The sequence below is a fragment of the Glutamicibacter endophyticus genome (genome assembly GCF_048457885.1).
Taxonomy (GTDB): Bacteria; Actinomycetota; Actinomycetes; order Actinomycetales; family Micrococcaceae; genus Glutamicibacter; species Glutamicibacter endophyticus.
In genome coordinates, this window is sequence record NZ_CP174200.1 from 2462400 (window position 1) to 2520070 (window position 57671).

56 protein-coding genes, 1 tRNA gene and 1 pseudogene (1 of these 58 only partly in view) are annotated in these 57671 nt (G+C 60.9%); 18 read left to right on the top strand and 40 right to left on the bottom strand.

Annotated elements, in window-relative coordinates:
• The 20 genes from ACJD00_RS11455 to rpoB form a co-directional block, all read right to left on the bottom strand.
• Positions 1–392, bottom strand: partial view of a helix-turn-helix domain-containing protein gene (locus ACJD00_RS11455; protein WP_418907099.1) — the 5' portion only. It extends 67 nt beyond the left edge of the window; only the first 392 of its 459 coding nucleotides appear in the window; its start codon is at positions 390–392; the stop codon falls past the left edge of the window.
• A gap of 474 nt (positions 393–866) precedes the next feature.
• The gene (locus tag ACJD00_RS11460; RefSeq protein WP_418907100.1) at positions 867–1583 is read right to left on the bottom strand and encodes a hypothetical protein; all 717 of its coding nucleotides are present in this window, start codon (positions 1581–1583) and stop codon (positions 867–869) included.
• Positions 1584–3567: 1984 nt separating this feature from the next.
• Entirely contained in the window at positions 3568–3855 is a 288-nt protein-coding gene (gene rpsQ, locus ACJD00_RS11465) for a 30S ribosomal protein S17 (RefSeq protein WP_058254898.1), read from the bottom strand.
• Complete coding sequence (gene rpmC / locus ACJD00_RS11470) at positions 3855–4115, bottom strand: 50S ribosomal protein L29 (protein ID WP_309406221.1); 261 nt, start codon at positions 4113–4115, stop codon at positions 3855–3857. Before rpmC ends, rpsQ begins: the two co-directional genes overlap by 1 nt.
• A gap of 2 nt (positions 4116–4117) precedes the next feature.
• Positions 4118–4534, bottom strand: a complete 417-nt coding sequence (gene rplP / locus ACJD00_RS11475; protein WP_309406220.1) for a 50S ribosomal protein L16 — start codon at positions 4532–4534, stop codon at positions 4118–4120.
• Complete coding sequence (gene rpsC / locus ACJD00_RS11480; protein WP_309406219.1) at positions 4535–5323, bottom strand: 30S ribosomal protein S3; 789 nt, start codon at positions 5321–5323, stop codon at positions 4535–4537.
• Positions 5324–5689 carry a 50S ribosomal protein L22 gene (rplV, locus tag ACJD00_RS11485; RefSeq protein WP_309406218.1) on the bottom strand — a complete coding sequence of 122 codons (366 nt, stop codon included), beginning with the start codon at positions 5687–5689 and terminating at the stop codon, positions 5324–5326. It lies immediately after the preceding gene.
• A gap of 58 nt (positions 5690–5747) precedes the next feature.
• The gene (gene rpsS / locus ACJD00_RS11490) at positions 5748–6029 is read right to left on the bottom strand and encodes a 30S ribosomal protein S19 (protein WP_309406217.1); all 282 of its coding nucleotides are present in this window, start codon (positions 6027–6029) and stop codon (positions 5748–5750) included.
• Positions 6030–6041: 12 nt separating this feature from the next.
• Positions 6042–6881, bottom strand: a complete 840-nt coding sequence (gene rplB, locus ACJD00_RS11495) for a 50S ribosomal protein L2 (protein WP_309406215.1) — start codon at positions 6879–6881, stop codon at positions 6042–6044.
• A 32-nt stretch (positions 6882–6913) separates the two neighbouring features.
• Complete coding sequence (rplW, locus tag ACJD00_RS11500) at positions 6914–7216, bottom strand: 50S ribosomal protein L23 (protein ID WP_309406213.1); 303 nt, start codon at positions 7214–7216, stop codon at positions 6914–6916.
• Entirely contained in the window at positions 7213–7815 is a 603-nt protein-coding gene (gene rplD / locus ACJD00_RS11505; protein WP_309406211.1) for a 50S ribosomal protein L4, read from the bottom strand. Before rplD ends, rplW begins: the two co-directional genes overlap by 4 nt.
• Positions 7816–7819: 4 nt before the next feature.
• Positions 7820–8470: a 50S ribosomal protein L3 gene (rplC, locus tag ACJD00_RS11510; protein ID WP_309406209.1), complete on the bottom strand. Its 651-nt coding sequence runs from the start codon at positions 8468–8470 to the stop codon at positions 7820–7822.
• 19 nt (positions 8471–8489) lie between these two features.
• On the bottom strand, positions 8490–8798 hold the full coding sequence (gene rpsJ, locus ACJD00_RS11515; protein WP_013349689.1) for a 30S ribosomal protein S10: 309 nt from the start codon (positions 8796–8798) through the stop codon (positions 8490–8492).
• A 394-nt stretch (positions 8799–9192) separates the two neighbouring features.
• On the bottom strand, positions 9193–13089 hold the full coding sequence (locus tag ACJD00_RS11520) for a hypothetical protein (protein WP_418907101.1): 3897 nt from the start codon (positions 13087–13089) through the stop codon (positions 9193–9195).
• Positions 13090–13269: 180 nt separating this feature from the next.
• Entirely contained in the window at positions 13270–14460 is a 1191-nt protein-coding gene (gene tuf / locus ACJD00_RS11525; RefSeq protein ID WP_309406197.1) for an elongation factor Tu, read from the bottom strand.
• A 242-nt stretch (positions 14461–14702) separates the two neighbouring features.
• A complete protein-coding gene (gene fusA / locus ACJD00_RS11530; RefSeq protein WP_418907102.1) occupies positions 14703–16817 on the bottom strand; it encodes an elongation factor G in 2115 nt (704 codons plus the stop codon).
• A gap of 75 nt (positions 16818–16892) precedes the next feature.
• Positions 16893–17363 (bottom strand): 30S ribosomal protein S7, encoded by a 471-nt coding sequence (rpsG, locus tag ACJD00_RS11535; RefSeq protein ID WP_047119684.1) that lies wholly within the window; start codon positions 17361–17363, stop codon positions 16893–16895.
• Complete coding sequence (rpsL, locus tag ACJD00_RS11540) at positions 17363–17737, bottom strand: 30S ribosomal protein S12 (RefSeq protein ID WP_309406191.1); 375 nt, start codon at positions 17735–17737, stop codon at positions 17363–17365. Before rpsL ends, rpsG begins: the two co-directional genes overlap by 1 nt.
• Positions 17738–18185: 448 nt before the next feature.
• Positions 18186–22076 carry a DNA-directed RNA polymerase subunit beta' gene (locus tag ACJD00_RS11545; RefSeq protein WP_418907103.1) on the bottom strand — a complete coding sequence of 1297 codons (3891 nt, stop codon included), beginning with the start codon at positions 22074–22076 and terminating at the stop codon, positions 18186–18188.
• A 100-nt stretch (positions 22077–22176) separates the two neighbouring features.
• Positions 22177–25683 (bottom strand): DNA-directed RNA polymerase subunit beta, encoded by a 3507-nt coding sequence (gene rpoB, locus ACJD00_RS11550; RefSeq protein WP_309406188.1) that lies wholly within the window; start codon positions 25681–25683, stop codon positions 22177–22179.
• 392 nt (positions 25684–26075) lie between these two features.
• On the opposite strand from rpoB, the gene ACJD00_RS11555 reads away from it, so the two are divergent.
• Positions 26076–27266: an acetyl-CoA C-acetyltransferase gene (locus ACJD00_RS11555; protein ID WP_418907104.1), complete on the top strand. Its 1191-nt coding sequence runs from the start codon at positions 26076–26078 to the stop codon at positions 27264–27266.
• 81 nt (positions 27267–27347) lie between these two features.
• On the opposite strand, the gene ACJD00_RS11560 is transcribed toward ACJD00_RS11555, so the two are convergent.
• From ACJD00_RS11560 to ACJD00_RS11595, 8 genes are all read right to left on the bottom strand, one after another.
• Entirely contained in the window at positions 27348–28484 is a 1137-nt protein-coding gene (locus ACJD00_RS11560) for an acyltransferase family protein (protein ID WP_418907105.1), read from the bottom strand.
• A 159-nt stretch (positions 28485–28643) separates the two neighbouring features.
• On the bottom strand, positions 28644–29021 hold the full coding sequence (gene rplL, locus ACJD00_RS11565; protein WP_309406184.1) for a 50S ribosomal protein L7/L12: 378 nt from the start codon (positions 29019–29021) through the stop codon (positions 28644–28646).
• Between the two features lie 71 nt (positions 29022–29092).
• A complete protein-coding gene (rplJ, locus tag ACJD00_RS11570; RefSeq protein WP_418907106.1) occupies positions 29093–29617 on the bottom strand; it encodes a 50S ribosomal protein L10 in 525 nt (174 codons plus the stop codon).
• A gap of 587 nt (positions 29618–30204) precedes the next feature.
• A complete protein-coding gene (gene rplA / locus ACJD00_RS11575; RefSeq protein WP_309406182.1) occupies positions 30205–30903 on the bottom strand; it encodes a 50S ribosomal protein L1 in 699 nt (232 codons plus the stop codon).
• Between the two features lie 138 nt (positions 30904–31041).
• Positions 31042–31473, bottom strand: a complete 432-nt coding sequence (rplK, locus tag ACJD00_RS11580) for a 50S ribosomal protein L11 (RefSeq protein ID WP_309406180.1) — start codon at positions 31471–31473, stop codon at positions 31042–31044.
• Between the two features lie 129 nt (positions 31474–31602).
• Positions 31603–32403: a transcription termination/antitermination protein NusG gene (gene nusG, locus ACJD00_RS11585; RefSeq protein WP_418907107.1), complete on the bottom strand. Its 801-nt coding sequence runs from the start codon at positions 32401–32403 to the stop codon at positions 31603–31605.
• Positions 32404–32483: 80 nt separating this feature from the next.
• Entirely contained in the window at positions 32484–32738 is a 255-nt protein-coding gene (secE, locus tag ACJD00_RS11590; protein WP_309406178.1) for a preprotein translocase subunit SecE, read from the bottom strand.
• Between the two features lie 119 nt (positions 32739–32857).
• A tRNA-Trp gene (locus ACJD00_RS11595) sits at positions 32858–32930 on the bottom strand.
• A gap of 226 nt (positions 32931–33156) precedes the next feature.
• On the opposite strand from ACJD00_RS11595, the gene ACJD00_RS11600 reads away from it, so the two are divergent.
• Entirely contained in the window at positions 33157–34356 is a 1200-nt protein-coding gene (locus ACJD00_RS11600) for a pyridoxal phosphate-dependent aminotransferase (protein WP_418907108.1), read from the top strand.
• Between the two features lie 95 nt (positions 34357–34451).
• Here ACJD00_RS11600 and ACJD00_RS11605 read toward each other — a convergent pair whose 3' ends face one another.
• Both ACJD00_RS11605 and ACJD00_RS11610 read right to left on the bottom strand, forming a co-directional pair.
• Complete coding sequence (locus ACJD00_RS11605; protein WP_309406176.1) at positions 34452–35123, bottom strand: response regulator transcription factor; 672 nt, start codon at positions 35121–35123, stop codon at positions 34452–34454.
• Positions 35120–36391 (bottom strand): PspC domain-containing protein, encoded by a 1272-nt coding sequence (locus ACJD00_RS11610; protein WP_418907109.1) that lies wholly within the window; start codon positions 36389–36391, stop codon positions 35120–35122. The genes ACJD00_RS11605 and ACJD00_RS11610 overlap by 4 nt, the downstream gene beginning before the upstream one ends.
• 114 nt (positions 36392–36505) lie before the next feature.
• Between ACJD00_RS11610 and ACJD00_RS11615 the strand changes: the two genes are divergently transcribed.
• The 4 genes from ACJD00_RS11615 to ACJD00_RS11630 all read left to right on the top strand — a co-directional run bounded on the left by ACJD00_RS11615 (position 36506) and on the right by ACJD00_RS11630 (position 39601).
• Positions 36506–37822: a PspC domain-containing protein gene (locus ACJD00_RS11615; protein WP_418907110.1), complete on the top strand. Its 1317-nt coding sequence runs from the start codon at positions 36506–36508 to the stop codon at positions 37820–37822.
• A gap of 15 nt (positions 37823–37837) precedes the next feature.
• Positions 37838–38086 carry a hypothetical protein gene (locus ACJD00_RS11620; protein WP_309406172.1) on the top strand — a complete coding sequence of 83 codons (249 nt, stop codon included), beginning with the start codon at positions 37838–37840 and terminating at the stop codon, positions 38084–38086.
• Positions 38087–38105: 19 nt separating this feature from the next.
• Complete coding sequence (locus ACJD00_RS11625) at positions 38106–38348, top strand: PspC domain-containing protein (RefSeq protein WP_418907111.1); 243 nt, start codon at positions 38106–38108, stop codon at positions 38346–38348.
• Positions 38349–38572: 224 nt separating this feature from the next.
• A complete protein-coding gene (locus ACJD00_RS11630) occupies positions 38573–39601 on the top strand; it encodes a 6-phosphofructokinase (protein WP_418907112.1) in 1029 nt (342 codons plus the stop codon).
• A 77-nt stretch (positions 39602–39678) separates the two neighbouring features.
• Here ACJD00_RS11630 and ACJD00_RS11635 read toward each other — a convergent pair whose 3' ends face one another.
• The 3 genes from ACJD00_RS11635 to ACJD00_RS11645 all read right to left on the bottom strand — a co-directional run bounded on the left by ACJD00_RS11635 (position 39679) and on the right by ACJD00_RS11645 (position 42418).
• On the bottom strand, positions 39679–40758 hold the full coding sequence (locus tag ACJD00_RS11635) for a YgfZ/GcvT domain-containing protein (protein ID WP_418907113.1): 1080 nt from the start codon (positions 40756–40758) through the stop codon (positions 39679–39681).
• Positions 40759–40762: 4 nt separating this feature from the next.
• On the bottom strand, positions 40763–41398 hold the full coding sequence (locus tag ACJD00_RS11640) for an FABP family protein (protein ID WP_418907114.1): 636 nt from the start codon (positions 41396–41398) through the stop codon (positions 40763–40765).
• 279 nt (positions 41399–41677) lie between these two features.
• Positions 41678–42418: a hypothetical protein gene (locus ACJD00_RS11645; protein WP_418907115.1), complete on the bottom strand. Its 741-nt coding sequence runs from the start codon at positions 42416–42418 to the stop codon at positions 41678–41680.
• A gap of 115 nt (positions 42419–42533) precedes the next feature.
• On the opposite strand from ACJD00_RS11645, the gene ACJD00_RS11650 reads away from it, so the two are divergent.
• The 9 genes from ACJD00_RS11650 (at position 42534) to asd (ending at position 50861) form a co-directional block, all read left to right on the top strand.
• Positions 42534–43217: a response regulator transcription factor gene (locus ACJD00_RS11650; protein WP_309406163.1), complete on the top strand. Its 684-nt coding sequence runs from the start codon at positions 42534–42536 to the stop codon at positions 43215–43217.
• 39 nt (positions 43218–43256) lie between these two features.
• Positions 43257–44207 carry a mycothiol synthase gene (gene mshD, locus ACJD00_RS11655; protein ID WP_418907117.1) on the top strand — a complete coding sequence of 317 codons (951 nt, stop codon included), beginning with the start codon at positions 43257–43259 and terminating at the stop codon, positions 44205–44207.
• Positions 44208–44289: 82 nt separating this feature from the next.
• Entirely contained in the window at positions 44290–46506 is a 2217-nt protein-coding gene (locus tag ACJD00_RS11660; RefSeq protein WP_418907118.1) for an RNA degradosome polyphosphate kinase, read from the top strand.
• Entirely contained in the window at positions 46506–47513 is a 1008-nt protein-coding gene (locus ACJD00_RS11665) for an NUDIX hydrolase (RefSeq protein WP_418907119.1), read from the top strand. The genes ACJD00_RS11660 and ACJD00_RS11665 overlap by 1 nt, the downstream gene beginning before the upstream one ends.
• A 117-nt stretch (positions 47514–47630) precedes the next feature.
• Positions 47631–47975, top strand: a complete 345-nt coding sequence (locus ACJD00_RS11670; protein WP_418907120.1) for a GNAT family N-acetyltransferase — start codon at positions 47631–47633, stop codon at positions 47973–47975.
• A 73-nt stretch (positions 47976–48048) separates the two neighbouring features.
• Positions 48049–48852 carry a thymidylate synthase gene (locus ACJD00_RS11675; RefSeq protein WP_418907121.1) on the top strand — a complete coding sequence of 268 codons (804 nt, stop codon included), beginning with the start codon at positions 48049–48051 and terminating at the stop codon, positions 48850–48852.
• Positions 48849–49406, top strand: coding sequence for a dihydrofolate reductase (locus ACJD00_RS11680; RefSeq protein WP_418907122.1), 558 nt, complete (start codon positions 48849–48851; stop codon positions 49404–49406). The genes ACJD00_RS11675 and ACJD00_RS11680 overlap by 4 nt, the downstream gene beginning before the upstream one ends.
• On the top strand, positions 49403–49630 hold the full coding sequence (locus tag ACJD00_RS11685; protein WP_418907123.1) for an NF038396 family protein: 228 nt from the start codon (positions 49403–49405) through the stop codon (positions 49628–49630). The genes ACJD00_RS11680 and ACJD00_RS11685 overlap by 4 nt, the downstream gene beginning before the upstream one ends.
• Before the next feature lie 112 nt (positions 49631–49742).
• Positions 49743–50861, top strand: coding sequence for an aspartate-semialdehyde dehydrogenase (gene asd / locus ACJD00_RS11690; protein WP_418907124.1), 1119 nt, complete (start codon positions 49743–49745; stop codon positions 50859–50861).
• Between the two features lie 90 nt (positions 50862–50951).
• Here the strand turns inward: asd and ACJD00_RS11695 are convergent, their stop codons facing one another.
• The 7 genes from ACJD00_RS11695 to ACJD00_RS11725 form a co-directional block, all read right to left on the bottom strand.
• The gene (locus tag ACJD00_RS11695; RefSeq protein ID WP_418907125.1) at positions 50952–51503 is read right to left on the bottom strand and encodes a GNAT family N-acetyltransferase; all 552 of its coding nucleotides are present in this window, start codon (positions 51501–51503) and stop codon (positions 50952–50954) included.
• Positions 51504–51543: 40 nt separating this feature from the next.
• Positions 51544–52602 (bottom strand): UDP-N-acetylmuramate dehydrogenase, encoded by a 1059-nt coding sequence (locus ACJD00_RS11700; protein WP_418907126.1) that lies wholly within the window; start codon positions 52600–52602, stop codon positions 51544–51546.
• Positions 52603–52610: 8 nt separating this feature from the next.
• Entirely contained in the window at positions 52611–53765 is a 1155-nt protein-coding gene (locus ACJD00_RS11705) for an MFS transporter (RefSeq protein ID WP_418907127.1), read from the bottom strand.
• 65 nt (positions 53766–53830) lie between these two features.
• On the bottom strand, positions 53831–54271 hold the full coding sequence (locus ACJD00_RS11710) for a MaoC family dehydratase (RefSeq protein ID WP_418907128.1): 441 nt from the start codon (positions 54269–54271) through the stop codon (positions 53831–53833).
• Between the two features lie 8 nt (positions 54272–54279).
• The gene (locus ACJD00_RS11715; RefSeq protein WP_418907129.1) at positions 54280–54726 is read right to left on the bottom strand and encodes an FAS1-like dehydratase domain-containing protein; all 447 of its coding nucleotides are present in this window, start codon (positions 54724–54726) and stop codon (positions 54280–54282) included.
• Positions 54727–54775: 49 nt separating this feature from the next.
• The gene (locus ACJD00_RS11720) at positions 54776–55036 is read right to left on the bottom strand and encodes a hypothetical protein (RefSeq protein ID WP_309406145.1); all 261 of its coding nucleotides are present in this window, start codon (positions 55034–55036) and stop codon (positions 54776–54778) included.
• 104 nt (positions 55037–55140) lie between these two features.
• Positions 55141–56100 (bottom strand): DUF2797 domain-containing protein, encoded by a 960-nt coding sequence (locus tag ACJD00_RS11725; RefSeq protein ID WP_418907131.1) that lies wholly within the window; start codon positions 56098–56100, stop codon positions 55141–55143.
• A gap of 393 nt (positions 56101–56493) precedes the next feature.
• On the opposite strand from ACJD00_RS11725, the gene ACJD00_RS11730 reads away from it, so the two are divergent.
• The 3 genes and pseudogenes from ACJD00_RS11730 to ACJD00_RS11740 all read left to right on the top strand — a co-directional run.
• The gene (locus ACJD00_RS11730) at positions 56494–56904 is read left to right on the top strand and encodes a VanZ family protein (RefSeq protein WP_418907132.1); all 411 of its coding nucleotides are present in this window, start codon (positions 56494–56496) and stop codon (positions 56902–56904) included.
• Between the two features lie 179 nt (positions 56905–57083).
• On the top strand, positions 57084–57398 hold the full coding sequence (locus ACJD00_RS11735; RefSeq protein WP_418907133.1) for a hypothetical protein: 315 nt from the start codon (positions 57084–57086) through the stop codon (positions 57396–57398).
• A gap of 21 nt (positions 57399–57419) precedes the next feature.
• Positions 57420–57661 (top strand): annotated as a pseudogene (locus ACJD00_RS11740) (ISL3 family transposase); the annotation flags it as partial.
• Positions 57662–57671 lie beyond the last annotated feature (10 nt).

A 57671-nucleotide genomic window follows, 5' to 3' on the forward strand; every position in this document is an offset into this window, starting at 1 on the left:
TCAGCTACTTCTTCCCAAGTTCCGTCGAGGCTCTCCTCATACTCGCCGTACTCGTTCGCCCAAGGGGTCGGCTTATATGGCCAGTCAATTAACTGGCGCACCAATTCCGCACGTTCGGTAAACCCAGCCGCATACCGCTGGCATATCTCATAAGGGCCTGCGGAGTTGAACTCCCCCACGACAGCTGGAACTTCCTGTGCACGCTGCAACGCCTTCGCCACAGCTGGTTGCGACATGCCCAGCACCTGAGCCATCTCCCGCTGAGTCATGCACTCCGCCGCAGCCTTCAGCGTGCGCTTGTAGTCCAGCACATCAACCTCCACACGCTGCCGGGCTCGCCTCAGCTGTGCACGCAAGTCATCGCGATACGGACGTTCCAGTGGATGGCTCATAATACTCTCCTCAGCAAAGAGCCCAACTTCGCATACCAAAGTATAACCAAAGTTATCATGCTAAGTCTCGGTTTTTCGCAGGCATTGAAGCATCAGTTCTCTGTACGTGCATCCACAACCGGCCATTTTCACGTCGCCCAGCCCGCTCTCCGAACGTGCTCGTTACTACACGTAGACGCGCCTGCGTTAACCAATGACGTGAACAAGCTACGCCAACGTTTTAATCTTGCCGAGAGGTATTAGGTACTGCCCACTAACGTTCATAGAAATTGCACGCTGACGGCCAGCGGATACTGCCCGATAACCAAAACCATTACTCAGAGACCGCACGCCTGGTCACGACACCACACGTGGCCAGTATTCTCGCGACTAAACTGTCAGGCCGTGCGCACGTTTTGTGATCCAACAACTTATGCATGATAGAGGTCCGGGGTAATGACGCTTTGGAATAGTGTCGACTCCAGAATAATCTTCCTACGAATTTTCCGATTCGTCAGACGTCGGCCGTGTCGCTTGACGATGTTGAGTAATTGAATCAGACAACGAGGATTCATCAATATCTTCGTTGATCAAGGCAACGACGTCTTTCCCCCGAAACACTTCTCTAAGTTGCTTTGACTCATGCGTAAGGTCTTCGATCGCCTTACGCACGAAGTGCAGGTTTCCTTCCGGTGCATCTCGTGCCTCGCGCCAGTCACTTGGTCGAATCTCGAATTCGACTATATTCGTCTTCTCGAAAGGTCCATCAGCTTTCACGCGAATGCGGTATGTGGTTCTGTCCTCTTCCTCCTTGAGAAGATCAAACCCTCTTCCGAGTGACCAACGGATCGTTCGCCCCGGAGCCAATGACAGGATGCCGTCATGCGCTCTCTTTTGGGCGATGATCGTCTTGCCTGAGTAATCAGGGTGCTCAGGAATGGGAGGGTCAATGAAAACTCGAACATTGCGTGCCATAGTGGGACCAGAATTTCCCACGACCAAATGCAACATCGTGCCTTGCTGGTTGTCTGGCTGAATGTCAGCCCAAACGTAAGGCTGAGCATTCTGTTCCATAATCTCGCGTTGAATTGCGGACTGATTTTCAGACGCACGCGCAGAACGCAGCGCAGGCACTAAGGCGACCAGTGCCGCAATGGCGGCAGCGCCCGCACCCACAGCAGCAACAATTGATGCGACTGTATTTAACTCCATGTATCAAGGATAATCGCCTCGATTCCCGAAGCATCAGAGAGAAACGGTCACTAACTACACGTGTAAAGAGCTAATCAGAGCCGTCTCAGAACCCACAGCTCAACAACACGAGTGCACCGGCACCCGCAGCGGAAACCGGCACGTTTGGAATCCCAGAAACTAGACTGATACAACCAAATTCGACCACGGACTGAAACAGACTGACCTGTGGTCATCGTTGATAAACAAATACCCGAATATTCGCCCCACACCGTACGACGATGTCGCAGTTGCCCTGGCGGACGATTCCGGCTCCGAATCGAAGGACTTTCACCACGAAAGTACGGTCTTGGTCAATCTGGGTTGTAGGTTCCTAATCGTCTGTTGCCTTTTGATCACCTTGGCTAAGCACAACGGAGTACGCCGCCACCGAGGAGTCTTCAGGAGAGCCACCTTCATCACGTTCCCGAACGTCGCTCGAAGACTCGACAATCCGCGATTCAAGAAGTCCGAGCGCACAAGACGGAGCCTTTGTCGCTACAAGAGGCGCCCGTGGGCAAAAGATGCACTCAAAAGAAAAGCTACTTCTGCAAGTTGTTCCGGGGCAGGGTTAGCTACTCCCAGCATAGAAGTTTGATCCAGTACCAAACTTACAGCCATTGGAGTTCGCTGATCTGGAAGACTCCATTCCTGAGCTTTCGCACCGGGCCACTTCGTTCCGTGACACCTTTAGGTTGCGTTCAGCATGCGCCGAGAACTTTTGTGATTGATCCTGGACTTGCGAAAGGAGGTGTCGCCGTGTTCTACAACAACATGCCCGATGTGCGATTACCATTCGAAGTCGCCCATTGAATCAAGTTGGAGTTCTGTGTAAGGGACCATCCGCGGTAAATACCAGAATGCGGCACAAACTTCTTAGCCTGCAACGCAAAATCAACCCAAAGTCCGGAAGCCACTTCAACCGCAAGTTCAAGATCGCAGCCGCTCGGTTTGCGTCCAGTATTCCTGTTCCCACCTTCAGGCGGTCGGCTATGGAGCGCAATAGCCCTGCCACCTACAGACGAACGCCTGTTGACAAGTCGACGTACAAGATTGAACTTCGTGCCCTCTTCAGGAGGTACATCCAACACAAGCGAACCTATAGGTTGTTGACCTATTGGCACAGGCCGCGAATGAACATCCTCAAGTGCATCACGAGTATCCATCCGGGACAACGCTGAGGCCCACCAAAGACCTTGTATGATACAGATGCCCCTTCTGCATGGTTGGCTGATGCTATCGGCCAGCGCCCCCTGATAGTACTAGCGTGGCGACCACTCTCATAGCGACGCCCCAGTCATCACGTGCGATTACATCCCTCGGCGAAATTGGGACACGGACATCAAGGTTGGCTTACTCTTGCCACACATGAAGGTTCGCCGGTTTCAGCCGTAATATCGTATATTGATCCCACTCGTAGCAAGGGGTCCTACGAGGCGACGATCGAGTCCGTAAGTTGTTCGTCCGTTGCAGTCAAAATGAGTCTCGGGCCAGGGCCCAGTTACCCCGGTGGCTCGCATCCGCATGGAAGCGACCGGACCATGCACCGGCATAGTCGCTGAGGGTCACGGCCATACTCACACGTGAGTGCGCATGTGTTCTGCCTTAGGCGTAGATCTGCAGGCTGGATGGCAAGTTGCCCTAGTTCTCGGGACCGTGACTTACCTGCATTTGATCGACAACGTTTCGATCAAAGTGCCCCTCGTCGTATGCCACGTAGCGCAACCCGGTCGCTGTCATGCGAGACGGATACCATGAGGCCTATGGCGACCAAACCGGCGATGTCGGGTAGGTATTTCCGTCTGGCTTTGGGCGGATATGCTGACCGTCGATCGTTCAATTTTGGCCTGCCTACAATATGCCGCGCCCGCTTCAAATACCGGTGGAGCAACAAAAATCGCCCCGAACTTCCATTGGAAGTTCGGGGCGATTTTGCAATCACATGATCCGTGGAATCACGAGTTGGCTACTTAGCCTTCTCGACGATCTCCACCAGACGCCAACGCTTGTCAGCAGACAGCGGACGGGTCTCGGCGATTACAACCAAGTCACCGATGCCGGCTTCGTTGTTCTCGTCGTGAGCCTTCACGTTCTTGTTACGACGCATAACCTTGCCGTAGAGGGCGTGCTTCACACGGTCCTCAACATCGACAACGATGGTCTTCTGCATCTTGTCAGAAACCACGTAACCACGGAGGGTCTTGCGGTAGTTACGCTCGGTTGCGTTGTCCACACCGTTCTCCTTCTCGCTCATTACTTGGCTTCCTTGGTCTCTTCAGCCGGCACAACAACATCCTGGCGAATGCCCAACTCGCGTTCACGCAGCACGGTGTAGATGCGTGCGATGTCGCGCTTGATCTTCTTCAGGTTGCCGTGGGTCTCGAGCTGACCGGTGGCCGACTGGAAACGGAGGTTGAACAGTTCAGCCTTGGCCTTCTTCAGCTCCTCGTTCAGACGAGCGTTATCGAAGCCGTCCAGAGACTCCATGCTTAGGTCCTTCGAACCGATAGCCATCCCTATTCACCACCCTCACGACGCACGATGCGTGCCTTCATCGGCAGCTTGTGGATTGCAAGGCGCAGGGCCTCGCGTGCTACCTCTTCACTGACACCGGAGAGCTCGAACATGACGCGCCCCGGCTTGACGTTAGCGACCCACCATTCCGGCGAACCCTTACCGGAACCCATACGGGTTTCGGCAGGCTTCTTGGTCAACGGACGGTCAGGGTAGATGTTGATCCACACCTTACCGCCACGCTTGATGTGACGGGTCATGGCGATACGAGCGGCTTCGATCTGACGGTTGGTCACGTAGGCCGGAGTCAGCGCCTGAATACCGTATTCACCGAATGCAACGGTGGTTCCGCCCTTGGCAGCGCCCGAACGCTTCGGGTGGTGCTGCTTACGGAACTTCACTCGACGTGGGATAAGCATTTAAGCCTCTCCTCCTTCCGCGGCAGGAGCTGCCACAGCGGCACCCTTGTTGCGGTCGTTACGACGACGGCGCTCGCCACCGCGCGGACGGTCGCCACCACGGCCACCGCGTGCCGGAGCGGCAGCGGCCTGCTGAGCAGCCAGTTCCTTAGCGGTTACGTCGCCCTTGTAGATCCAAACCTTCACGCCGATGCGGCCGAAGGTGGTCTTGGCTTCGAACTTGCCGAAGTCGATGTTCGCACGCAGGGTGTGCAGCGGCACGCGACCCTCGCGGTAGAACTCCTTACGCGACATTTCAGCGCCACCCAGACGGCCGGAGCACTGAACACGGATGCCCTTGGCACCAGCGCGCATGGCCGACTGCATAGCCTTCTTCATTGCGCGGCGGAATGCCACACGCGAAGCGAGCTGCTCGGCGATGCCCTGGGCGACCAGCATGGCCTCCATGTCAGGGTTCTTGACCTCGAGGATGTTCAGCTGAACCTGCTTAGCGGTCAGCTTCTCCAGCTCACCGCGGATGCGGTCAGCTTCGGCGCCACGGCGACCGATAACGATACCCGGGCGGGCGGTGTGGATGTCCACACGCACGCGGTCACGGGTGCGCTCGATCTCGACGCGGGCGATACCGGCGCGATCCATACCAGTGGACAGCAGCTCGCGGATCTTTACGTCTTCCTTCACGTAATCCTTGTAGCGCTGACCCGGCTTGTTGCCATCGGCGAACCAGTGCGAAACGTGGTCAGTGGTGATGCCGAGACGGAATCCGTTCGGGTTTACCTTCTGTCCCATTTACTTCTCCCCACCCTTCTCCGGGGTTGAAACAACCACGGTGATGTGGCTGGTGCGCTTCTTGATCTGGTAGGCACGACCCTGAGCGCGCGGCTGGAACCGCTTCATGGTCGGACCCTCGTCAACAAACGCCTCGCTGATGTACAGCTCGTCCTCATTGAATGCTTCACCTGCGCGGTCCGCGGCGGCACGGGCGTTAGCCACTGCCGATGCGACAACCTTGTACACTGGCTCCGAAGCTGCCTGAGGGGCAAACTTCAGTACTGCCAATGCCTCGTTCGTCTGCAAGCCACGAACAAGGTTGACGACGCGCCGGGCCTTCATAGGCGTTACGCGGATGTGACGCGCAATAGCCTTGGCTTCCATTGCTTTCCTTCTCTCGTCTATCGAAGAAGTGCAAGCTCCTCTAGGTCCCTCGCGGGGCCTAGCGGCGCTTACCCTTCTTGTCGTCCTTCACGTGGCTACGGAACGTGCGGGTCGGAGCAAACTCACCGAGCTTGTGTCCAACCATCGCTTCGGTGACAAACACCGGGATGTGCTTACGTCCGTCGTGCACGGCGATGGTGTGTCCCAGCATGTCCGGGACAATCATCGAACGGCGGGACCACGTCTTGATGACGTTCTTGGTGCCCTTTTCGTTCTCAGCCTGCACCTTCAGGTACAGGTGCTGATCGACGAAGGGGCCTTTCTTCAGGCTGCGTGGCATGTTTCCAGGCTCCTATCGCTTGTTCTTGCCGGTACGACGGCGACGCACAATAAGCTTGTCGCTTTCCTTGTTCGGACGGCGAGTACGTCCTTCACGCTTACCGTTAGGGTTGACCGGGTGGCGACCACCGGAGGTCTTACCTTCACCACCACCGTGTGGGTGATCGATCGGGTTCATGGCCACACCACGCACGGTCGGGCGAACGCCCTTCCAGCGCATACGGCCGGCCTTACCCCAGTTGATGTTGATCTGCTCGGCGTTACCCACCTCGCCGACGGTTGCGCGGCAGCGCACGTCAACGTTGCGGATTTCACCCGAAGGCAGACGCAGCTGGGCGAAGCGACCTTCACGGGCCACCAGCTGGATCGATGCGCCAGCGGAGCGGGCCATCTTGGCGCCGCCGCCCGGACGCAGCTCAACAGCGTGGATCACGGTACCGACCGGGATGTTGCGCAGCGGCAAGTTGTTGCCTGGCTTGATATCCGCGTTCGGACCGGCCTCGACGGTGTCGCCCTGGCTCAGCTTGTTCGGTGCGATGATGTAACGCTTGGTGCCGTCCACGTAGTGGAGCAGCGCGATACGGGCGGTACGGTTCGGGTCGTACTCGATGTGAGCGACCTTTGCCGGCACGCCGTCCTTGTCGTGACGACGGAAGTCGATCAGACGGTAGGCGCGCTTGTGTCCGCCACCCTTGTGACGGGTGGTGATCTTACCGGAGTTGTTACGGCCGCCGGACTTGGTCAGCGGGCGAACCAGCGACTTTTCCGGGGTCGACCGGGTAACTTCTGCGAAGTCGGCTACCGACGAGCCACGCAGGCCCGGGGTAGTCGGCTTGTACTTACGAATTCCCATTTATTCTAATTCCTCGTTAAAGTGGTCTCCGCTTAGGAAAGCGGACCGCCGAAGATGTCAATCGAGCCTTCCTTCAGGGTGATGATGGCGCGCTTGGTGTTCTTGCGCTGCCCCCACCCGAAGCGGGTGCGCTTGCGCTTACCGGCTCGGTTGATGGTGTTTACGGAGTCAACCTTGACGTTGAAAATGCTTTCAACGGCGTACTTGATTTCCGTCTTGTTGGAACCCGGTGCGACCTCGAAGGTGTACTTACCTTCGTCGATCAGACCGTAGCTCTTTTCCGAAACGACGGGTGCGATGACCACGTCGTGCGGTGCCTTAGAGAAGACGCTCACTTGGCTTCCTCCTTCTGAACCAGGGCATCGAAGGCGGCCTTGGTGAAGACCACGTCGTCCGAAACCAGAACATCGTAGGTGTTCAGCTGGTCAACGTAGAGAACGTGCACGTCTGCGAGGTTGCGCACGGAGAGTGCTGCCACATCGTTGGCGCGGTCGATAACGACCAGCAGGTTCTTACGCTCGGTCAGCGAACGCAGGGTAGCAAGCGCGCCCTTGGTCGACGGAGTCTCGCCGTCCACCACGTTCTCGATGACGTGGACGCGACCGAAGCGGGCGCGATCCGACAGGGCGCCACGCAGAGCGGCGGCCTTCATCTTCTTCGGGGTGCGCTGCGAGTAGTCGCGCGGGGTCGGACCGTGGACAATGCCACCGCCGGTCATGTGCGGAGCACGGATCGAACCCTGACGGGCGCGGCCGGTACCCTTCTGCTTGAACGGCTTACGACCTGCACCGGAAACCTCGGCGCGAGTCTTGGTCTTGTGAGTGCCCTGACGTGCGGCGGCCAGCTGTGCGACAACTACCTGGTGCAGCAGCGGAACGTTGGTCTGTACGTCGAAGATCTCTGCGGGCAGTTCGACGTTAAGTGCCTTAGTCATTAGCTTATGCTCCCTTCACAGCGGTGCGTACGAGCACGACGCGACCGCGAGCGCCTGGAACGGCACCCTTGATCAGCAGGAGGTTCTTCTCAGCGTCAATGGCGTGAACGGTCAGGTTCTGCGTGGTAACACGCTCTGCACCCATGCGACCGGCCATGCGCTGACCACGGAAAACGCGACCTGGGGTGGTTGCGCCGCCGATGGAACCTGGCTTGCGGTGGTTCTTGTGAGCACCGTGAGAAGCGGAGACGCCCTTGAAGTTGTGGCGCTTCATAACACCAGCGAAGCCCTTACCCTTCGAGGTACCCACGACGTCGACCTTCTGGCCGGCGGTGAACAGCTCGACGGACAGCTCCTGGCCGGCGGTGTACTCTGCGGCATCATCGGTGCGCAGTTCGACCAGGTGACGACGTGGGGTCACGCCGGCAGCTTCAAAGTGACCAGCCAGCGGCTTGGTGACCTTGCGTGGGTCGATCTGGCCGTAGCCGATCTGAACTGCGGTGTAGCCATCGCGCTCTTCATTGATGAGCTTGGTGACAACGTTGCTGTCAGCCTGCACGACGGTGACCGGGATCAGGTTGTTGTTTTCGTCCCAAACCTGGGTCATGCCGAGCTTCGTGCCCAGCAGGCCCTGAACTTTACGGGTTGCGGTCATAGTTTTCTCAGCACCTCCCCTAGAGCTTGATTTCGATGTTGACGTCCGCTGGCAAGTCGAGACGCATCAGCGAGTCAACGGCCTTCGGGGTCGGATCGACGATGTCGATCAGACGCTTGTGCGTGCGCATTTCGAAGTGCTCACGGCTGTCCTTGTACTTGTGGGGCGAACGGATAACGCAGTACACGTTCTTTTCCGTCGGCAGCGGCACTGGGCCGACTACGGTTGCGCCTGCGCGCGTGACCGTCTCAACGATCTTCCGGGCAGAAACGTCAATGACCTCGTGGTCATACGACTTCAGCCGGATGCGGATTTTCTGTCCCGCCATGGCGTCATGCCTCTTTCTGATAGCACTCTCTACAGTTACTGTGCCCTACGGGTTCCCTCAAGGAACCGGCACGCCTTACGCTGCGACTGAATCCGGATAAATCCGGGTTCCTCACCCGCAGGTGGCTCCGACCCACGCGGTCGGGCGTGTCGCGAATATTTCAGTCGCAACAAACCCTGGCAATTCTCATGCCCTCGTTGGTCTGTTCATCCAAGCAGTTGTATCGGTCCCGAACCCCAGGCATTATCCTGAGTGAGAGCCGATCCCGGTCGTCGGAATCGTATCGATTACCCCGTCACGGGGATCGAGTTGCAAACAAGCAACTTATCCAGTCTGACAGGTCGGCCCCGAACGCGCAAATCATTGGGCGCATCCGGGGCCAGTGATCTTCGCCTCAGCCTTGCTCGTTCTCCGGTGGATGCGGTGGCCGAGGCGGCTGCGGCGCAGCGGAATTCGGTGGCGGGGCCTGCGGCGGCTGGGTCGGCTGGATGCCTCGTCCCGGAGGACGCCACGGTTGACGTGGCGCATGAGGCGCCGGCGGGGCCATGGGCGTCGCACCCTGATTAGGTGGCATCGGCGCCATGGGCTGCGGTGGCATCGATTGCGCCGGCGGCGTGCTCCCCTGCTCCGGGCGTCCGCGCCCTTCGGTGCGTTGCAGGCTGCGGATCGCCAACACGATCAGGCCCGCACCGATCACCACAAGCCACAGCACCGCCAGGTAACGCAGGAACCACATCACCGACAGCGTGATACCTACCGCGGAGAACCAGAGGTAGAGCTTGTCGGAGAGTACGAGCCCGAGAGCCAGGCCCACGGCGTAGAGGGTGAGCACCAAGACCTGTACGACGACCGCCCCGTCGATCAACGCGCTGAGTAGGGCCATGCTGTTGAGGATCAGGGTGGCGATCCCCCACCGCTTCGCGAGCACCGCCCGGCGCCCGATCAGGTGACGCAGCACGATCAAGGCTGCGAGCATGGCGAAGTAGAACAGTGCCGCGCTCGGGGTGGGCGTGCGCACCAATCGGTCGTACCCCGAAAGCGCCAACGCGCCCAAATAGATCAGATAGAAATCGGTTGCGCCCCGGGCAAAGCGTGCCGGTACCTCATACAGTCGGACAAGGAGCCCGGCTCCCGCCATGAGCACGATTCCGAGCAGCACCGCCCAGAGTTCCGCTTGGCGCAGGTGTGCGTCGAGGCCAGCGACAAAGAGCGCCAGAAGCATCCCGGCCGCATAGAAGCGTCCGGCGGCGCCGACCGCCTCGGCGCTACTGGTCGGGCGACCGAAGCGGTAGCGTCCCGGCTCCTCGCCGTAGCGGCCATGAAGCAACGCGGCCACAAACAGGAGCAGCGCGGCGATAATCATGGTCCAGAAGGAATCCCAGGTGAAGCCGATACCGCTACTCGGTCCGCGGCGGAAGGCCAGAATCGCCGAGTACAGTGCGCTGGGCACCAGCATGGTCGCCAGCAGGGCGCCAAGCGGTAGACGGCGGGTGTGCACCAGCAAGGCTAGGTAGCAAGCCAAGGTCCCCAAAGCCGCCGCGACCCATCCGTAGCCTTCCGTCCACAGCACGCTGATGCTCAGCGGCACCACGAGCCCGGTGACGATCGCCGGGACAAACTCGAAGCGATTCCTCGTCAACCATTCGACGAGGATCGCGGCCCACGCCAAGGCGACCAAGAGCGCGCAGGCCAGCGCCGGGCCGTACCAGCTGGTGCGGAGCCAGCCAAGAGAAGTCGAGAAGTTCATGGCCGGGGCCGCTAGGAGTAGCACCATGCCGAGCGGGATTGCCACATGATGCAAGGCAACGCGTGGCATTCCGGAAAACGCCTTGGCGCAGACCAGCGCATGCGCCACGAGATATAGCGCCAGCAGCATGGTGGTGCCACGGTCGGCGGTCAGCGCACCGGATAGGTAGATGCCAAGAGTCAGCAGGAGTAGCACCGGCAAGAGCGCGGCGATCAGACCATGCTCGACCCGCAACGCGGTACGTTGCCGCCAATGCACGATCAACCGTGCGGTCTGCGGCACCATCACCGTACTCGCCACGATGGCCAACTGCCCGTGGATATCGATCTCGAGTTGGTAGACGGTCCACCAAGATGCCAGCGAAAGCTGGACCTGCCCCAACACGACAAGCAGCACGCGTAGCCAGCCCAGTTCTTGCCGGCGCTCCACCACCGCGTAGTACACCAGATTGGCGGCGGCGATGACCGGGGCGAGCCACCAGTAATCATCGAGGAAGGATCCGAAGAAGATCAGCACACCGGTGGCCAGCGCTGCCAGGTGCGATAACGAACCGGGGCGCGTCCGCGCCTGCACGGCAGCCAGCCGGATCACCACGCCGAGCCCGGCCAGCGCCAGGAACACCAGACACCATCCGGCGCCGAGCGCCAGAAAGCCGAGCCGGTCCGAGCCTTCGTCGGCCAATGCACGGAGTACCGCGAGGACCAAAACCAACCCCAAGAGACTGGCGAGATTGCGTGCCACATGGTGCGCTTCGGACTGTGCGTCATGAGTCAATAGTCGACCGGCGTAGCTCAACCAGATCAGGGTACCGAGGAAGCCGAGGCCCAGCCCTAGGCTGACACCTAGCGCCGTGGTTTCGGTGCCCTCGCCGACGCTGAGCCACTGCGCCAGATAACCCAGCAGCGCCAGCATGTTCAACACCAGTAGCCAGCACAGGTGTCCCAGCCATTCGCCCCTGACCGGCAGGGCGTGTCGGCCCGCAAAGCCGAGAACGAGCAGAGCCACCAGTAGGGCGGGCAATGGAAGCCATGGATAGTACTGAGAGCCCGCGTTGGAGCAGAGCGCAAGCAGCGGCACCGCGATCATTTCCACCAGCGCACGCTGACGTAGCGCCGGAAGGGTCATCACGAGCAGCGCCGGGATCACCAGCAGATAGAACCACGGTGATTGGGCGGCGGTGGTGTCACCAAGCAACACCAAACCCACGCAGATCAGTGTCAGCGCCCAGCTGGCAGCTCGCTCGGCTCGATACCTGCCGAAGCTGACGCCAAATCGCGAGCGGTAGCCCGGTGCGAACGCCGCGACCGCGGCTGCCTGCCCGGCGATGAGCAATGCGGCCACGCTCATGATCCAGGAGAACTCGGCGCCTAGGTAGTCCATTCCGAAGAGCGCAGCGGCGGTCAGCGCCAGCCGTGCGCCGATGAGTTTCAGCCATTGATGCGTGGTTTCCAGCGCCAACCGAAGCGCGGTGTGTGCACCGATGAGCGCGAAGATCCAAAAGAGACGGCCACTGCCTAAACTCCCGAACAGCAGGAAGGCCAGTAGTGCGGTGATCAACGGCAGCACGCGTCCGGTCTGCCGGATCGGCTCGGCGAATATGGTCTGAGCAATCCGCGGCTGACGCAGGAGCAAGAACAGGAAGATCCCGGAGAGCACCAGCAGCGCGAGCAGATAGCTCATGATGGATTGCTGCAGCACCGAGGCCGAGGCCATGGCCGTGGAGATGAGGATCGCCACCGCCAACCAGGCCAGGATCTTGGAATTGAGCCGCACGGTCGCGTAGCCGAAGGCCAACGTGGAGACCAAAGAATAGGCGAACCAGGTCAGGGAGCCATCGGCGCCCAGTGAAGAATAGGTGGCCCAGGCACACAGCGGGAGCAGGGCCAGCCCCGTCCCGGCGAAGGCGGCGGCAGCCGGGCGCAATGCGCGTTTCCGCGCGTGGGTGATCAGCCCCGCCAGATAGAAGCCGACGGCAATGAGACCCAGCAGAACAACCTTGGCCAGTGGCGGCAGCGCGAAGGTGAGGAACCCGGCGCCGGCGGCGACGATGAGCAATGCGGCCACGTAGAGCGTGATGTTGATATTACGCAGTTCGCGTTCACGGGGGCTGAGCACTCGGGCCGGACGCTTCGGTGCGTCGGCCGGGGGCGCTGGCGGCAGGTTGCCGGTGCCAACCGGTGTGCCCTGCGTTGTCGCAGGTCGCCAGGGCTGCGCTACCGGGGCGGGCGGTGCTACCGGAGTAGGTGGCTGTGGCGGGCGTGCCGTCGTGTCAAAGATTCGGTCGCGCTCCGGCCTTTGAGCCGGAGGCGGCTCGGGCCACGGTGCTGGGCTGGGCGGCGTGGAATTGGCAACGGAAGCGGCGTCGTGCTCCTGAGCGGAATCGCGTTGCTGCTCGCGATAGTTGACCGCTGCATCGTAGCCTTCCTGCCAGAGCTTGGCCCGCTGATCACGTAGGACGCGTTCACGGCCGAGGCGGCCAAGCCAAAAGCCCAGTGCGAGGGCCGGGATGAGGAGCACGAGCGCACCTAGCAGTGTCAGAAGCATCTATCTCTCCCCAATTCGCTATCCGTCGGCGGCACCGATCCGTTCAATTAGACCACTACCTCGACTTAACTGCCAGTTCAGGCGGACTTTTGGGCAATAAAAATCGCCCCCGTTCATCCACTGGGGATGAGCGGGGGCGACTTTGGAACTAGGTGCGACCTAGATCAGTTCAAGCAGAAACTACTTGATGATCTTGGTAACGCGACCCGAACCCACGGTGCGGCCACCCTCACGGATAGCGAAGCCGAGGCCCTCTTCCATTGCGATCGGCTGGATCAGCTCGACGGTCATCTCGGTGTTGTCACCCGGCATGACCATTTCGGTGCCTTCCGGCAGGGTGATAACGCCGGTGACGTCGGTGGTGCGGAAGTAGAACTGCGGACGGTAGTTCGAGTAGAACGGGTTGTGACGTCCGCCTTCGTCCTTCGACAGGATGTAGACGTTGGCCTCGAAGTCGGTGTGCGGGGTGATCGAACCCGGTGCAACAACAACCTGGCCACGCTCGACATCGTCGCGCTTCAGACCGCGAAGCAGCAGACCACAGTTCTCGCCTGCCCATGCTTCGTCGAGCTGCTTGTGGAACATCTCGATACCGGTAACGGTGGTCTTCTGGATCGGGCGGATGCCAACGATCTCGACCTCGGAGTTGATGGCGAGGGTACCACGCTCGGCGCGGCCGGTCACCACGGTACCGCGACCGGTGATGGTGAAGACGTCCTCGATCGGCATCAGGAACGGCTTGTCGCGATCGCGAACCGGATCCGGGATGTACTCGTCAACGGCTTCCATCAGGTCCTCAACGGCCTTGACCCACTGCGGATCGCCTTCCAGAGCCTTCAGGCCCGAAACGCGGATAACCGGAGCGTTGTCACCGTCGAACTCCTGCGAGGACAGAAGTTCGCGAACTTCCATCTCCACCAGCTCGAGCAGCTCTTCGTCCTCGACCATGTCGGACTTGTTCAGTGCGACCATCAGGGTCGGCACGCCAACCTGGCGAGCCAGCAGCACGTGCTCGCGGGTCTGAGCCATCGGGCCGTCGGTGGCGGCAACCACGAGGATTGCACCGTCCATCTGAGCAGCACCGGTGATCATGTTCTTGACGTAGTCAGCGTGACCCGGGGCATCGACGTGAGCGTAGTGACGCTTCTCGGTCTGGTACTCGATGTGCGCGATGTTGATGGTAATACCGCGCTGGCGCTCTTCCGGAGCCGAGTCGATGTTTGCGAAGTCGCGCTGCTCGTTGATATCCGGGTACTTGTCAGCAAGCACCTTGGAAATGGCAGCGGTCAACGTGGTCTTACCGTGGTCAACGTGACCGATGGTGCCGATGTTGACGTGCGGCTTAGTCCGCTCGAACTTTGCCTTTGCCACAGGTTCCTCCTAGAAACGTTTACAGAAGACTTCCTTCGTCTGCGCGGTTCGCAAACGAAACTGGAACAAGTCTACTGGGGGCATGGATAAATATGGAAATTTCGGTCCTCTGCGGGAGTCGCATGTGATGAGAATCCCTCGTTGGCCGTTTGCGAGGCCGACCTCAATGGCTTTGGGCCGGCCTCGCGATCGGCCACTTCCCCACTAGCGTGGGGTCACGGCCAAGTTTGTTGCCGAGGCGATTACTCGCCGCGGGCCTTCTGCACGATCTCGTCGGCGACGGCCTTCGGAACCTCAGCGTAGCTGGAGAAGGTCATCGAGTACACCGCGCGACCCTGGGTGCGCGAACGCAGGTCACCGATGTAGCCGAACATTTCGGACAGCGGCACGTTGGCCTTGACGACCTTCACGCCGGCGGCGTCGGACATTTCCTGAATCGCACCACGGCGCGAGTTCAGGTCACCAATCACGTCGCCCATGTACTCTTCCGGAGTACGAACCTCAACGGCCATCAGCGGTTCGAGCAGAACCGGGTTGGCGCGGCGTGCGCCTTCCTTGAAGACCTGCGAGCCGGCGATCTTGAACGCCATTTCGGAGGAGTCAACGTCGTGGTAGGCACCGTCGATGAGGGTAGCCTTGACGCCCACCATCGGGTAGCCGGCGAGGATACCGAACTGCATGGCGTCCTGGATACCGGCGTCCACCGATGGGATGTATTCGCGAGGCACGCGACCACCGGTCACGGCGTTCTTGAATTCGTAGGTAACACCGTCGACAACCTCGAGAGGTTCGAAGGAAACCTGCACCTTTGCGAACTGACCGGAACCACCGGTCTGCTTCTTGTGGGTGTAGTCGACCTTCTCGACGGCCTTCTTGATGGTTTCGCGGTACGCAACCTGCGGCTTACCAACGTTTGCTTCCACGCGGAATTCGCGCTTCATGCGGTCCACCAGAATGTCCAGGTGCAGCTCGCCCATACCGCCGATTTCGGTCTGGCCGGTCTCTTCGTTCAGCGACACGGTGAAGGTCGGGTCCTCCGCCGAAAGCTTCTGAATAGCGGTGGAGAGCTTCTCCTGGTCGCCCTTGGTCTTCGGTTCGATGGCCACGAAGATCACCGGATCCGGGAAGGTCATCGACTCGAGAACGATCGGGTTGGCCGGATCGCAGAGGGTGTCACCGGTGGTGGTGTCCTTCAGACCGATCACGGCGTAGATGTGACCGGCAACGATCTCTTCCACCGGGTTCTCCTTGTTGGAGTGCATCTGGAAGAGCTTTCCGACGCGCTCCTTCTTACCCTTGGTGGAGTTCAGCAGCTGTGCACCGGCTTCGACGCGACCGGAGTACACGCGAATGAAGTTCAGCTGGCCGAAGAATGGGTGAGCGGCGATCTTGAAGGCCAGCGCCGAGAACGGTGCTTCCTTGCTCGGCTCGCGGGTCAGCTCGACCTCTTCGTCCTTCGGGTCGTGACCGATCATGGCGCCCACGTCCAGCGGGGTCGGCAGGTAGTCGATCACGGCGTCGAGCATTGGCTGCACGCCGCGGTTCTTGAAGGCCGAACCACAGAAGACCGGGTAGGCTTCCGAGTTCACGGTCAGCTTACGGATGCCGGCCTTGATCTCGTCGATGGTCAGCTCTTCGCCTTCGAGGTACTTCTCCATGAGTTCCTCGGAAGCCTCGGCCACATCTTCGATGAGCTTGGCGCGGTATTCCTCGGCACGCTCCTGAAGCTCGGCCGGGATTTCCTTGGTCTCGTAGGCAGCACCCAGGGACACGTCGCCCTTGGCGTCGCCTTCCCAAACCAGAGCCTTCATGCTCAGCAGGTCGATGACACCGACGAAGTCGCTCTCGGAGCCGATCGGCAGCTGCATAACCAGCGGCTTGGCACCCAGGCGGTTGATGATGGTGTCTACGGTGAAGTAGAAGTCAGCGCCCAGCTTGTCCATCTTGTTGACGAAGCAGATGCGCGGAACGTTGTACTTGTCAGCCTGACGCCACACGGTCTCAGACTGAGGCTCGACGCCTTCCTTACCGTCGAAGACGGCAACGGCGCCATCGAGCACGCGCAGCGAACGCTCCACCTCAACGGTGAAGTCAACGTGGCCCGGGGTGTCGATGATGTTGATCTGGTTCTTGTTCCAGAAGCAGGTAACGGCCGCGGAGGTAATGGTAATACCGCGTTCCTTTTCCTGTTCCATCCAGTCGGTGGTCGACGCACCATCGTGGGTCTCACCGAGCTTGTGGTTCACACCCGTGTAGAACAGGATGCGCTCAGTAGTAGTGGTCTTACCGGCATCGATGTGAGCCATGATGCCAATGTTGCGGACCTTATTCAGGTCGGTCAGCACGTCCTGTGCCACGTTGTCTCCCTTTGAGGTGAGGCTTGAGTCGATCGGCGGTACCAATAAAGTACCGCCGATCTACTCAGGCGGTTCTTACCAGCGGTAGTGAGCGAAGGCCTTGTTGGACTCGGCCATCTTGTGAGTGTCTTCGCGACGCTTCACAGCGGCACCCAGACCGTTCGAGGCATCCAGAATCTCGTTCATCAGACGCTCGATCATGGTCTTCTCGCGGCGAGCCTTGGAGTACCCAACGAGCCAGCGCAGAGCCAGTGCGGTTGCACGGCCCGGCTTGACCTCGACAGGAACCTGGTAGGTTGCGCCACCAACGCGGCGGGAACGAACCTCAAGGGCCGGACGGATGTTGTCCATGGCCTTCTTCAAGGTCGAAACCGCATCGGTACCGGACTTGGCAGCAGCACCTTCAAGTGCACCGTAAACGATGCGCTCGGCGGTGGACTTCTTGCCGTCCACGAGAACCTTGTTGATCAGCTGGGTGACCAACGGGGAATCATAAACCGGATCGGAAACCAGTGGGCGCTTCGGCGCCGGACCCTTACGAGGCATTACTTGCCACCCTTCTTTGCACCGTAGCGGGAACGAGCCTGCTTGCGATCCTTAACACCCTGAGTATCCAGAGCACCACGAACAATCTTGTAGCGGACACCCGGCAAGTCCTTCACACGACCACCGCGCACCAGCACGATGGAGTGTTCCTGCAGGTTGTGGCCGACACCTGGGATGTAGGCGGTAACTTCCATGCCACCGGCCAGGCGCACACGGGCAACCTTACGCAGCGCGGAGTTCGGCTTCTTCGGGGTGGTGGTGTACACACGGGTGCACACGCCACGACGCATTGGGTTGCCCTTAAGGGCAGGTGCCTTGGTCTTATTGACCTTAGGCGCGCGGCCCTTACGGACCAACTGCTGAATAGTAGGCACTTTCGTGTCCTTCCATATTGCTAAAGTTCTTCGGCACCACTCACCCACCAACGAATTCGTGAGCGCGTGGAGCTAACTGCTCGTTTTATCGCGAGCTAAAAACAAAAAGTTCTAGGCGTGCGAAAGTGTGGCATTCGTTGCGCAACGACCCCGCAACCCGGACTGCGTCCATTTTGCCACACATAAAACAATTGACCTTAGCGTATCACGCGGAACGCCCGATCCCCGAATCTCTCCGGGATTACCACTGTGATCTCCACCGTAGGACCCGTGGGTAAACAACCGGTAAGCCGCCGGTGAGCGATGGCCAAATACCTGGCTGTCGCAGGGTCACTAGTAGTTTCTTCACCTAATGATGAATCGCCTAGTTTTCTTCGATGTTCCGGTTAACGGGGCGGGCCCCGCCGCACCCTAAGGTGCGACGGGGCCCGCAGGCTCGGTCTCCGGTTTAGCGGAAGTCCGACCCGTGGTCGTAGTCATCCATCGAGATGGCCTGGAATTCCGGGGAGAGCCCGCCTTCCAGTGCATCGTCGTAGAGACCCGAGGAGAACGCCGAGGAACCGGTGAACAACGTGGCCTTGGCCTCGTCGGTCGGCTCAACGTCGATCTGGGTGTAGCGGTCCAGACCGGTACCGGCCGGGATCAGCTTACCGATGATCACGTTTTCCTTCAGACCCAACAGCGGATCGTCCTTGCCCTCCATGGCGGCCTGCGTCAGAACGCGGGTGGTCTCCTGGAAGGACGCTGCCGACAGCCACGAGTCGGTGGCCAGCGACGCCTTGGTGATACCCATCATCTCGTCACGACCAGCCGCCGGACGCTTGCCCTCGGTGACTGCCTTGCGGTTAGCCGAGGTGAAGCGTGCGCGGTCGGTGAGCTCACCTGGCAGCAAGTCGGTTTCGCCCGACTCGATGACGGTGACGCGGCGCAGCATCTGACGCACGATAACTTCCACGTGCTTATCGTGGATGCCCACACCCTGCGACTGGTACACGTCCTGAACCTCGCGGACGAGGAACTTCTGTGCCTCACGCGGGCCGAGCACGCGCAGAACCTGCTTCGGATCCAAGGTACCGCTGGTCAGCTGGGTACCAGCGGTGATCGACTGGCCTTCCTCAACCAACAGGCGGGCACGACGCAGTACCGGGTAGGCCTGCTTCTCGTCGCCGTTGTCCGGGGTGACGATCACGCGAAGCTGCTTCTCGTCGTCCTCGATCGACACGCGACCGGTGACCTCGGACATCGGGGCCACACCCTTCGGGGTACGGGCCTCGAAGAGCTCCTGAATACGTGGCAGACCCTGGGTGATATCGTCGGCCGATGCCACACCACCAGTGTGGAAGGTACGCATGGTCAGCTGGGTACCGGGCTCACCGATGGACTGTGCGGCGATAATGCCCACGGCCTCACCAATGTCCACGGTCTTACCGCTGGCCAGCGAACGGCCGTAGCACAGGGCACAGGTGCCCACTGCGGAATCACAGGTCAGCACGGAGCGAACGCGGATCTCGTCGACACCGGCGTTGTACAGCTTCTCGATGAGCACATCGCCCACGTCGGAGCCGGCCTCGGCCAACACGTTGCCCTCGGCGTCCTTGACGTCGGTGGCCAGCGTACGGGTGTAGGCGGAGTTCTCCACGGTCTCGTGCATGTGGCGCACACCGTTGACGCTCTCGGCAATCGGCACGGTCAGACCGCGGCGGGTGCCACAGTCCTCTTCGCGCACGATAACGTCCTGCGACACGTCGACCAGACGACGGGTGAGGTAACCGGAGTTAGCGGTCTTCAACGCGGTATCGGCCAGACCCTTACGGGCACCGTGCGTTGCGATGAAGTATTCCAGCACCGACAGGCCCTCGCGGTAGGAGGACTTAATCGGACGCGGGATAATCTCACCCTTCGGGTTCGACACCAGACCACGAATACCGGCAATCTGGCGCAATTGCAGCCAGTTACCACGGGCCTTGGAAGTCACCATGCGGTTAATGGTGTTCAGTTCTTCCATGCCGTTCTTCATGGCCTCGGCAACCTCGTCGGTTGCCTTGGTCCAGATGTCGATCAGGTCCTGACGACGCTCGGAGTCGGCGATCAGACCCTTGTCGTAGGAAGCCTGCACCTTGCGGGCACGCTCCTCGTACGGAGCCAGGATCTCGGCCTTGTTCATGTTCGAGGTGATATCCGAGATCGCCACGGTCACGCCCGAGCGAGTAGCCCAGTGGAAACCGGCATCCTTCAGGTTATCCAGAGTCTCGGCAGCCACGATCTTCGGGTAGCGCTCGGCCAGATCGTTGACGATCTCCGAAAGCGCATCCTTACCGGCCACACGCTCAACCCATGGGTAATCCGCAGGCAGGGTGTCGTTGAACAGTACCTGGCCCAGCGAAGTTTCGATCAGTGCCTCGGTACCCGGCTCCCAGCCTTCCGGAGCGGGCTGCTCGTCGGAGGGCACGAAGTTCGGTACGCGAACCTTGATCGGTGCGTTCAGGTGCAGTTCGCGACGGTCCATGGCCATGATGGCTTCCGGAACCGAGGTGAACACGCGACCGGCGCCAGCCTCGTCGGCACGCTTGGTGGTCAGGTGGTGCAGACCGATGATCATATCCTGCGAAGGCAGGGCCACCGGGCGGCCATCCGAAGGCTTCAAGATGTTGTGCGAGGACAGCATCAGGATGCGGGCTTCGGCCTGAGCTTCCGGGCTCAGCGGCAGGTGAACTGCCATCTGGTCACCGTCGAAGTCGGCGTTGAACGCGGCACAAACCAACGGGTGCAGCTGCAGGGCCTTACCCTCAACCAGCTGCGGCTCGAAGGCCTGGATACCCAGACGGTGCAGGGTAGGTGCACGGTTGAGCAGTACCGGGTGCTCGGTGATGATCTCTTCGAGAACATCCCACACCTGCGGACGGTAACGCTCGACCATGCGCTTGGCGCTCTTGATGTTCTGTGCGTGGTTCAGGTCGACCAGGCGCTTCATCACGAAGGGCTTGAACAGCTCCAGAGCCATCTGCTTCGGCAGACCACACTGGTGCAGCTTCAACTGCGGACCAACCACAATCACTGAACGACCGGAGTAGTCCACGCGCTTACCGAGCAGGTTCTGACGGAAACGACCCTGCTTACCCTTGAGCATGTCGCTCAGGGACTTCAGCGGGCGGTTACCCGGACCGGTGACCGGACGACCACGACGACCGTTGTCGAACAGCGAGTCGACGGCTTCCTGCAGCATGCGCTTTTCGTTGTTCACGATGATCTCGGGGGCACCGAGATCCAGCAGACGCTTCAGGCGGTTGTTGCGGTTGATCACGCGGCGGTACAGGTCGTTCAGGTCCGAGGTGGCGAAACGGCCACCGTCGAGCTGAACCATCGGGCGCAGCTCCGGCGGGATCACCGGAACGGCGTCCAGAACCATACCCTGCGGCGAGTTCTCGGTGCTCAGGAAGGCGTTGACAACCTTCAGGCGCTTGAGGGCGCGAGCCTTCTTCTGGCCCTTGCCATTGTCGATAACCTGCTTGAGCTCTTCGGCTTCGGCCTTGAGGTCGAAGTTCGCCAGACGCTTCTGGATGGCTTCGGCCCCCATGGAGCCTTCGAAGAACAGACCGTACTTCTCACGCATGGTGCGGTACAGGCCTTCGTCACCTTCGAGGTCGGCGACCTTGAGGTTCTTGAAGCGCTCCCAGACCGCACGCAGGCGCTCGGCTTCAGCCTTGGCGCGCTTGTCGATCTGCAGCACGGTCTTCTCGGCGGTGGCGCGAGCCTTGTTCAGCTCGGCACCCTTGGCACCGTCGGCTTCCAGACGCTCGAGTTCTGCCTCGAGGTCGGCGGCCACGGCCTTCTTGTCGGCCTCGGCGTTGTTCGCCAGCTGGCGCAGCTCGAGATCGTGCTGTGCCTGCAGGTTCGGCATTTCGGCGTGGCGACGCTCTTCGTTAACGCTGGTGATCATGTAGGCAGCGAAGTAAATGACCTTTTCCAGGTCCTTCGGTGCCAGATCTAGCAGGTAACCAAGGCGCGAGGGAACACCCTTGAAGTACCAAATGTGGGTCACCGGAGCGGCCAGCTCGATGTGTCCCATGCGCTCACGACGAACGTTCGCACGGGTCACCTCGACGCCACAGCGCTCACAGATGATGCCCTTGAAGCGCACGCGCTTGTACTTACCGCAGTAGCATTCCCAGTCACGGGAAGGACCGAAGATCTTTTCGCAGAAAAGACCGTCCTTCTCGGGCTTCAGGGTGCGGTAGTTAATGGTTTCCGGCTTCTTGACCTCGCCGTAGCTCCAGTCACGGATTTCGTCCGCGGTGGCCAGGCCAATGCGCATGAGGCCGAATGAGGAATCGCTGGACATAGGGTCCTTTTCTCTCTTCTTTGATCTCTGAAGTCGATGTGGGTGAAGTGTGGGTCCGCCGGGCGGCGTAGCATCTACGCTCGGCGCCCGGCGGGACGCACTACACTTCCTCTACGGAGTTCGGCTCCGACCGGGAAAGGTCGATGCCCAGCTCTTCAGCGGCGCGGAACGATTCCTCGTCCGATTCACGCATCTCGATGGTGTTGCCGTCGGTGCCCAGCACCTCTACGTTCAAGCACAGCGACTGCATTTCCTTGATGAGCACCTTGAACGACTCCGGAACGCCTGGCTCCGGGATGTTCTCGCCCTTGACGATGGCCTCGTAGACCTTCACACGACCGTGGATGTCATCGGACTTGATGGTCAGCAGTTCCTGCAGGGTGTAGGCGGCGCCGTAAGCTTCCAGCGCCCACACTTCCATTTCACCGAAGCGCTGACCACCGAACTGTGCCTTACCACCCAGCGGCTGCTGGGTAATCATCGAGTACGGGCCAGTGGAACGGGCGTGGATCTTGTCGTCGACCAGGTGGTGCAACTTCAGGATGTACATGTAGCCCACGGAGATCGGGTCCGGGAACGGCTCGCCGGAGCGGCCGTCGAACAGACGGGCCTTACCGGAGTTGCCGATCAGGCGCTGTCCGTCGCGGGTGACGTTGGTCGAATCGAGGATGCCGCGGATCTCTTCCTCCGAGGCGCCGTCGAAGACCGGGGTGGCCACGGTGGTGGACCCGGATTCGCGCGGCAGGTTCGGCAGGTTCTTGACCCACTCCGGCTCGCCTTCGATCTTCCAACCCTGCTTCGCGGCCCAGCCCAGGTGGATTTCCATAACCTGGCCGACGTTCATACGACCTGGCACACCCAGCGGGTTCAGCACGACATCAACCGGGGTACCGTCCTCGAGGAACGGCATATCTTCCAGCGGCAGGATCTTCGAGATGACACCCTTGTTACCGTGACGGCCGGCGAGCTTATCGCCGTTGGTGATCTTACGCTTCTGCGCCACGTACACGCGCACCAGCTGGTTCACACCCGGGGAGAGCTCATCGTCGTTGTCGCGATCGAAGATGCGCACGCCAATGACGGTACCGGACTCACCGTGCGGCACCTTCAGCGAGGTATCGCGCACTTCACGGGACTTCTCACCGAAGATGGCGCGCAGCAGGCGCTCTTCTGGAGTCAGCTCGGTTTCACCCTTCGGGGTGACACGACCGACGAGCACGTCGCCGGCCTCAACCTCGGCACCGATGTACACGATGCCGCGGTCGTCGAGCTGGGAGAGGATGTCTTCCGAAACATTCGGGATGTCGCGGGTGATTTCCTCGGCACCAAGCTTGGTGTCGCGGGCATCAACTTCGTGCTCTTCGATGTGAATCGAGGTCAGCACGTCGTCGAAGATCATGCGCTGCGAGAGGATGATCGCATCCTCGAAGTTGTGGCCTTCCCATGACATGAATGCCACGAGCAGGTTCTTACCGAGCGACAGCTCACCCTTGTCGGTGGACGGACCGTCGGCGATGATCGACTGGAATTCGATCCGGTCGCCTTCGGAGACGCGCACGCGCTGGTTGTAAGCGTTGCCCTGGTTCGAGCGAGCGAACTTCATGATCGGGTACATCGACTCGGTGCCGTCGTCGTTCATGACAACCACCAGGTCGGCGGAGACCTCGGTGACCACGCCGGGCTTCTTAGCCACAACGGAGTCGCCGGCGTCCACTGCGGCGTACTTCTCCATACCGGTACCGACCAGCGGTGCCTCGGAGGCCAACAGCGGCACGGCCTGGCGCTGCATGTTGGCACCCATCAGTGCGCGGTTAGCATCGTCGTGCTCGAGGAACGGGATCAGTGCGGTTGCGACCGACACCATCTGGCGCGGGGAAACGTCCATGAAGGCGACCTCGGACGGGTCGACCAGGATCGGCTCGCCGCCGCCACCCTTTTCACGCACCAGCACGGTGTCTTCGGCGAAGCGGTTGTTCTCGTCGAGCGGGGCGTTAGCCTGCGCGATGTAGTGCAGCAGCTCGTCGTCGGCGGTGAGGTACTCGACCTCGTTGGAAACGACGCCGTCCTTGACCTTGCGGTACGGGGTTTCGATGAAACCGAAGGAGTTGATGCGGCCGTAGGTTGCCAACGAACCGATCAGACCAATGTTCGGACCTTCGGGAGTTTCAATCGGGCACATACGTCCGTAGTGCGACGGGTGAACGTCTCGAACTTCCATGCCGGCGCGATCGCGCGACAGACCGCCCGGGCCCAGCGCCGACAGACGACGCTTGTGGGTCAGGCCGGCCAGCGGGTTGTTCTGGTCCATGAACTGCGAGAGCTGCGAGGTACCGAAGAATTCCTTGATCGCGGCCACGACGGGACGGATGTTGATCAGGGTCTGCGGGGTGATGGCCTCGACGTCCTGGGTGGTCATGCGCTCGCGCACAACACGCTCCATGCGGGACAGACCGGTGCGTACCTGGTTCTCGATCAGCTCGCCCACGGCGCGGATACGACGGTTACCGAAGTGGTCGATGTCGTCCACGTTCACCGAGATGTCCACGATTTCGCCCTTGCGGGTGCCCTCGATGGTCTTCTCGCCGGCGTGCAGCGCGATGAGGTAGCGGATCATGGCGATGATGTCGTCCAGCGAGAGCACCGAGGCGTTCTCGGTGTCGACGGCGGTCTCCACACCCAGCTTGCGGTTGAGCTTGTAGCGGCCGACCTTGGCCAGGTCGTAGCGCTTTGGCTCGAAGTACATGTTGCGCAGCAGCGACTGTGCGGCTTCCACCGTCGGAGGCTCGCCCGGGCGCAGCTTGCGGTAGATATCCAACAGGGCCTCGTCCTGGTCCTTGATGCTGTCCTTTTCCAAGGTGGCGCGCATCGAGTCGTACTGACCGAACTCGGAGAGAATCTTCTCTTCGCTCCAGCCCAGGGCCTTCAGCAGGACGGTGACCGACTGCTTACGCTTGCGGTCCAGGCGCACACCAATCTGGTCGCGCTTATCGATCTCCAGCTCGAACCATGCACCACGCGAAGGGATGATACGTGCGGAGTAGATGGTCTTGTCACTGGTCTTGTCCGGGGCGGACTCGAAGTATGCACCCGGGGAACGGACCAGCTGGGAAACGACGACACGCTCGGTGCCGTTGATGATGAAGGTACCCTTGTCCGTCATCAGCGGGAAGTCGCCCATGAAGACGGTCTGCTGCTTGATTTCGCCGGTTTCATTGTTCATGAATTCGGCCTTGACATACAGCGGAGCGGCGTACGTAGCGTCGCGGTCCTTGCACTCGGCAATGCTGTACTTGGGTTCGGCGAACTCCGGATCGGAGAAGCTCAAGGACATGGTGTCCTGGAAATCTTCAATCGGGGAGATTTCTTCGAAGATTTCAGCCAGACCACTGGCGTCCGGAACGCTGTTGTCGCCCGCGGCTACTGCCTGAGCCAGACGCTCCTTCCAGCGCTCGTTGCCGACCAGCCGATCAAAGCTTTCGGTCTGCAGCGCTAGCAGGTTCGGGACTTCGAGGGGTTCGTGAATCTTTGCAAAAGAAAGTCGGCCAGCGTACGCAGCGTCGCGAGCCGAACTAGCGGTTTGGTTGTTGGGGTTGCTCGAGGCGACCAAGATGGATCCTTCCACAGACCGTCAGGTTTCCGAGACCTTGCCGTGCTAAGGTTCCTGCGTAGTGCAGAAACCTCGCGTCCGCACGAGCCCACCGCTATATGAAGGTCGTGCGCGCACACAGTAAGGCGCAAACTTCTACTGTACCGGATCGAATCAAGCTTGTCGATATTCCCCAAGCAAATTTCGTGCTATAGTGATCGGCCGCCGCGGCCCACACCCTAACGCTCCGGCCTGTCGCGCCGCCACAGCCCCGAATTCACGGGCCGCTGACTACGTCTAATATGCTTCACTCCCCGACGCCCGAGCTACACCGTGCACACCAGCAACGGGGCGAAAATGACCTAAGCTGGAAACACAATGTCGTGTAACTCACAGGGAACGGAGCAATTTCCATGGCCTCACCACGCGATGCTGTCCTCATAGGTGGCAGCCGCACCCCATTCGCTCGCTTCAAGGGGGCTCTGGCCTCACAAAGCGCCGTTGAGCTGGGCGCGGTGGCGATTAAGGGAGCCCTGGCTAGCACCGGCGTACCGGCCGACGCGGTGCAAAGTGTCATCATGGGCCAGGTTGTTCAGGCTGGATGTGGGCAGAACCCCGCCCGCCAGTCGGCCATTGCCGCCGGTATTGGTTGGGATGTGCCCACGGTGACCGTCAACAAGGTGTGTCTCTCGGGGCTCGCGGCCATTATCGATGCGGCAAGGCTCGTCCGTTCCGGCGAGGCCGACGTGGTGGTTGCCGGCGGTCAAGAGTCGATGTCAAACACTCCGCACCTGCTGCCGAAATCCCGCTTTGGGTGGACCTACGGTGATATTTCGGCGGTTGACTCGGTGGCCCACGATGGCTTGACCGATGCCTTCGATGGCAAATCCATGGGTTTGAGCACGGAAGAAAAGAACGGTGTGCTCAGCATTGATCGCCCCGCTCAAGATGCGGTGGCTGCCTTGAGTCACCAGCGCGCGGCGCGTGCCGTAGCCGAGGGTCTTTTCGCCAAGGAAATCTCTCCGGTCTCCATCCCACAGCGTAAGGGCGAGCCGGTGGTAGTGGCGCTGGATGAAGGTATTCGCCCGGACACGACCGAGCAGACCCTAGCCGCTCTCCGCCCGGCCTTCACTAGCGACGGCACGATCACTGCGGGTAACTCTTCACCGCTGTCCGATGGTGCCGCGGCTGTCGTGGTGACCTCGCGCGAGTGGGCGGAAAACAACGGCTACGAGATCCTCGCGACCCTCGGGGCCGCGGGTCAGGTGGCCGGACCGGACAACTCCTTGCACTCGCAGCCGTCGAATGCCATCGCCAGTGCGCTGAACAAGCAGGGCTGGGCAGCCGAGGATCTCGACTTTATCGAAATCAACGAGGCCTTTGGTGCCGTGGCCTGCCAGTCGCTCAAGGACCTAAACTACCCGCTGGAGCGCACCAATATTCATGGCGGGGCCATTGCCCTCGGCCATCCCATTGGGGCCTCGGGTACGCGCCTTGCGCTCACCGCGGCGCTGGAACTTCAACGTCGCGGCGCTGGCCGCGCGGCAGTGAGCCTCTGTGGCGGCGGCGGCCAGGGCGAAGCCTTGGTCCTCTTCCGCGACTAGACCCCCGTAATGTCGATCGGCTCCGCACCTAGTGCGGAGCCGATCGACGTTAACCGTGCTCGGTGGCTTGAGCGTCACCAGCTACGGGACATCGGAACGTGCCCAGGAAGGAACCGGCAACGTAATGCGTTGGCCGAGTTTGCCGCCGGCCGCGAGGATGCCGTTGCGTAGCAACAGTCCCGCCGGTTTCTCGATGAAGCGGGAGATCAGGTACGCAACCAGCAGGACGATCGCGATAGTCAGCGGTAGCAACACGTACTGGTTGATCTTCAAATGCAGGGATTCAATGATCCACCAGCCCCACAGCTCATGGATGAGATACAGCGGGTAGGTCAGCGAACCGGCGAAGACCAGCCAACGCGAGTAAACCCTGTTTAGTGGTGTGACCGTACATAAGGCCACCACCGCCACACAAAGGGTGCACAGTAGGGCGAAATGCCATGCGGGGACGTCTAGGCCCGACAGGTATGAACTATCGAAAGCGCCTTTCAGTCCGGTGTGGTAGCTGGCGATGAGCGTATTGACGCCAATCAGAAGCCAGCGCGTGAGTGAAGATCCCTCGGTATATATGACGTAGAGCAACATGCCGATGCAGAAGAGCGATGAATACTGCCCCAGTACCCATTCCATCGAGGTCGTGGCGCCAGTGAATTTAAAATACAAACCAACCGCCGGCCAGAGCACCGAAAGCAGCATAATATGATGCGATTTGGTCCAGCCTAGGGCGAGCATAATTCCCAGCAGGAAGTAGAAACGAAGCTCTGCCCACAGTGTCCAGTAGACACCGTCAAGGTCTCGGACATCCATGGCGGTCTGCATCATCGTCAGGTTGGGCAGGATGTCCCCGGTGGTTCGTCCATCACTGGCCTCTGGCCACAGTACGAAGGTCAGCACGGCCGCGGCCAATACGGCTAACCAATAGGCCGGATAGAGTCGTCCTGCACGTGAGGCGACGAATTGCAGCACAGATTTGCCCTGCACCGACATAAGGATGACGAAGCCCGAGATCAAGAAGAATAGCTGCACACCGATGCTGCCGTAGCGTGTAATCTCGGAAAGAATTGGCCACGCATCCGGCGCCTTGGTTCCCCAGTGCGAATGGCCCCAAGCAGTGTAGTGGTAGAACACCACGGCAAGTGCCGCGGTGATTCGCAACCCGTCGAGCAATCCGAGTCGCGCTACCTTTTCTGGGCGTTTAGCCGCTACATGTCTCTGCACACTTCCAGCGTAGGATAACCAAATGAGTATCAGCTGTTAATGGAATCGTTATAAGCATATAAATATCAAATAACGGTTAGGAGCGTTAACGGCGAAAGGCCCCCAAACGAACGAATCGTTTGGGAGCCTTCGCAATAAGCTGCGAGTGACCGCGTGAGCTTACTTGACGGTGACGGTGGCGCCGGCAGCTTCCAGAGCTTCCTTGGCCTTCTCCGCTGCGTCCTTGGCAACGCCTTCCAGCAGAGCCTTCGGAGCGCCGTCGACGAGCTCCTTGGCTTCCTTCAGACCCAGCGAGGTGATGCCGCGAACTTCCTTGATGACTGCGATCTTCTTGTCGCCAGCCGACTCGAGGATAACGTCGAACTCGGTCTTCTCTTCAGCAGCAGCTTCGCCTGCGCCGCCAGCCGGACCGGCAACGGCAACAGCAGCAGCGGTGACCTCGAAGGTCTCCTCGAACTGCTTAACGAACTCGGAGAGCTCGATGATGGTCATTTCCTTGAATGCGTCGAGCAGCTCTTCGGTGGTGAGCTTCGCCATGGTGGCGTCCTTTCGGTTTTGGCCCTAGGGGCCGATGAATTGGGTTACGTTGCGAGAGAATCGCGAGGAGCTTAGGCCTCGTCGGCCGGAGCGGCCTCGGCGGCTTCGCCACCGTTCTCTTCGAGCTTGGCGCGCAGGGCTTCCACGATGCGTGCAGCAGCGGAGGCCGGAGCCTTCAGAACGCCAGCAACACGTGCCAGCTGGTGCTCGCGGGACTCCAGGGCAGCCAGGGCCTTGATACCTGCTTCGTCAAGGGCGTTGCCCTCGAAGAAACCGGCCTTGATAACCAGCTGCTGGTTCGTCTTGGCGAACTCCGTGAGGCTCTTTGCAGCGGCAACAGCATCGCCCTTAATGAAGGCGATAGCGGTCGGACCGGCAAGCTGGCCATCGAATGCATCGATGCCGGCTTCCTTAGCCGCGATTGCAGTCAAGGTGTTCTTGACAACCGCGTACTTGGTCTCCTGACCAAGCGAACGGCGCAGTTCCTTGAGCTGTGCAACGGTAAGCCCACGGTATTCGGTCAGGACAGCCGCGGTTGATTCCTTGAAATCAGTGGTGATCTCTTCGATCGCCACAGTCTTGGTCGGCGTTGCCATAACACTCCTTCCGGGGAATAGTTCGGTACCGTTTCATAACCGGCGGAGCGCAATAAAAAACGCCCCGCGCAGGAGCACAGGGCAGCTCAACCTGAGTTGAGACAAATCTATGAAACCTGCGTTGGTCGTCCAGGTGGACTCTTCGGATTCCTGACAAAGCAGGTCTCGACCGACGGTCTTCGGTGCTTTTAAGTCTACCGACGCGAGTGCCGCAGGCAAAATCGAGGCAAAGTCATTGAGTGGTGATCTCTGCCACGCCGCATTAAAAGACAAGGCCCGCGCCAGCACTTTGGGGGACGCTGAACGCAGGCTACTTGTCGACGAACAGGCCTTGGGGAGACCTTATTCATCCACCTGCTACATGGTCTTGGGGGTCCCATATAACTGGTGCCGAGTGACTCGGTTTCTACAGCGTATCACCGAGGTATGAGGGCAAGACAAGACCCCAGCAATACATGAAGCAAACTTTCTCTACGTACCGTTGAATAATTCCGGGTGACGTCACAGCGCAGGAATGCGTCCTAGGCATGCGAAAGGGGAGCCGAAGAAACTCTTCGACTCCCCTATTCGGCCTGACTAATCAGTGACTAGCCAACGCGGGTTACGTTCGGATCAACCGGGATGCCGGGACCGAAGGTGGTGGCCACGGTGGCCTTCGAGATGTAACGACCCTTGGAGGAGGACGGCTTCAAGCGAAGCACCTCTTCCAGAGCGGCTGCGTAGTTCTCGGTCAGCTGCTTGGCATCGAAGGATGCCTTGCCGATGATGAAGTGCAGGTTCGAGTGCTTGTCGACGCGGAAGTCGATCTTGCCACCCTTGATGTCGTTGACGGCCTTGGCCACATCCATGGTCACGGTGCCGGTCTTCGGGTTCGGCATCAGGTTACGTGGGCCGAGGATCTTACCCAGGCGGCCAACCTTGCCCATCATGTCCGGGGTTGCCACAGCGGCGTCGAAGTCGGTCCAGCCGCCCTGCACCTTCTCGATCAGTTCGTCGGAGCCAACGAAGTCGGCGCCGGCTTCACGAGCGGCCTCTGCCTTGTCACCGTTGGCGAAGACCAACACGCGGGCGGTCTTACCGGTGCCGTGCGGCAGGTTGACGGTGCCGCGCACCATCTGGTCAGCCTTACGGGGGTCGACGCCGAGGCGGAATGCAACCTCAACGGTCGAGTTGCTCTTCTCGCCGGCCAGTTCCTTGGCCAGGGCGATTGCCTCTGCCGGATCGTAGCTCTTGTCGGCGTCAATCTTGGCCGCTGCGGCCAAGTATGCTTTGCTGCGCTTTGCCATCTGCGTTTTCTCCTTATGCAGTCGTGGTCATGTGGACCGCGCTCGGCCCTGCCACGGGTGGGTGAACTGGCGGTTCAGCCACCTTTTATTAGTTAGTGGTTGTGTAGCTTCGTGGTGAAGCTACGCAAAGGCTGGTGCTTAGCCTTCGACGGTGATGCCCATGGAGCGGGCGGTACCGGCGATGATCTTGGAGGCGGCGGCCAGATCGTTTGCGTTCAGGTCTTCCATCTTGGAGTTAGCGATCTCCTCAACCTGAGCCTGGGTCAGCTTGCCCACCTTGGTGGTGTGCGGGGTGCCCGAACCCTTGGCAACGCCAGCAGCCTTCTTGATCAGCTCGGCTGCCGGAGGAGTCTTGGTGATGAAGGTGAACGAACGATCTTCGTACACGGTGATTTCAACTGGAATCACGTTACCGCGCTGCGACTCGGTGGCAGCGTTGTAAGCCTTGCAGAATTCCATGATGTTCACGCCGTGCTGACCAAGGGCAGGACCGATCGGAGGTGCCGGGTTGGCGGCGCCTGCCTGGATCTGCAGCTTGATGAGTCCGGTGACCTTTTTCTTAGGGGCCATGTCGGGTCCTTCTACTCTTGCGTTTTTCCGCAGCACAGGAGCGTGGTACGGATGGTGGCCGTCGTGGCGCGACAGCCGAACGTGCCCGCACCGCGAAAGCATGTCGCAATGGGGCACGAAGACTTAATACTACTGGATCTTGGTGACCTGGTTGAAGTTCAGCGTCACCGGGGTCTCGCGTTCGAAGATCGAAACCAACACAACCAGCTGGGCCGCTTCGAGCTTGATCTCGGAGATGGTCGCCGGCATGGTCTCGAACGGACCGTCGTTGACGATAACCGACTCGCCAACCTCGAAGTCCACCGTGACCTCAGTAATCGGGGCGCGGCCCGGCTTGGAAGCCGAGGGCTGCTTCTCCGGATCAACCACGGTGTGCTCGAGCATGGAGAACACTTCATCCAGGCTCAGCGGGTTCGGGTCGTGGGCGTTACCCACGAAGCCGGTGATACCTGGAGTGTGGCGAACAACACCCCACGAAGCGTCGGTGAGCTCCATACGAACTAGCACATAACCCGGAATGCGCACGCGGCGCACGATCTTGCGCTGAGTGTTCTTGACCTCGACGACCTCTTCCATCGGGACCTGGATTTCGTAAATGAAATCCTCCATGTCCTGAGTCTGGATACGGGCCTCGAGGTTCACCTTCACGCGGTTCTCGTAACCTGCGTAGGTGTGGATGACATACCAATCACCTGGCTGACGACGCAGCTTGGCGCGGAATTCTTCCTTGAGCTGGGCGACCTTGTCGGCGGCCTCATCAGCTTCGCTCTTCTCGGTCGCTACCTCGTCGCTAGCTTCCGGTGCTTCATCAGCGGTTTCGGCGGTAGCCGTTTCACCTGCAATAACCGGCTCATCGGCGGTCTGCTCGGATGCAACGAACTCGGTCTCGACCTCGTCGCTAACCTGCTGTTCGAGTTCATTGTCGGACACTGCAGTTCCTGCTTTCTTTTTACTGACTTAACACCATTGCGCGCCCGCCGGCCGGGTTCGGCTGGCAGACGCTGGAAATTTTACTGTTCCGGACGGTTTGTGAACAGGAGGATCGAGCCACTACCGAACACGAAATCTAGGAGGGAAACCAACACCATGACGACCGCGACGAAGGCGATCACCACCAGGGTGTAGTTCAAAAGCTCGCTACGAGTTGGCGTAACGACCTTCTTCAGCTCGGAGATGACTTGGCGCAGGAAAAGCATAATGCGCCCGAAGAAGCTCTTCTTAAGGTCGTTACCGCGTCCCGGGCTTTCAACAGCTGAGTTGCTCACCGTGATCCTCGTTTCAATAATTGGCCAGTTGAAACAATCACGGTGTGTCGCAGCCTGGCCGACCACAACACACCGTGACGTGAGATTCGCTGTGCGATACCTTCTGTATCGCTACTGCGCAGGGCAGACAGGACTCGAACCTGCAACCTGCGGTTTTGGAGACCGCTGCGCTACCAATTGCGCCACTACCCTTTGAGCTTTAGCTCTGCTGCCGCTTGTCCCGGCAACGAAAAATAACTTTACGCAAGGATCGCGCAAATGTCGAACTGACCACCCGGAGTGTGTCGAAGGCCGCTAAAAAAGTGTTGCTGAACTGATCATTCTCCGTAATTTTCCGGGGTATCCCGGCCATGGATCGATCTGACCACTAATGTTAAGAGCGACAGCTTTCAACGTAGAGTTCAGGATCTCTCCACCCATGTCTAGAATTTCTCGCCGCATTGGCGCAATCTCCGAATCTGCCACCCTGGCCGTCGACGCCAAGGCCAAGGCGTTGAAAGCCGCCGGCCGCCCCGTGATTGGGTTCGGTGCCGGCGAACCGGACTTCCCAACGCCCGAGTACATTGTGCAGGCCGCCGTTGAGGCCGCACGTGATCCGAAGAATCACCGCTACTCTCCTGCCGCCGGTCTTCCCGAACTACGCGAGGCCATCGCGGCCAAGACCATGCGTGATTCGGGCTACGCCATCGAGGCCAGCCAGGTGCTGGTGACCAACGGCGGCAAGCAGGCCGTGTACAACACCTTCGCTACCCTGCTGGATCCGGGCGACGAGGTCATTATTCCGGCCCCCTACTGGACCACCTACCCGGAGGCCGTGCAGCTAGCCGGTGGCGCACCGGTGACCATCTTCGCTGGCCCGGAGCAGGGCTACAAGGTCACCGTGGAACAGCTCGATTCGGTACGCACCGAGCGCACCAAGGTTCTGCTGTTCGTCTCCCCCTCGAACCCTACCGGTGCGGTCTACACCCCCGATGAAGTAGCGGCCATTGGTCGTTGGGCCGCCGAGCACGGCATCTGGGTGGTCACCGACGAGATCTACGAGCACCTAACCTACGGCGAGGCCAAATTCAGCTCCATCGCCACGCTCGTACCGGAGCTCGAAGACCGCGTGGTGGTACTCAATGGTGTGGCCAAGACCTACGCAATGACCGGTTGGCGTGTGGGCTGGATGGTCGGTCCGCAGGACGTCATCAAGGCCGCGACGAACCTGCAGTCGCACGCTACTTCGAATGTCGCCAACGTCTCGCAGCGTGCAGCCCTGGCCGCCGTGGCCGGACCGCTGGATGCCGTCGAGGAAATGAAGGTAGCCTTCAACCGCCGCCGCCTGGCGATCGTCGAGGGCCTGAACGCCATCGAGGGCCTGCACTGCCCCACGCCGGAGGGCGCCTTCTACGCCTACTCGGACGTGCGTGGACTACTGGGCAAGGAAATCCGCGGCGTGGTGAGCAACACCAGTGCCGATCTGGCCGCGGTCATCTTGGAACAGGCCGAAGTTGCCGTGGTCCCGGGCGAAGCCTTTGGACCTTCCGGCTACATCCGCATGTCATACGCACTGGGTGACGCCGACTTGGCCGAGGGCGTGGCTCGCATGCAGCGTCTGCTCGGCGAAGCACGCTAACTAGCACGTACGTTCATCGCAGCGGGCGGTGTGTAGGAGTCTCCTACACACCGCCCGCGACGTTTAAGACTCGGTCCGCTTGGAATCGTCCAAGGCTAGAGAAGCCGGCGATCGACGGCCCACCGGGTTAGCTCATGACGATTCGATAACTGCAGTTTGCGCAGCACATTCGACACATGCGATTCGACGGTCTTGATGGAAATGAAGAGTTCTTTGGCGACCTCACGGTAACTGTAGCCGCGTGCGATCAACCGCATCACTTGAAGTTCCCGGTCGGACAGCAGATCGAGTTCCTCGTCAACGCTGGCGACCTGAGCACCGCTGAAGGCATCGAGCACAAAACCGGCCAGACGCGGCGAGAACACCGCATCTCCGCTGGCCACCCGGCGCACGGCGGCGGAAATTTCCTCGCCCGAAATGCTCTTGGTGACATAGCCCCGGGCGCCGGCGCGAATCACCGTGACCACGTCCTGAGCCGCATCCGATACGCTCAACGCCAAAAAGCGGGTTCCTTCCAATTGCGCGGCGCAACCGGCCAGCACTTCGGCCCCACCGCCGCCGCGGCCGCCGGGAAGATGGACATCGAGCAACACCACATCGGGGCGTTCGGAGGCAATGACGCTGATCGCGTCTTCGACCGTACCGGCCTCCCCGACAATCTGAATATCGCTCGCCAGGTCGGCCTTCAGGCCGGAGCGAAAAATGGCATGGTCATCGACCAGCACGACGCGTACCGGCGACGCGTCTTCGATGGGTGCCTCGGTCATGGCGTCGTCCCTTCCTCGGTGGATTCTTCTCGTGGCATGCGTAACTGAACCTCGGTGCCCTCTGATGAGCTACGAATAGTGACCGTGCCGCCGGCTCGTTCGATGCGCCCGATAATTGACTCGCGAACCCCGTGCCGATCGGCGGCGATGCTCTGCACGTCGAAACCCGAGCCTCGGTCCCTCACGAAAATCTCCACGTGGCTCGGGGTGCATTCGACAAAGACCGAGATCTTTCCCGTGGTGTGTTTCGCCGCGTTCATCATCGCCTCACCGCTGGCCGCGACCAGGGCCTGTTGCGCGGCAATCCCTTGCGCATGACCCACGGTGATCACCTCGATATCACGTAGCATCAGCTGTTCAATGGTACGTGCCTCTTCGGTGATGGCGGTGCCCAGATCCTCCGGTGATTGTTCGGGATCCCCATAGAGCCATTGGCGTAATTCGCGTTCCTGCACGCGGGCCAAGGTGCGTACCGCCGCCGGGTCGTCGCTACGTTTTTGAATGACCGCGAGGGTCTGTAGCACCGAGTCGTGCAGGTGCGCGGCGAATTCGGCACGTTGCGCGGCGGCCTGCCGGCTGCTGCGCTCGGACAGGAAATCGCGCCATAGCCGCAAGGCCCACGGCAGCAAGACCACCACGGTGCCGGCAAGGATCGCCCCCGCCGTAGCCAAACCGCCCAATAGGTCGACGGTACTCACGTTGCCGCTGACCAAGGCCAGCAATCCGGAGATCACCAGAAGCAGCCCCAGCGCCAAGCGCAGGAGCACCGGTCCACGCAGTTTGCCTTCACGGCGGGCGTTGGAGCCGTCCAATTGCAGCCACGCGAGCACCACGCCGGCCAGAATCCCCAGCGAGGGCCAGAGCAAATCCCAGCGAATCGTCCAGCCTGCCCATTGCCCATAGGCCAGAAAGGCCAATACGAGTAGGGTCGCACCGATCAGTACCTCGCGGATCGAAACGAGCCACGCGCTGAGTTCGGCCGGTTTGGGCAGATTGCGTTGCACCCGCTCCATTTCTTCGGCCAGCGACAGCCGTCGCGTACCACGACTACGTTCGGCATCGGCGTCGGCTTCTTGCTTACTGGGGGTCATCGCCCACAGCCAGGCATAGAGCACCACGCCCGCGCCACCGAGCCCAACCAGCGCAATGAAGGCCACGCGCACAAAACTGACCCGGACCCCCAGGTGTTCGGCGAGCCCGCCGCACACGCCGGCGATCACGCGTGAGTCGCTGCGCAGTAAGCTGGGACGCTCTGCTGGTGTTTGCATGCTCCAAGTCAAGCACGCCCGAACCCGGAGGAGCGAGCACCCCTAGGGTAGCTCAGGGTTAAATCAGGGCACCCCCTCATAGCGGTCGCGCCCTAGTCATTAGAGGATTGAGTTATGAACATGCAGAACGGATCATCCAGCAGCTTCTTCGAGCAGATGCGTAAGCTCGGGATCGTTCGCCAAGACTCGCAATGGTTCGGTGGCGTGGCGGCAGGCCTCGCCCAGCGTTTCTCCATCGACACCATCCTGGTGCGCGGCATCATCATCGTGCTGAGCATATTCGCCGGCGTGGGCCTCATTGCCTATGCCCTGGCTTGGGCGCTACTGCCCGACCGTCGCGGAACCATCCACCTCGAACAGGCCATCGCCAAGGAGTGGACCAACGGCATGACCGGCGCAGTGATCTTTTTCGTCTGCGGTCTGCTCCCGCTGCCGTGGGCGATCGGCTCACTCGGCCCCATCCTGTTCCCGGTGGTGATTATCGCCGGCGTAGTGTTCCTGATTTTCAGCCGGCGCAACACTCGCTTCGAACGCTACCACCCAGCGCCACCGAGCCCCGGTAGCGCCAGCAGCGACGCGACCGCTCACCGAAGCGGCCCGGTGCACCACGGCACGGTGATCGAAAAGCCCTGGCGTGGGCCGCACGACCCGGCCTTTCATCAGCGACAATCCAAAGAATTTCCCGAGGTCCCCGGTGAGCCGAAGCTCCCGGAGCCCGAGTTCGAGCAGCACACCAACCGGGAGGACCAGATGAGTACCCCATACAATGACGGATTCACTCCGCCACCGCCGCATCACTCACCCACTCCACAAGTGCGCAAGGCTCCCCCGATCCCCGGCTGGGTAGCAACTATCGTTGTCGGGTTGAGCGTATTGTCCATGGCCGCGGTCCTCCTGGCAGGACAGCTCGATTTCCCTGGCGTACCAGATAATGGCTGGACCTTGGCGCTCCCGGTGGGTCTGCTGGTCGCAGGCTTGGGCATTACCTTCGCCTCATTCGCCAAGCGCACCAGTGGCGGCCTGTTGGGTTTGGCCATCCCGTTGTTGGTTCTCACGCTGATCTTCGGTGGCAAACCGGTGATTTTCGGTGACTACCGCGACGGAGTCATCGTCCATGACGACCCCAACGAGTACAGTGCCGTGTTCAGCAACGCCACTATCGATCTAACCGGGTACCGGCACATTACGACGCCGACCAAAGTAGAGATCAATTCGGTTTTCTCAAAGGTGGAACTGATGCTTCCCGAAGGTGTCCCGGTGACAATCGACAGCAATGGGGTGTTCATGTCTAAGCGCGAAGGCATCGACTCGATCAATCAGGGGGTTATCAACCCAGATGCCCCGGTTCTCACGATCGAATTCAACGGGGCGTTCACCAAGTTCGACTATGAACGCAGCAGCATTGTCACGACGCCCGACACCGATTTCTAGAAAGGAGCTAGGCTCATGAATAGCAACGACTCCGAGACTAAGTTCCCCTCCGGCACCCTGATCTTCGGCCTCATCCTGATCGCCGTGGCCGTGACGACGATGGGCGGCGAAATCCTCTCCTGGCACTTCGACCGCTCGTTGTTCTTCATTGGTTTGATCGCTCTCGCCGGCATCGGCCTGATCGGTTCGGGCATCGCCTCGGCGCGCCGCAACCATGCACGATCGACCGAGCTCCCCGGCCCTGACTCCACCGAGACCCACTAAGGAAAAGGAACCACATACCATGGACAGTTTCTTCAATTCCCTGCGCTCCATCCCGCTTCGTCGTGGCCCGGCCCGCATGGTCGGAGGTGTGGCCGGCGGCCTCGCCGATAAGTTCGGATGGGATGTCACCCTCGTGCGCATCGGCATGCTGCTCTCCTTCCTGTTACCGGTGCTCGGCATTGGCGCTTACATCGTGGCTTGGCTCCTGATCCCCGACCAGCAGGAGAACATCATCTTGCAGAAGTGGCTGCGGGCCTTCTAGGCCTCTCAGGCTTCGAGAACCCCTCGGCGAGCCGGGGCGGGAACTTCCCGCCCCGGCTCGCTCTTGTGGTCTAAAGCACGTAAACTAGTCACAATCGCGGCTCAACGGTGCGCCAGGAACCTATCCACCGGTCCCCGCCCCCGTTCACCGCCGGCCTTCACGATACGAGTCAGTATTGTGGCCAGCTCGAATCGTGGGTGAAGACCCTTGAGAATCGAGCACTCATGCGCATTGGCATTCTTACCTCCGGCGGCGACTGCCCCGGTTTGAACGCGGTGATCCGCGGCGCCGTACTGAACGGCATCAAGTCCCACGATTACGAATTTGTTGGCTTCCGCGACGGCTGGCGTGGCGTCAAGGAATCCGACGTGATCGACCTGCCCCGTCAGGCGGTGCGCGGTATCGCCAAACAGGGCGGCACCATTTTGGGCACCTCGCGCACCAACGCGTTTGAGGGCGAAAACGGCGGAGCCGAGAACATTGCCCGCAATCTGGAGCAGCTCGGCGTCGACGCCCTGATCGCCATTGGTGGCGAAGGCACCCTCGCCGGTGCGAAGCGCCTCTGTGATGAAGGCATTCGAATCGTGGGCGTGCCGAAGACCATCGACAACGACCTCGACGCCACCGACTACACCTTCGGCTTTGATACCGCGAATCAGATCGCCGTGGAGGCCATTGACCGCCTGCGCACCACCGGCGAATCTCACCACCGTTGCATGGTCGCCGAAGTAATGGGTCGTCACGTGGGTTGGATTGCCCTGCACTCGGGTATGGCATCCGGTGCCCACGCCATTTTGATCCCGGAGCAGTCCACTTCGATGGATCAGATCTGCGAATGGGTTAACGAAGCCAACGAGCGTGGTCGCGCACCGCTGGTTGTCGTGGCCGAAGGTTTCGTGCCCGAAGGCGATTCCGAAGCCTTCTCCACCCGTGGGCTCGATACCTTCGGACGTCCGCGCTTGGGCGGCATCGGCGAGCTACTAGCCCCGATGATCGAAGAGCGCACCGGCATCGAAACTCGTGCCACCGTACTGGGGCACATCCAGCGCGGCGGCGTTCCGAGCGCTTTCGACCGTGTGCTGGCCACGCGCTTGGGTATGGCGGCCGTGGACTCGGTAGCCAACGAAGCCTGGGGCACCATGGTGGCCCTGCACGGTACGCATATCAACCGTGTTCCCTTGCGTGCTGCATTGAACAATCTCAAGCGCGTTCCGCAAAACCGCTACGAAGAAGCCAAGCTGCTCTTCGGCTAAACCATTTCTTAAAAGTGAACGTGCCGGCCGGTTCCCGTTGGGAAACCGGCCGGCACGTTGCTTTGTGTGGGGTGTCGTTAGTGACGCGGAGGGGTGCGGATAAAACCGGTAAACCGCCCGGCGGTCTGCCCGGCATCCGGTGCGACGATCACTTCCTGCGCGACCGGGTAGGTGCTCTCCCCGTCGACCACGGTCAGTTCAGCCTGCGGATCGACTCCGCGCTTGATGACCGCCAACGCGATCGGTCCGGCCTCATAGTGCAGGGCCGCCGAGGTCAAGGTTCCCACCTGACGCTCTCCGAGCATCACCGGCGAACCCTCGGCCGGCAAGGTATGCATGGAGCCGTCGAGGTGCAGGAACACCATACGCCGTGGCGGATGACCGATGTTATGGACCCGGGCGATGGTTTCCTGCCCCTTGTAGCACCCCTTGCTCAGATGCACCGCGGTGCGCAGCCAGTCCAGCTCATGCGGAATGGTGCGCTCGTCCACCTCGTGGCCCAGGCGGGGCTGCCATGCGGCGATACGTAGTGCCTCGACAGCCATCATGCCGGCCAACGGGTGGTCGCCCACCCGTTCCTCCAGCTCGGCCAACGGCACGAGGTGCAGCACCCATGGGCGCTCCACGGCAGGGTGGTCGGCAGCTGAATAGGCGAAGCCACCTTCGCTCACACCCGGCCACGGATCCACCCAACGCAATGCGCTGACCTCATCCAATGGCTTCGTCGCTGCGAGGATCCCGAACTCGTCCGAACGGTTCTCGATCTCCACCCGCAGGGCGAAACGCATCGAGAGCAGGAACTCTTGGAGTGCCTGTCCGCGTCCGGGTTCAACGATGAGCAGCAGCCGGTCCTCGTCGACAAGGACCTTCATCTCATGCTCGATGCGGCCTTGCACCGAGAGCAACAGGGTCTGTGTGCTGTTGCCCGCGGTGAGCGTGTTGATCCGCTGGGTGCTGAGGGTATCTAGCCAGCTCTGCCGGTCTGCCCCGCTGAGTTCCAGAACCTCGAAGTGGCTCAGGTCCGCCAGGGCTTCGCCCTCGGCGAGCTTCCGGGCCTCCCGGGTCGGCGCACCGTAGTGGGCGGCCACTGCGGCGTCCACCCCGGTACCGGCCACGGCACCGGGACGCTGTAGCAACACCGAATGGTATTCGCCCATGGCCTTAACCTTCCGAATCCGTCGGCTCGGGCTCTGCGGAGGACCCGGTTTGACGCTTCAACGCCGCCGAGGCGTGAGCCTTGAGCTCCTTATTGCCCAGCGACACATCCCAGCGCCAGAAGAGGTCTCCGCCGACCAGCCCGTAGATCCGGGTGGAGGAGGCGTAGGACTTGGCGTTCTGACCGCGTAGCAGGGCTTCGGTGGCCAGCTGAATGCGCGGGCCGTCGATAAATCCGTAGTAGAGTTCGCTAATCGCGCCGGGCTGAGTGATCTGCACCTGGATCTTGAAGCCTTCGTCGGTACGCAGCGTTTCCACGTCGTCGGCGGAACGCAGCACCGGGAACGGATCGCCCGGCGTCATGCCCGGGCCCGGATCCGCGTCCTGCCAGGCACGGTCCAGCGACCAATAACCGGCTTCGGCGCTGAGGAAACGTAGCTTGGTGCCAGACTCGTCACTGAGCCAGGCTTCGCTACGGTATTCGAGAAATGGGCCGCCAAGGTCGGAGAAGGTCACCCGTTGCACAAAGTAGGGGTCATCCGCTTCTCCCTCGCCCAACCGGCCGGTACCTTCCCAGGTCCCGATGAGCCAGGACAACGGCACCAGTTCGGGGGTCAGGTCAGTGGGGATATCAAAGGCCATTGGTTGCGTGCTCTTTCTACGCGTCGATGCTTTAACGAATCAACGCACACTTTCGTGTGCGCTGATGCTTACTTCTGCCCCTTGAACAGGCGCTTGACGACCAGTGCCGCGAAGCCTGCCATGCCGAGACCTGCCACGGTGAGCAGGGAGAGGAAGAAAATCTCGAGTGCAAGATAGTTTTCGTTCATGCCCCCATCCTAACGCGCCATAGGGTGCGGTGCGCGCCTCGGGCGCCAGAAGTCATGTGAGCCGCGCCTCGCCGTGGCTCACCAGCGGTAGCTAGCTGCCGCCGAGCAGCTGTAGGGCGTACCAATTGAGGCTGCCGGTCAGCAGCAACATGCAGCTGGCAACGGCCAGCACACCACTCAGCGATCGCACTGCCTTGCTGGTCAGCGACAGGGCACGCACCACCGCCACCACCAAGCCACCTAACGCACCGAAGATCAGCCCGTGTACCCAGTCAAGACCCAAGGGCAGAGCGGTAGCCGCCGCGCCCAGCGCGCCGGCGAGCACCGGGGACACGGGGAGCACGACACGGTCAGGAAGCCGAGTAATGGATAGCGCACCGGCGGCCACAAGGCCCAACAGGCTCAGAATAGTCACCGATAACACCGCTCGATGGTCCCCCAGCGCCACCCAGCCCACGCCTTGAACCGCGATTGTTACGCCGGCGACGCCACTGACCACCGTGGCCAGCCGGTGCTTGGCCGACGCGCCGCGAAACACCTGCGTAATGAAAACCAATAAGAGGCCACAGGCGATCACTTCGACGCTATGGCGATTGGTAACCGGAGGCCCCGAGGCGAGGCCGGCGGCGGTGGCTCCCAGTGCACTGAGCAGGATGACGCTGGTGATCAGCCACGGGGTCTGCGCCCCCGTCAAACGGGGCCAACTCACGGCGAAGAGCACCTGCACGATGACCGCCGCCCCGGCCATCGCCCAAGGGGCAAAAGGCAGCCCGGCGGCAACGAGTAGCAGAGCCGCGGCCAGCAACCCGCAGATGAGGACCTTGATTCGCACTGGTGTTCTTCCCGTCGATGTCGTTACGGCGTTACACGCTGTCAAGTGGTTCTATTCCATATACTGTGACACGTAGAAACGATTTTTTTGTAACGCACACGTGAAGGAGGCCCTGGTGACACGCCTCCTGATTCTCAGTCCCACGGCCACGGAAGTTTCCCAAGTCCTACCCGCATTGGAGCTGTTGCCCTACGAATTGATCGTGCTCCCGGCGAGCGCAGAGTCGCTGGTCAAATGCGATGATTACGAAGCTGTGGTGCTCGATGCCCGCACCGAACTGCTAGCCGCGCGTAATCTCGCCGGGGTACTGCATAGTTCGGTCGCGGTGCCGCTGCTCCTCGTGCTTGAAGAGGGCGGGTTGAGCGTGCTGAGCGATCAGTGGATGTTCACGGATTTTGTGTTGGCTTCGGCCGGCCCCGCCGAAATTCAGGCCCGCGTAAACCGCCTGCAGGTGCGCGCCGAACCCCAGGCCGCACAGCAGGGCCAAGGTGATGAGCCGGAGCACAATGTTCTGGTCATCGATGAGCTGAGCTACACCGCCAAGATCGAAGGACGGGTCCTGGACCTGACCTACAAGGAGTTCGAGCTGCTGAAGTATTTGGCGCAGCACCCCGGGCGTGTGTTTAGCCGCGACCAGTTATTGCACGAGGTATGGGGCTACGACTACTACGGTGGTACCCGCACCGTGGATGTGCATGTGCGTCGCTTGCGCGCCAAGCTCGGCACAGACCACGAACAGCTCATCGGCACGGTGCGTAACGTCGGCTACCGCTACTACTATGACGACGCGGAGAGCTGACGCTAGCTCACCACGCGATCGAAGGCTTAGGGTGAATTCATGAGCGAAAAGTCCGTTGGGAACCTCACCCTGCACGCCACCGATACTTGTCTCGATGAGTTCTACCTGTCCGAAGTCCGCGCGCTGTCACTGGCGGCGCAGCAGGCCGACGGCAATCCGCCACTGAGCGATCAAACCTACGTCAGTTTGGCCGCGGAGGATTCCCAGGCGCTGAGCGTGGGGGCCTACTGGGTCGATGAGCCGGAGCTTGCCAAGTTGGTGGGCTTCGCGGTCGTCCTTCCCTCCACCGATTCCGCGCCAACTCTCGAACTGGTGGTACATCCGGATTACCGCCGCCGCGGCATTGCCGACGCAATGCTCGGCCGGTTGAAAGACACCGTAGATCTCACCGAGGTGCAGGCCTGGGCACACGGTTCCCACGCTGGGGCCAAAGCGTTAGCCGAGAAGCTGGGGCTTTCGGCCATTCGCGAACTGCATAAGATGCATCGTGAAAGCACCGAGGAGCTTCCCCAGCCAGAGCTCCCCTCGGCCATTACCGTACGGACCTTCCGTGTGGGTGAAGACGAACAAGCTTGGTTGCAAGCCAATGCCCGGGCCTTCGCCGATCACCCCGAGCAGGGCTCACTGACCTACCAAGACCTCGATGCTCGCATGTCCGAAGCATGGTTTGACCCCATGGGCTTCTTTTTGGCCCTCGATCAGGACGATCAGGTCGTGGCCTTCCACTGGACCAAGATCGATCCTTCCAGTGCTGGCAACTCGCGCCCTCCCGGCGAGGTCTATGCCGTGGGCGTGATACCCGATGCACAATCGATGGGCCTGGGCCGAGCGATGACCGCGATTGGCATCAATCACCTGCTCGAACAGGGCGTGGCTTCGATCCTGTTGTACGTGGATGGTGAGAACACCGCGGCCCGCCGCCTTTACGAGTCCCTGGGATTCACCTCCCGCGATGTTGACCTGCTGTTCGGTATGCGGGCGATAGACTAAAGAGGAACGGTTGCCATGGCGATGCTGGCATGGACTGAGCATCTACCAGTATCGGCTCTTGCGGGAAGAAGTGAACACGACAATGACAACGCCTTCACATAAAACAGCGACCAAGCTCGAAGACGTCCCTTCCTATAAGACCAATGAGGATCGCATTGTGCCTCCCGAAGAAACCCCGGCTCGCTTGCCCGCCGGCGACATGGGCGGGGAACGCTTTCTCGACCGTGAGCTGAGCTGGCTGCACTTTAACGCCAGGGTGCTGGAGCTCGCGCAAGACCCCGATCTGCCGTTGCTTGAACGCGTGAACTTCCTGTCGATTTTCGCCTCGAATTTGGACGAGTTTTTCATGGTTCGAGTCGCCGGACTCAAGCGCCGCATCGCCACCGGCTTGGCGGTTCCGGCCGCCAACGGAATGAACCCCATCGACCAGCTCGAGCTGATTCTTTCCTCGGCCCACGAACTGCAGACCCGCCACGCGCAGGTGTTCTCGGAGTCGGTGCGTCCAGCGCTGGCCGATGAGGGTATTGAGCTGGTGCGCTGGGATTCGCTGACCGCCAAGGAACGCGAGGTACTCTCCGACTGGTTTATCGCCCAGGTCTTCCCGGTGCTTACCCCCTTGGCCGTCGACCCGGCTCACCCCTTCCCCTACATTTCGGGGCTTTCGCTGAACCTCGCCGTGGTGGTGCGTAACCCGCAGACGGACAAGCAGCTTTTCGCCCGTCTGAAGGTGCCGGACACCATCGCGCGCATGATCAGCATCGACGGCGCCAGGGCAGCACACTCTTCTCATCGTCATGCCCGCTTCATCGCCTTGGAAGAGCTCATCGCCGTTCACCTGGATCTGCTGTTCCCCGGTATGGATGTGGTTGAGCACCACCTGTTCCGGGTGACCCGTAATGAGGATCTCGAGGTCGAAGAGGATGACGCCGAGAACCTACTGCAGGCGCTGGAAAAGGAACTGCTGCGGCGCCGTTTCGGACCTCCGGTTCGCCTTGAGGTCGCCGACGATATTAACCCGCAGGTTCTCGAACTGCTCGTCCGTGAGCTGAATATCGAGGACGATGAGGTGTTCAAGCTCCCCACCCCGCTAGATTTGCGCGGTCTGGGTGTGATCGCCGGTTTGGATCGTACCGAGCTGCACTACTCCAAGCATGTGGGACACACCTCGCGGTTCCTGAACGAGTCGGAGACCGCGAAGGCCGCAAATGTCTTCGCCGCCGTACGCCGCCGCGATATTCTGCTGCACCACCCCTACGATTCCTTCTCCACCTCGGTGCAGGCCTTCCTGGAACAGGCCGCCGCGGATCCGAAGGTTATGGCCATCAAGCAGACCCTGTACCGCACCAGCGGTGACTCGCCGATCGTCGATGCACTGATTGACGCCGCCGAGGCGGGCAAGCAGGTGCTGGCCCTGGTGGAGATCAAGGCACGCTTCGACGAGCAGGCCAACATTTCCTGGGCCCGCAAGCTCGAACAGGCCGGCGTGCACGTGGTCTACGGCATCGTGGGCCTGAAAACCCACTCGAAGTTGTCCCTCGTGGTGCGCAAGGAAGGCGACAAGCTCCGCCGTTACTGCCATATCGGTACCGGCAACTACCACCCGCGCACGGCTCGCTACTACGAGGATCTGGGCCTGCTCACCTGTGACGATGCCGTGGGCGAGGATGTCTCGCGGCTGTTCAACCAGCTCTCGGGGTACGCCCCGCGCTCCACCTACAACCGGCTGCTGGTCGCCCCGCGGTCGCTGCGCGCGGGCCTACTCGAACGCATCGACCGGGAAATCGAGCACGCCGGCGCGGGTCACGAAACCCGCGTGGTCATCAAGGTCAATTCGATGGTCGACGAAGCGATTATCGACGCGCTCTACCGGGCCAGCCAGGCCGGGGTGCAGGTCGATGTGATCGTGCGCGGCATTTGTGCCTTGCGCCCCGGGGTGCCGGGCCTGAGCGAGAATATCCGTGTGCGTTCGATCCTCGGACGCTTCCTCGAGCACAGCCGCGTGTTCATGTTCGCCAATGCCGGGAACCCCGAGGTGTTCATCGGGTCGGCCGATATGATGCACCGCAACCTAGACCGCCGGGTGGAGGCCCTTGTCTCGCTGGGCAACGCCGAGGATATTTCCTGGCTTATCGGATTGCTGGATCTGTACGTGGATGACAGCACGTCCTCGTGGCATTTGGACGGCGAGGGACAGTGGACCCGTCACCACCTGGACGCGGAGGGCAACGCGCTACGCGATATCCAGTTCTGGCTGATCGGGCAGAACAGCCGCCGACGCAATCTTGGGCGTAGCAAATAGTGGCAGCAGATACCAACTCCCCGGCCCACGCCCGGGTCATCTCGCTCCAGCGCTCCAGCGACCCGCAGGAGGTGCGACTGGGCCTGTTTGACGTGGTCGCCGCCGGGGCCATCCCGTGGAAGGTCGTCGACGGCGAGCTGCGCGTGCTGCTCATTCACCGGCCACGCTACGACGACTGGTCGTGGCCGAAGGGCAAGCTCGACGACGGCGAGTCCGTGGCCGAATGCGCGGTACGTGAAGTGTACGAAGAGGTGGGCCTGTCGGTCCACCTCGGGCTGCCGCTGAGCGCCACCGCCTACAGCGTCAAGGGCAAGGCCAAGATCGTCTACTACTGGGCCGCGAAGGTCGCCGATGGCGTCACGGCCCAACCCGACGGTGGCGAATGCGACAAGGTGCGCTGGGTATCTGGCTCCAAGGCCCTGAAATTGCTGACCAATGCCAGCGATCGGCAGCCGCTGGAAGATCTCATGAAGGCTCATAAGAAGGGCCGGCTCGATACCTTGGCGCATATTATTCTGCGCCATGCCAAAGCCAAGCCGCGCGGAAATTGGACCCGCGAGGAGGGTGAGCGCCCATTGGCGGCTACCGGGCGGCGCCAGGCTCAGGCGGTCAGCCGGCTTCTCTCGGCGTGGATGCCGCAACGCGTCTACTCCTCCCCCTGGACTCGCTGCCTTCAAACCATTACGCCCTATGCGGCGAAGTACTCGCTCAAGCCGAAGAAGTTGCGGTCGATGACCGAGTACGCCGCGTCGCTCAAGCCCCACAAGGCGCAGGCGGTTCTGGGCAAAATACTGGCTCGTGAGCAGTCCTCGTTGCTGTGCACGCACCGTCCGGTGCTCCCCCTGTTGCTCGAGGTGCTCTCCGGTTCCATGGATAAGTCCGTCGCCGAGGTGCTACCGGACGAAGACCCCTATTTGGAACCTGGTGGGCTGATCGTGGTTCATCAGGCCCGTGGCAACGGCGGCAAACTGCTCAGCGTGGAAGTTCACAACCCCTACCACGACTGACCGCTGGCTGACTTGGCGTATCGGACCGCGACGGGGCCAGTGAAGAAATTGCATTGTGGCGGCGCGCGACTAATACTGAGAGTGACAGAGATCACCTATCGAGTATGAGGTGCCCCGATGACACAGGATTCATCCTCCCGGCAGCAACCGCACAAGATCGTCCACCAGGGTCTGCGTGTCGATCACGACGAGGGTCGGGGACGCTATTCGCTGTGGCATGGTTCGACCTACATCGGATTCATTGGCTTTTACCGCGAGGGAGATGTGGTGACCTTGCAACATACGATCGTCAATGAGGAGTTCGGTCGCCGCGGTTACGCGCGCGCCCTGTCCACCTTGGTGCTGGATGAGTTGCGGGCCCAAGGGCTGAAAATCGTGCCCGAGTGCAGCTATATCGCCGATTATTTGCATCGCTACCCGGAGTACCAGGACATGGTGGCCAGCTGGCCGGCACAGGACTAGTCAGGGCGCACGTGCGCAATACCTCCTCGCGCGGCCTCGAGCCGCGCGGTGCCGGTGCCCTAAACTTAAGCGGGTGAGCATCCCAACGCCCTATGAAGACCTGCTGGCCGATGTGCTAGCCAACGGCACCCGCAAGGAAGATCGCACCGGCACCGGCACGCTCTCGGTGTTCGGCCGCCAAATCCGCTTCGACCTGGCCGAGTCCTTCCCGCTGATCACCACCAAGCGGGTACATTTCAAATCCGTGGCGACGGAACTACTCTGGTTCCTGCGCGGCGAATCGAATGTGCGCTGGCTACAGGAACAAGGCGTACGGATCTGGAATGAATGGGCCGACGCCGATGGCGAGCTCGGCCCGGTCTACGGGGTGCAGTGGCGTTCGTGGCCCACCCCCGACGGCGGACACATTGATCAGATCGCTCAGTTGGTCACCTCGCTGCGGGAAAACCCGGATTCGCGCCGGCATATCGTCTCGGCCTGGAATGTGTCGGAAATCCAGAATATGGCGCTCCCGCCCTGCCACGTGTTCTTCCAGTTCTACGTGGCCGACGGCAAACTGTCCTGCCAGCTCTACCAGCGTAGCGCCGACATGTTCCTCGGCGTCCCCTTCAACATTGCCTCCTACGCATTGCTAACCCGGATGCTGGCCGCCCAGGTGGGCCTCGAGCCCGGCGAGTTCGTCTGGACCGGTGGTGACGTACACATCTACACCAACCACCTCGAGCAGGTCCGCGAGCAGCTTAGCCGCGATCCCTACCCTTACCCGCAGCTGGAGTTCACCCGCACCCCGGAATCCATCTTCGACTACACCCTCGAAGACTTCGAGCTACGCAACTACCAGCACCATCCCACCATCAAGGGGGCCGTCGCCGTATGAGCACAGCCGCAACACCCAACCCGGTGATCGGCGCGATCTGGGCGCAGGGCATCAACCAGGTCATCGGGCAAGATGGCGCTATGCCGTGGAGCGTGCCGGAGGATCTCAAACACTTCAAGGCCGTGACCGCCGGTCACCCGGTGGTTATGGGTCGGCGCACCTGGGAATCCTTCCCGGCGAAGTTCCGCCCGCTTCCCGGGCGGAGCAATATTGTGCTCACCCGGGATCGCAAAGCGCATGAAGCGCTGCGGCAGGACGGAGCCTTGCCGGTGGCGACCTTCGAGGACGCCCTCGAGCTGGCCTCGGTTTGCGACGGTGCGGAGCAGATCTGGATTATCGGCGGCGGCCAAATCTATGCGCAGGCCATGGATGTGCTGGATCTCGCGGTGATCACTCGGTTACGTATCGAACCGGACGGCGATACTCGTGCTCCGCAACTGACCGAAGACTTCATCTGCAACACGCTGGATCCGGCCGATGGCTGGCACCGTTCCGCCGGTGGCGTTGACTACCGATTCGAAACCTGGACTCGTCCCAAGGGGAGACACCTGTGAAAGATTCTTTTGACGCGCTGAAGAAGCATCCTGAGGCGCTGTTTGTCATCGGCTATATGCTCTTCCCGCTGCTCGCCTTGGTGGCTGCGGTGCTGGGCTTCTTCCTTGTGCTCGGCGGACACAAGATCTTCGGGCTGATCATGCTTCTGGTACCGACGCAGCTGTTTATTTTCGGTGCCTACTGGGCCATCAAGAACCGTAAGGCACTGCTCGAGAACCAGTAGATCTTAGACTGGGCCGCCGAACCTAAAGCCGCGCTGGGTCACCGACCCAGCGCGGCTTTATGCGCTGTAACGAACGAAAACGGCACCCAAGTCAGGGCCTACCATTGGGAGTATGACTTCTTCCGTTGGTTTTGTTGGTTACCGTGGCATGGTTGGCTCCGTGCTGATGCAGCGCATGCTCGAGGAAAACGACTTCGAGCAGCTCAACCCGGTGTTCTTCTCCACGTCGAATGCCGGTGGCGCGGCCCCCTCCTTCGCCGAGGGCGCCGATAAGTTGCAGGACGCTTACGATATTCAGGCTCTGGCTAAGTTGCCGATTATCGTGACCGCTCAGGGCGGGGACTACACCAACAAGGTTCACCCCCAGCTGCGTGCGGCCGGTTGGGACGGCCTGTGGATCGATGCTGCCTCCGCACTGCGCATGAACGATGATTCGATCATCGTGCTCGACCCGGTCAACCGCGATGTCATCGACCGTGGACTGGCCAACGGGGTCAAGGACTTCGTCGGCGGTAACTGCACCGTCTCCTGCATGCTCATGGGGTTGGGCGGGCTGTTCCGCAACAACCTGGTCGAGTGGAGCACCTCGATGACCTACCAGGCGGCCTCCGGTGGCGGCGCCCGTCACATGCGCGAATTGCTCACCCAATTCGGTGACATCAACGCCTCGGTCAAGGCCCAGCTTGACGACCCGGCCAGCGCCATCTTGCAGATCGACCGCGACGTGTTGACCACTCAGCGCGGCGAGCTCGACGCCTCGCAGTTCGGTGTGCCGCTGGGCGGCTCACTGATCCCGTGGATCGATGCAGATCTGGGCAATGGCCAGTCCAAGGAAGAGTGGAAGGCCGGGGTCGAGACCAACAAGATCCTGCATACCACCGAGGAAAACCGCATTATCGTCGACGGGCTCTGCGTCCGTATCGGTGCCATGCGTTCCCACTCTCAGGCACTGACCCTGAAGCTGAAGGAAGACCTCGCCGTTGACGAGATCGAACGCATTTTGGCTGCGGATAACCAGTGGGCCAAGGTGGTTCCGAACGAGAAGGAGGCCACCATGGAGCACCTGACCCCGGTGGCTGCCTCCGGCACCCTGGACATCCCGGTTGGTCGCATTCGCAAGCTGGAAATGGGCCCAGAGTACATCTCGGCCTTCACCGTCGGCGACCAGCTCCTCTGGGGCGCCGCCGAGCCGCTGCGCCGTATGCTGGCCATCGCTCGCGGCCGCCTCTAAAAGGCCAACACACCGGCATTTAGCCGGTTAACCTGCTCCGGTCCGGACACGCTGTGCGCGTTCCGGACCGGAGTTTTTTATGCCACGAACTCAGCGGGCCGCTTCCCATTCGGGGCGCAGTAACGAGTAGAGCACCTGATCATGCCATTGCCCAGCACGCCACTGAGCCTGACGCACCACGCCCTCTCGGCTGAAGCCCAACTTCTCTATGGCGCGCTGCTCGGCGATATTCTCCACCGCCGTGGTCGCCTGTATCCGGTGACGTGGATAATGCGCAAAGAGATAGTCGATGAGTAAGCCCTGCGCCGTGGTGCCGATGCCACGGCCACGGTACGCGGCAAAGATCCCCACGGCGATCTCCCAGCAGGCCGACGTGTTCGCCCGGCCCCAGGCAGTATTGCTGAACCAGTCCACCTTGCCGACAATGTCCGCACCAAGGGTTACCGCAAGTGCCCCGTCCTGTGCCCCAATGTGCTGGTCTTGCTCGAGGCGGGCGCGCAATCCGTTGGTGTTCCAGAATCCAAACCACTGGGCCGTCCCGGCCCCGTCTTCCGATTGGAACTCCTCCTCGATCCGCTCGAGATCACGAGCCACGAGTTTGCGCAGGCTCACCCCGTCCGCCTGCCGTACGTGAGCAGCCATGGCCTCCCCTAACGTCGCGCCCGCGAATAACTCTGTCGAGTTACAGGCTATCGCCAATCAGCAGCGGTTCGTTGTGCAGCAAGATGCCGAAGCGTTCCTGCACCCCGGCGCGCACGGCCCGGGCGATGGCCAGTAGGTCTCCGGCACTGGCCGCCCCGCGGTTGGTCACCGCCAGCGTATGTTTGCTGGAGAGCGAGGCACGGCCCTGCGCGAGCGGGAAGCCCTCGGTGCCTTCGAGTCCATAGCCCTTGGCGTACCCTGCTTGGTCGATCAGCCAAGCGGCGGAGAGCTTGACCTGTCCTTCGGCGGCCACCGGATAATTCGGGGCTCCCTCGGGCAGCGACTCAAGCACCGCGCGATCCACGATGGGGTTGGTGAAGAACGAACCGGTGGAATGTGAGTCGGGATCGTTGACGTCGTAGACCATGCCCTTGGACCGGCGTAGTCGTAGCACCGTTTCACGTACCGCTTCGGCTTCGGCACGCTCGCCTACCGCTACATCTAGTTGCCGCGCAAGCTCCGCGTAACGAATCGGAGCGGACAGCGCATCGACCGGTAGCTCGAAGAGCACCGAGAGCACCACATAGCGCGGCGACCCGGCCACCGACGTCTGCTTAATCAGGGAGTCGCGGTACCCGAAACTCAGTTGCTCATTGCTCAGTTCCACTACCTGGCCCACTTGCCGGTCGTAGGCGCGAATGGAACGCAGCACACTACTGACCTCCGCCCCATAGGCGCCAACGTTCTGCACCGGGGTGGCACCGGTCAGACCGGGAATGCCGGAGAGCGCTTCGAGCCCGCTGAGCCCGGCCTGCAAGGTGGCGCGAACCGTATCGTCCCACGGCTCGCCCGCGGCTACCTCGACGAGCTGGTATCCGGTGCGAGGCGTGATGTTCACCCCGCGGGTGGCAATACGTACCGCGGTCCCCCGATAACCGGCATCGGCGATGACCAGATTTGATCCGCCACCAATCAGTAGCAGCTGCTGGCCCTCTGCGTCTGCCTCGGCGACCGCACGGACCAACTGCTCTTCGCTCTTAGCGGTTACCAGCCGGTCGGCCGGTCCACCCACCGCGCTGGTGGTCAAATCGGCAAGCATGTTCTCACTCAAACTTCGCTCGTTTCTTCGTCATGGTCGGTAGATTCGACAGCCTCGTGCCCGCGGGCGTTGCCTGCCAGCAGGAACGCCATGACCAACAGGAGCCCGATGCAGCTCAGTGCCGGCAGCAGTCCGATGGCATGGGCCAGCAGGCCCAGTAGCGGTGGCCCGCCGAGGAAAGCGCCGTATCCGATGGTTGAAACCACCGATACCCGGCTGGCGGCACGCACCGGATCATCCGAGGCGGCACTCATCGCCAGCGGGAAGGACAGGGCCACCCCCATGCCCCAAATCGCAAGGGCCACGAAGGCCAGTGGCAGGTGATCTCCCCAGGCGAATACCAGTACGCCCAGTAGCGCGCTCAATGCGCTGGCACGAATCATCGCCACGCGTCCGAAGCGGTGTACCAGTTCTCCGCCGAGCAGCCGGGTGATGGTCATCGCGGTGACAAATATGCCGTAGCCCAGAGCGCCGGTGGCCTCGCTGGTGTCATACCCATCCGCCAGAGCCAGGGCCACCCAGTCACCTGCGGCGCCTTCGGCAAGGGCCATACCGAGCACCAGCACTCCAAGCAGTACGGTGCGCGGTTCACGCCAAGCCTGGCGCATACCACCGCCGCGGTGCTCGGTGCTTCGGCGGCTGCCGTCGGGGCCAAAGTAGCGGCTACTGATCAGCACCGTGCCGGCGACAATCAAGCCCATCACCGGGTAGTGCACCGTCAGCGGCAGATCGACGGCCGCGGCAAACACCCCGAGCCCGGCGCCGATGACGGTGCCGATCGAGAAGAACCCGTGCAATACCGACATGATCGATCGGCCCAACGCACGCTCCATGGCCGCGCCCTGTACATTGGAGGCCACGTTCCAGGTCGCCGTGCCGGCGCCCTGCAAAGCCAGGAAGATGCCGGTCACGACAATATTTCCCAGTGCCCCGGCACCTAGGCCCACCATCAGCAGGCCGAATCCGGCCAGGGTGGCGCCAAGCTGCATGATCCGGGTCGCACCCCAGCGAAGCACAAAGCGTCCGGCGAAAGAAACCGCAGCGAAAGAGCCTCCGGTCATGCACAGCAACAGCAGGCCAACGCTGGCGTGATCGAGCACTAGGTCATCCCGCAGTGCCGGCAAACGGGAGACGAGAGCGGAGATCAGCAGTCCACTGGCCATGAAGGAGGCCAGCAAGCCGTTGCGCCAGGCGATGACGCCGCCGTGAGGGGTTACGGTGTGCTGCTTCAGAGCTGCACCACGGCCTGGGACTTCATCAGCACCTTGGTACCGTTTACGCTCACCGTGAGATCGATGCGGGCAGTACGGGCCTCGGCGTCCAGTGCCCCGACCTTACCTTCGACGAGGATTTCGGTTCCGGGCTGGTCGGTGGGGTTGGTCCCGGCAGGATCCTGCACCACGACCGGCTTCGTGAAGCGCGTCTGGTAGTCGATGACGGCTGCGGGGTTACCCACCCATTCGCTGACTACGTCAACCGCGGAGCCCATGGTGAACATCCCGTGGGCGATCACGGAGTCCAGCTCGACCTCTTTGGCAAAGCGCTCGTTCCAGTGGATCGGGTTGAAGTCCCCGGAGGCCCCTGCGTAACGCACGAGGTCGCCGCGGTTGACGCTGATGGTCTTCGAACCAATCACTTGGCCTTTTTCGAGGGTGTCAAAGTCAATCATGCTCAGTCCTATTCCCCGGCGCGAACCAGTAGCGACGAAATGGTGGTGGCGATCTTCTCACCGGATGTGGTGGTGATTTCCGCGCGTGAGGTGATCATGGCACCGGCTCCCATTTCGCGGACCTGGTCCACGTGCAATTCGGCGACCAGTTCGTCTCCGGCAACGATCGGGCGGTGGTGCGTAAAGCGCTGGTCAGCGTGTACGACGCGGGTGAAGTCAATACCGGATTCCGGATCGGCCACAAGCTTCGCATCGGCACGCTGGGCGACGATGATGGCGAAGGTTGGCGGGGCGATGAGGTCAGCGAAGCCGAGTTCGGCGGCGGCGTCGAGATCGTAGTGTCCGCGCGAGGTAGCCTTGGTCGCGGCCGCGAATTCGCGGATCTTTTCGCGACCCACCTGATAGGTCTCGTCCGCGGGGTAGACGCGCCCCACAATATCGGGATTAATGCCCATTGCTTCTCCTGTAAGTGTCGGGAGGTGATTTCCGTGCGTGCTGCGGCGATTAGCCCCGGCGCTTGCGGCGCTCGGGAATCAGGCCGTTGGCAATCCGCCAGTTGCGTGCGTCGCGGGCACGCACCATTAGAGAGGCCACGTGCATGAGCATGCCGATGACCATAATGCCGATCGCGGTGTATACCAACGCTAGGGAGGGAATATTGGCGCCGATAATGGCGAGGATAATTCCCAGGCCCATGACCCCCATCGCACTAAATACGAGCTTCTTATAGCGTGGCGAGGCCGCTTCCCATGGCGTATTGGTCATGGCTCCCAGTTTAGCGATTTCCGAGGCCACAACGTGGCGTTGAGCAAAAATGAGCGCAACGTCCCATCTGCCAATCTTGCCCGATCATTACCCAAGCCCTTGGGCTAGAACAACGAGCCTTGCCCCTTGACCTGCAAATCACCGGCGGGTCGCACCTGCAATGCGCGTGTTTTCAGCTCTGCCGCGTCGAGAATACGTGCTTCGCTCCCCTCGCCTGCGTCGGCGAGGATTCCTTGCCCTAAAACACCGCGCACACGTAATTCAAGGTGTGCTCCGGGAACTTCGGCGGCCCACGGATGAATACGGCGCTCGGTCCACGCGTCGATCACCGTACGCGCATAGCTCGGCTGCTTGAAGGGTTCGTCGAGTAGTTCTACCCCGTAGGTTTCCAGCGAGCGCTGCTGGGAAAGTAGCTCGTGAACTCGTTGCGCCGCAGCATCGTTGAGTTCGCGTAGCGAGTGCTCGTCGAAGTCCCACCGGGCGAGGCCCTGAATTTTAGATTTTTGTCGAACCTGTTGGGTGATGCGCAACTGCTCGGTCACGAGGTCCTCAATCACTCGAATGGCTGCCCCATCGGGGGCGCTGGCCACATAGCGCGCGATTACGGTGCCCTGGCTTGCCAAACGTGTGAACTTACTCGACGTTGAGGTGGTCCCGACTTTGGTGACCCCGTGGGCAAAGCTGGCGACATAAAGAAAATGCGGCTGCATTAGATAACGCCGGAGCCCCTCGGGAGCCTCACCAGTGGTGTGGAAATGGTGCATGAATTTCGTCTCATCCCTGCGGCGGCACCCCGAACACTGTGTACCGGTGCGCAGGCGTTGGCCCTGCGGGCAGACGAAACTGCGACGGGATCCGTCACTGTCCATCCGCACGTAGCCGAGGCACCACTTATCGGCTGAGACATCCAAAGACAGCGTGCGGCCCAAGCCAAGCGGCTCAAATTGAGCCCCCGAGTCCCGCAGCAACCGCAATGACGGCTCGGGTTCCGAGGTGGAGAAAACGATTCCGTGACAGAGCTGCTTCTCTTGTCCCCGCTCAATATCGAAAGTTCCCTCTGTCATCACTCGCACAAGGCTACGCGATCCCGACGACCGGGAGCGAACGATTGCTCGTGGCCACCGTAGAACACGACGCCGACGCGCAACCCTGCGCATGGAGCGGTCAGCTGCTCACACGGCATCGGTGACCTGCCAGTACTACTCATACGCGTTGCAAAGTCAGGTCACGACGGCAATTACGGGTAGGCTCCAACCCGTACTCCACAAGCAAACCTCCAGGAAGCCATGGAACAAATACTTCTATCGTTTGGGTTTCTCATTCCGCTCTGGGCTATCGCCACAATATTGGCAGCCCTCATCATCTTCGTGACACACACATCCCGTGTACGCGACGGAAGGAGCAGCTGGGGACGCGCCACAGCCTACACATTGGTCACATCATGGGCTTTGGGAGTTTTGTTCCTCACCTTATGGCCCAAAAGCGGTGGATACGACACGGAACTCAACGACGAACAATATTCGAGGATTTCCCTAATCCCCTTCGCGGAGTGGTTCGGGCGGCAAGGCGGGCCCGGCATTAACACCGGAGTCGAATTTTTCAGCAATATTGCCATGTTTGCCGCTGGCGCTTTCCTCGTGCGGCTACTGCTGAACAAGTCACTCGCGTACACCGTCGCGTTCACTACGGCTGCAGGTGTGATCACCGAACTCGGGCAACTGATCCTCACGTCGAACCGTTCGGTATCGATCGATGACGTCATTGCCGCAGTGGTCGGCGGCCTGATCGGCTTCGCCGTCGGGGCGCTATTGCGCCGCCTACTTGTTACCCAGCCGAGCGTGCCCGGGAAAACCAGCACCCCAGCCTAGATTCGGATAAGCCATTCTTGTTGCTCAACCAGCTGTAGTCGCCAGGGATTCTATCTACTTACAAACACGAATAGTCGCGACTCGACCCGTTGACGCCTATCAGGTGAAACACTAGCGTGGCGCATACCCCTAGATCATGGCTCTGAAATTAACCCATACCCCGGCGACAGGTTTACCCAATGAAGCGATTTCAACTTATCGACAAGCCTGTAATTGTCGCGGGCGAAGAAGTACTGCTGGTAATGATCGAACGCACCGATCAGGGCACCATCGTTCACTGGCGAGTACAGCCCACTCCAGTAGGGGAATTTCCCAAATTTCCCATACCCGTTCTTGAAGACCTCGACACCGACGAACTGCACCACTACAGAGTCGCAAACTCTGGTGGTACCGGCACCGAGGACCAAGTTCAGGTTGTTTACTCATGCCACAATGTGCGACGGTTCGCCCTCAAGGAAGCAAACGCACAGGCCATCGTCTACAGCGAGGGATAACGAGCGAATCCTCGTGCGTTCAATCCCGGCCTTGGGGTGATTTACGCGGTCTAGGAGCAAGTGCGGCAGCTCGTGAAAGCCACAGATGGTCATGAGTTTCGGTCTCGGTGGACGGCGCTGGAGAGCTCGGTGACAGTTGCGAAGATGACCGAGGCGGCGAATCTGAGGCGAAGAACTTGAAACAGATCGGCGGGGTTACCGGAATCACAAGCATTATCGGCTTCGGATGTCGTGTGTATACGGCGGGGCTACGGTCGTGTTGAACAGTCTGCA

Coding starts and splice junctions, on each gene's coding strand:
- ACJD00_RS11460 (WP_418907100.1), bottom strand. CDS start 1,583: ATGGAGTTAAATACAGTCGCATCAATTGTTGCTGCTGTGGGTGCGGGC.
- rpsQ (WP_058254898.1), bottom strand. CDS start 3,855: ATGAGCGAGAAGGAGAACGGTGTGGACAACGCAACCGAGCGTAACTAC.
- rpmC (WP_309406221.1), bottom strand. CDS start 4,115: ATGGCTATCGGTTCGAAGGACCTAAGCATGGAGTCTCTGGACGGCTTC.
- rplP (WP_309406220.1), bottom strand. CDS start 4,534: ATGCTTATCCCACGTCGAGTGAAGTTCCGTAAGCAGCACCACCCGAAG.
- rpsC (WP_309406219.1), bottom strand. CDS start 5,323: ATGGGACAGAAGGTAAACCCGAACGGATTCCGTCTCGGCATCACCACT.
- rplV (WP_309406218.1), bottom strand. CDS start 5,689: ATGGAAGCCAAGGCTATTGCGCGTCACATCCGCGTAACGCCTATGAAG.
- rpsS (WP_309406217.1), bottom strand. CDS start 6,029: ATGCCACGCAGCCTGAAGAAAGGCCCCTTCGTCGATCAGCACCTGTAC.
- rplB (WP_309406215.1), bottom strand. CDS start 6,881: ATGGGAATTCGTAAGTACAAGCCGACTACCCCGGGCCTGCGTGGCTCG.
- rplD (WP_309406211.1), bottom strand. CDS start 7,815: ATGACTAAGGCACTTAACGTCGAACTGCCCGCAGAGATCTTCGACGTA.
- rplC (WP_309406209.1), bottom strand. CDS start 8,470: ATGACCGCAACCCGTAAAGTTCAGGGCCTGCTGGGCACGAAGCTCGGC.
- rpsJ (WP_013349689.1), bottom strand. CDS start 8,798: ATGGCGGGACAGAAAATCCGCATCCGGCTGAAGTCGTATGACCACGAG.
- ACJD00_RS11520 (WP_418907101.1), bottom strand. CDS start 13,089: ATGCTTCTGACACTGCTAGGTGCGCTCGTGCTCCTCATCCCGGCCCTC.
- rpsG (WP_047119684.1), bottom strand. CDS start 17,363: ATGCCTCGTAAGGGTCCGGCGCCGAAGCGCCCACTGGTTTCCGATCCG.
- ACJD00_RS11545 (WP_418907103.1), bottom strand. CDS start 22,076: ATGTCCAGCGATTCCTCATTCGGCCTCATGCGCATTGGCCTGGCCACC.
- ACJD00_RS11555 (WP_418907104.1), top strand. CDS start 26,076: ATGGCCTCACCACGCGATGCTGTCCTCATAGGTGGCAGCCGCACCCCA.
- rplL (WP_309406184.1), bottom strand. CDS start 29,021: ATGGCGAAGCTCACCACCGAAGAGCTGCTCGACGCATTCAAGGAAATG.
- rplJ (WP_418907106.1), bottom strand. CDS start 29,617: ATGGCAACGCCGACCAAGACTGTGGCGATCGAAGAGATCACCACTGAT.
- rplA (WP_309406182.1), bottom strand. CDS start 30,903: ATGGCAAAGCGCAGCAAAGCATACTTGGCCGCAGCGGCCAAGATTGAC.
- rplK (WP_309406180.1), bottom strand. CDS start 31,473: ATGGCCCCTAAGAAAAAGGTCACCGGACTCATCAAGCTGCAGATCCAG.
- ACJD00_RS11600 (WP_418907108.1), top strand. CDS start 33,157: ATGTCTAGAATTTCTCGCCGCATTGGCGCAATCTCCGAATCTGCCACC.
- ACJD00_RS11605 (WP_309406176.1), bottom strand. CDS start 35,123: ATGACCGAGGCACCCATCGAAGACGCGTCGCCGGTACGCGTCGTGCTG.
- ACJD00_RS11610 (WP_418907109.1), bottom strand. CDS start 36,391: ATGCAAACACCAGCAGAGCGTCCCAGCTTACTGCGCAGCGACTCACGC.
- ACJD00_RS11615 (WP_418907110.1), top strand. CDS start 36,506: ATGAACATGCAGAACGGATCATCCAGCAGCTTCTTCGAGCAGATGCGT.
- ACJD00_RS11620 (WP_309406172.1), top strand. CDS start 37,838: ATGAATAGCAACGACTCCGAGACTAAGTTCCCCTCCGGCACCCTGATC.
- ACJD00_RS11625 (WP_418907111.1), top strand. CDS start 38,106: ATGGACAGTTTCTTCAATTCCCTGCGCTCCATCCCGCTTCGTCGTGGC.
- ACJD00_RS11630 (WP_418907112.1), top strand. CDS start 38,573: ATGCGCATTGGCATTCTTACCTCCGGCGGCGACTGCCCCGGTTTGAAC.
- ACJD00_RS11635 (WP_418907113.1), bottom strand. CDS start 40,758: ATGGGCGAATACCATTCGGTGTTGCTACAGCGTCCCGGTGCCGTGGCC.
- ACJD00_RS11640 (WP_418907114.1), bottom strand. CDS start 41,398: ATGGCCTTTGATATCCCCACTGACCTGACCCCCGAACTGGTGCCGTTG.
- mshD (WP_418907117.1), top strand. CDS start 43,257: ATGAGCGAAAAGTCCGTTGGGAACCTCACCCTGCACGCCACCGATACT.
- ACJD00_RS11660 (WP_418907118.1), top strand. CDS start 44,290: ATGACAACGCCTTCACATAAAACAGCGACCAAGCTCGAAGACGTCCCT.
- ACJD00_RS11670 (WP_418907120.1), top strand. CDS start 47,631: ATGACACAGGATTCATCCTCCCGGCAGCAACCGCACAAGATCGTCCAC.
- ACJD00_RS11680 (WP_418907122.1), top strand. CDS start 48,849: ATGAGCACAGCCGCAACACCCAACCCGGTGATCGGCGCGATCTGGGCG.
- asd (WP_418907124.1), top strand. CDS start 49,743: ATGACTTCTTCCGTTGGTTTTGTTGGTTACCGTGGCATGGTTGGCTCC.
- ACJD00_RS11695 (WP_418907125.1), bottom strand. CDS start 51,503: ATGGCTGCTCACGTACGGCAGGCGGACGGGGTGAGCCTGCGCAAACTC.
- ACJD00_RS11700 (WP_418907126.1), bottom strand. CDS start 52,602: ATGCTTGCCGATTTGACCACCAGCGCGGTGGGTGGACCGGCCGACCGG.
- ACJD00_RS11705 (WP_418907127.1), bottom strand. CDS start 53,765: ATGGCCAGTGGACTGCTGATCTCCGCTCTCGTCTCCCGTTTGCCGGCA.
- ACJD00_RS11710 (WP_418907128.1), bottom strand. CDS start 54,271: ATGATTGACTTTGACACCCTCGAAAAAGGCCAAGTGATTGGTTCGAAG.
- ACJD00_RS11715 (WP_418907129.1), bottom strand. CDS start 54,726: ATGGGCATTAATCCCGATATTGTGGGGCGCGTCTACCCCGCGGACGAG.
- ACJD00_RS11720 (WP_309406145.1), bottom strand. CDS start 55,036: ATGACCAATACGCCATGGGAAGCGGCCTCGCCACGCTATAAGAAGCTC.
- ACJD00_RS11725 (WP_418907131.1), bottom strand. CDS start 56,100: ATGACAGAGGGAACTTTCGATATTGAGCGGGGACAAGAGAAGCAGCTC.
- ACJD00_RS11735 (WP_418907133.1), top strand. CDS start 57,084: ATGAAGCGATTTCAACTTATCGACAAGCCTGTAATTGTCGCGGGCGAA.